Origin of the sequence: Salibaculum sp., from assembly GCF_035270045.1 — a bacterium.
GTDB lineage: Bacteria > Pseudomonadota > Alphaproteobacteria > Rhodobacterales > Rhodobacteraceae > Salibaculum.
The window spans coordinates 1-55,690 of the sequence record NZ_DATFIP010000058.1 but is presented as its reverse complement, the minus strand read 5'-3'; the positions used below and the strand labels follow the sequence as shown (position 1 = coordinate 55,690).

Here is a 55,690-nt window from a genome sequence, read left to right as displayed (position 1 = left end):
GGGGCCGTGCATCTTGGGTTTGACGACGTAGACCGACCGGCAGGTCGAATTGCGCGGGTCGCTCGTCTTGCTCAGATCATGCATCGCAATCAGCACGGTGAGCATGGCGTCCATCAGCCCCTCGAATACCTCTTCCCCCTCGCCGTCAAGGATCGCGGGATTGGTCATCAGGTGGCCGACATTGCGCACCAGCAGAAGTGCGCGGCCCTTGACCGCCTGGGCCGATCCGTCCCGCGCGGTATAGCGGCGGTCGGGGTTCAAGCGACGGGTCATGGTCTTGCCGCCCTTGTCGAAGGTCTCCTCCAGGTCGCCGCGCATCAGGCCAAGCCAGGTGCGATAGGCAAGAATCTTGTCCTCGGCATCGACGCAGGCCACCGAATCCTCGCAGTCGATGATGGCCGAGATCGCCGATTCCATCCGAACATCGGCCAGCCCAGAGGGTGTCGTCTTGCCGATCGGGTGGGTCCGATCGAAGACCAGTTCCACGTGCAGGCCGTTATTGCGCAAAAGAATGGTGTCTGGCGCATCGGCGCCACCGGTATGGCCGGCAAAGGCCTCGGGCGTGATCAGGCCTGAGCCGTCGATCATCAGCGTGCCGTTCTTGACCGTGTAGCTGGTCGCCTTGGCGTGGCTGCTCCCGGTGATCGGGAAAACCTCATCCAGGAAGACTGCAGCCCGGGCCACGACGCGCGCACCGCGCCCGTCATCGAAGCCGCCGGCGGGCGGCGGGCCGCCCATGGCGTCGGTGCCGTAGAGGCTGTCATAAAGACTGCCCCAGCGGGCATTGGCGGCATTCAGCGCGAAACGTGCATTGGTTGCGGGCACAACCAACTGTGGGCCGGGTATCCGTGCGATCTCGGGGTCGGTGTTCTCGGTCTCGATCTCGAAATCGGCGCCCTCGGGGACGAGATAGCCGATCTCTTCGAGGAACGCCTTGTAGGCGACGCCGTCATGGGCGCCGTGACGATGCGACTTGTGCCAGTCATCGATCTGGCTCTGGATCAGGTCGCGCTTGTCTAGCAGGGCCCGGTTTTGCGGGCTGAAATCGTGTACAAGCGCAGACAGGCCCGACCACAGCCGGTCGGCGTCGATGTCGAGGCCGGGCAGAACCTCGGTTTCGACGAACTGCTTTAGGTCCGCGTCGATCCGCAATCCGGCGGTTTCGGTCATCTGTTCAGAGGTTGGCGAATTGGACATGGTCGTTCCCGCGTCATGGGCCGCGACCGGACCGGCGCGCGGTATACGGTCGTGCACAGGGTGGATTTGCCCCGCAGTTCTAGCAGAGGACGATGCCGTGGACATCCGGAAATACGGCGTCATCCTTCTGGAAAGGCAAAGGGTGTTTCTTGCCTGGCGCTGGGAATGCGGCCCCGGGGCGTTCCTCAAACGGCCCAGACCAGATGAGTGAGGTGATAGAAAACCGGTGCGGCGAAAAGTACCGAGTCGAGCTGGTTGAGCACACCGCCCTGGCCGGGGATCAGGTGCGACCAGTCCTTGACACCCTTGTCGCGCTTGATGGCGGCAAAGACCAGCGCGCCGAAATGTCCCGACAGCGATGCTGCCCCGGCCATGAGCATGGCGCCGGGCACACCAAAGGGCGTGAGCCATGCCAGCGCCGCGCCGATCAGCATGGCACTGGCAGTTCCGCAGACCAGGCCCTCCCAGGTGCGCGGCGAAAGGTCCGGAACGATCCTTGTCCGCCCGATGCGGCGGCCGAAGAAGAAATCCAGAAGGTCACCGAACTGCACCACCATCACCAGAAAGGCGATCAGCAGTACGCCGCGGTCCATTGCGACCCCGTCGAACTGCAATTTCAACAGGGCCGGAACGTGGCTGGCACAGTAGACGGCGATCATCAGCCCCCACTGGGTTTCCGCCACCCGCGCCAGGAAACGGTCCGCGTCGCCCCTCAGGGCCGTGAAAACGGGCAGAAGCAGGAAGGCGTAGACCGGGATGAACACCGTGTAGAGTCCCTGCCAGCCCAGTCCCACGAAGACATATTGAAGCGGCAGCACCACGTAGAAGGCCAGCGCCAGGGTCGTGTGATCGGCCTGCCGCTTGTAGGTCAGGGTCAGGAATTCGCGCAGCGCCGCGAGAGAGGCAAAGCCGAACAGCACCAGCACCCCGACCTTGCCGGTCAGCAGCGCCAGCGAGACCAGCAGGACCATGGCCCACCAGCTGTGGACACGGGTCATGTAGGTCTCGATCTCGGGGTTGTCGCCGCCGGGCGCATAACGCGCGCGCAGGCCCTCGCCGATCATCGTCAGGACCAGCAGCAGTCCGCAGGTGCCCAGGAACAGCAGCATGATGTCCAGCCTGGTCGATGTCACGGTGCATGATCCTCGGGCTTGAGTTGGACCAGCGCCCGGGCGGCGCGCTCGAGGAAGGCGTCCTTGTCCTCGCCCTCTTGCAAATGGACGGGTTCTCCGAAGATGACGGTGGTCATCAGCGGCAGGGGGATCACCTCGCCCTTGGGCATCACCTCGGTGAGATTCGCGACCCAGGTGGGCACGAGGTCCACTTGCGGACAGGCGCGCGCGATGTTGTAGAGCCCGGCCTTGAAGGGAAGCAAGGGGTCTTCGGTCATGTTGCGGTTGCCCTCTGGAAACAGGATCAGCGAGGCGCCGTCATTCAGCGCGGCCAGGATGTTGTCCAGCGGGTCGCCGGTGCTGCCATCACGGTCGGGGCGGCGGTCGACCAGCACGCAGTTGAAGACCTCGGGACCGACGAAGGCGCGCAGCGGTGTCTTGAGCCAGTAGTCGGCGGCGGCCACGGGCCGGACATGGCGGCGCAGGTTCGGCGGCAGAACCGCCCAGATCATGGGCATGTCCGCGTTGCTGACGTGGTTTGCGTAATAGACCCGCTGGCGCGGCACAGGGTCCGCCCCCCGCCACTCGGCACGCACCGCCGTGATCAGCCGCGCCAAAAGCGCGATGCCGTGGCCGGTGATATTGGCAGCAAGGCGGCGCAGGGGGCGAAGCTGGCCCGTCATGGGCAAATCCTGACGCACGCGCCGTGAACAGGTAACCTCATGGGCGGGCCAGTCACGCGCCACTGTCCTCGGGCGGCGCCCCGCCGGCAAACAGGTTCGGCTGGTCATGGCACACGGGAGCCTCCTGCATCTCCAGGTGCAGGCCCGTGCCGGTGTAGGGGTGGGCTCGGGCAAGTGCCTCGTCCACTTCGATGCCCAGTCCGGGCGCCTCGGGTGGGCGGACATGGCCGTCCTCCACCCGGATCGTGGAGCGGATCAGTGCGTCGTGGTATGGTGTCTCTATGGTTTCTGCCAAGAGCAGGTTCGGGATGGTCGCGCAAAGCTGCAGGTTGGCCGCCCATTCCACCGGCCCGGCATAGAGATGCGGCGCCACCTGGGCGTTGTAAACCTCGGCCAGTGCGGCGATCTTGCGGGACTCCCAGATGCCGCCTGCGCGCCCCAGTGCCGGTTGCAGAATGGAGACGCCGGCCTGCAGCGCGGCGTGGAATTCCACCCGGGTCGTCAACCGCTCTCCGGTCGAAATGGGTGTGCGCACGGCGGCGGCGACCCTGGCGATTTCCCCGGGCGTGTCGGGCGGGATCGGTTCCTCGAACCAGAGCGCCTGGTAGGGGTCGATAGCCTGCCCCATGCGGATCGCACCGGATGTCGAAAACTGCCCATGGGTGCCGAACAAGAGGTCGGCGCGGGGACCGACAGCTGCGCGGATGGCCCTGCAGAAGGCGACCGAGGTCTCGATGTCATGCAGGCTCGGTTGGTGCCCGCCGCGGATGGTGTATGGCCCGGCGGGGTCGAATTTGACCGCCGTATACCCCTTGTCCACAAGGTCCACCGCGACTTCGGCCGCCATGTCCGCGCTGCCCCAGAAGTCGGGCAGTGGATGATCGGGGCGGGGGTAGAGATAGCTGTAGGCGCGGATACGGTCATTGACCCGTCCGCCGATCAGCGCGTGGACCGGGCGGTCGCGGTCCTTGCCGAGGATGTCCCAGCAGGCGATTTCAAGCCCCGACCAGGCACCCATGACAGTCGGATCGGGGCGCTGGGTGAAGCCCGTCGAGTAGACACGGCGGAACATGAGCTCGATGTTCTCGGGGGATTCGCCGGCCATGTGGCGTGCGAAGACATCGCGGATGACGGCGCGCATGGCGTCGGGCCCGACGCTGCTGGCGTAGCATTCGCCCCATCCCGTGATCCCGGTGTCCGTCGTGACCTTTACCAGGGTCCAGTAGCGCCCGCCCCAGCCCGGGGCCGGCGGCGCCGTGACGATGATGTCGAGGTCCTGCAGCTTCATCGGTCGAACACGATCACGTTGCGTTTCGCTGCGCCCGACTTGGTGTCGGTGATAGCCTCGTTGATGCGTTCCAGCGGGTAACGGCGCGAGATCAGTTCGTCCAGTTTCAGGCGGCCCTGAAGATACAGGTCCACGATCCAGGGAATGTCGCGGGCGATCACCACGTCGCCCATCTTGGACCCGACCAGGGATTGTCCTGACCCGGCGACCATCGCGGCCTCGTAGGTCGAGACGGCCCCGGTGGCGGGCATTCCGACCACGATGATCTTGCCGCCCCGGGCAAGGTAGTGCGGTGCGCTGTCATAGGCTGCCGCCGCGCCGACGGTGACCAGCACCGCGTCGGCCCCGCGCCCCAGGGCGGCCTGGGCATCGCGCCATGGCGTCTCGCCGGTGGCCAGAACCCCATGGGTGGCGCCGAAGGCGCGGGCGGTTTCCAGTTTCTCTTCGGTCATGTCCACGGCCACGATGCGACGTGCCCCCGCGATACGGGCCCCCTGGATCGCGTTGAGGCCGACGCCACCGGCGCCGATGACCACCGCGTCCTGGCCGGGGCGCAGACGCGCGGCGTTGACCACGGCGCCAACCCCGGTGATCACGCCGCAGGCCACCAGCGCGGCCACGTCGAGGGCGATCCCATTGGGCAATGTCACGACCTGGCTGGCATCGACCACGACCTTCTCGGCGAAGCCGCCGCAGGCCATGGCCTGGTGCAGGCGGCCGCCCCCGGCCGTGGTGATAGGGTCGTGGTGGCCGTCCTGCGGCGTTTCACAATCGGTGGGTCGGGCCTTGGCGCAGCTGGGGCACTGTCCGCAGGCCCGGATCAGGGTCACGACCACGCGATCGCCGACCGCGAGCCCGCGCGCGCCTTCACCCAGTGCTGTGACGATGCCCGCCGCCTCGTGCCCGTAGACGGCCGGAAGCGTCCCGCCCCAGGCCCCTTCGGCGAAGGAGATATCCGAATGGCAGACCGCGCAGGCGGCAAGCGTGACCTCGACCTCGCGGCCCCGGGGCGGGCGGATCTCGATCTCTTCCACCTGCAGCGGTGCGCCGAAGTCGTGACAGACGGCGGCCCTTATACGTGTCATTGGCCTCGGGCCTCCCCTCCCGTTGGTGCCATCGGGTCAGGTTGGTCGCAGTCCGCGCTCGCCGCAAGCCTGAAAAACGACACTCACGCGGCGGGTGTTGGGGTCCGCCGAACGGGTGCAAGAAAGACGATCAGGCAGACCAGCATCAGCGCGGCTGACAGCAGGAAGGGCGCGCCGGGCAGGTTCAGCGCGCCGCGGTCCGTGGCCGCCCAGAAGATCTGGGTCATTACCAGCGGCGAGAGGATCTGCGCCAGCGACTTGACCGAGGCGATGACACCCTGCAATTCCCCCTGCTGGTTGTCGGCGGCGATGCGGCTCATTCTGCCCTGCAATGCGGGCGTGACCACCGCCCCCAGCGATGTCAGCGGGATGAAGGCCAGGGCCAGCCAGCCGTTGCCGATCAGCGTCAGAACGACGAAGGCCGACAGGTTGAACACCAGCCCGTAGGTAATAGTTGCGCGTTCCCCGAAGCGGCGCAGGATCGGCCCCATCAGGGCGCCCTGCACGATGGCCATCCCGATCCCGAAGAACGCCAGCGACAACCCGACCATGCCTGGCGTCCAGTCGAACCGGGCCTTGGTGAAATAGGCCCAGATCGCGGGGTAGACGATGAAGGCGAACTCGTAGGTGAAGAACAGGAACAACAGCCGCCGCACGCCGTCCAGTTCGGCCACCTTGCGAAACGCCCCGAACGGATTGGCGCGGCCGAGATGGAATGGCCGGCGAATGGCATTCGTGACAGTTTCTGGCAGCACGATGATGCCGAAAACCAGGTTGGCTCCCGCCAGCGCGGCGGCGGCATAGAACGGCGCGCGCACGCCCAGTTCTCCCAGCAGCCCGCCGATGATCGGACCCAGCACGAAGCCCACGCCAAAGGCCGCGCCGACCAGGCCGAAGTTGGTACTTTTCTGTTCCGGCGGCGACATGTCTGCGATGGCCGCACTGGCCGTGGACATGGTCGCGGCGGTGATCCCGGCTATGATGCGTCCAAAAAGCAGCAGCCAGATCGTTTGGGCCGAGGCCATGATGAGGTAGTCCACCCCCATGACGAAGAGCGCGGTCAGGATGATCGGCCGGCGCCCGTAACGGTCGGAAAGCGAGCCCAGGACCGGGCCAAAGAGAAACTGCATCACCGCGAAGCTGGTGGTCAGGATACCGCCCCAGACCGCTGCCGCGCCGATGCCTGATCCGTTCAGCTCGGCGATCAGGTCAGGCAGGACGGGCAGGATCAGGCCGATGCCCATGGCATCTATCACCAGCGTGATTAAAATGAAGGTGAAAGCGCGGCGGCGCTGGGCGGGATGCATGCGAGGTTTTTATCCGGAACCGGGCGGGCCGGGAAGCCTCGACAGGTCAGACGTGGCCGATACCGCGGAAGAATCCGTGGAGACGCTTGGCGAAATCCGACGGCGCGTCGAGGCAGGGCAGGTGGCCCGATCCACGCATCAAGGTGAATTCTGCCCCCGGGATCAACTCGGTGGTTTCTCGCACGAGATCCGGCGGGGTCGATCCGTCGCGATCGCCCGCGATCCCCAGTGTTGGCAGGCGCAGCCCGCTGGTGGGGGAATAGAAATCGGTGCCTGCAATGGCTTCGCAACAGCCGGCATACCCCACTGGGTCACAGAGCAGCAGCCGCTCGCGCGCCCAGGTCGCCGCCGGGCCGTCGCGGTTTTTCGGTCCGAACCATTTTTCCAGCGTCATGTCGGCCACTGCCGCCATCCCTGCGTCGCGCACCTGCGCGGCCCGGTCGTGCCATTGCGCGGGCAGGCCGAACTTGGCGGAACTGTTGGACAGGACTAGCCCGCGCAACATGTCCAGCCGCTTGACAGCCAGTCCCTGGCCGATCATGCCGCCGACCGAATTCCCGACGAAGACCGCGTCGCGCACCTCGAGCGCGTCGCAGACCGCCTCGGCATCGGCAATCAACCCGCCCATCGTGTAGGGGCCATCGGGTGCCTCCGACTGCCCGTGGCCCCGCATGTCGAGACGGATCGTGCGATGGTCGGGCAGGTGATAGGCCACGTCATCCCAGATATGCCGGTCGAGGCCGAGTGCATGGGCAAACACCACGTCGGGCCCGTCGCCGTCCATCTCGTAACGGATTTCGCAGCCGTCACGCGGGACCGATCCCGTTTTCATTCCGGGTCGTCCCCGATGCGCATGTGGGCGATGATCTGGCCATGATCGGAGGCCAGCTTGTTGTAGGGCGCCTCTGGGTGCGACCCGTCCGTCAGGTGGTCGTTGAGCACGCTGAAATACTCCATCTCGCCGATACGCCGCTTGTAGTCCGGGTGGAAATGCCGCGACATGTAAATCTGGTCGATGGATTCAAAGACCCCGCCGAAGGCCGAGGTGAAGACCATGTCGCGGTTGGATTTGCGCACGAAGAGTTTCTCGGCCGAATGCAGGCGGACGCGCTCGACGCTTTCCGTGATCTGGACGTTTTCCTCTTTCGAATAGCGGTCGCCGTGGTTTTCGGCGTCGTGGCGCAGCATCCAGCTGTAATTCTTGAACGGCACCTCGCCGGATATGATTTCCGAACTGACGGCGTTTTCGCCATCGTTGAAATCGCCAAGAACCATGACCGGCCTGCCATGGTTCAGTTCGTTGAGGATTTCCCGGCGCAGCACCCAGGCCTCGGCCATGCGCCGCAGCGCGGCGCGCAGGCTGCCCATGGCCCGTCCCAGCGGGTCATACTTGGGCAGCACTTCCTCGCGGGCGAAATCGGCACCCGGCGGGACGATGTATTCGCCCAGCTTGGATTTCAGGTGGCAATTGAACACGGTGATGACTTCACCGCCCACCGCGATCCGGGCCTTCAGAATCGGGCGGGACAGGCGGCTCAGGGTAAATGATCCGGCTTCGCCCTCCAGCCCGCGCAGGGGCTGGAACGGGATATCAAGCGGCACGTCGAGGTCCTGGATGACCTCGGGTGGCGCGGTGAAGCCGAGGCGCGACAGGATGGCGACGCCGGGCCGGCGCTTGCCGGGGCCCGCGTCCGCCAGGTTGGGGGCAAAGGCCAGGTCGGCCCCGGTATAGGGCGTATACGCCAGTTTTCGGAAGATCGCCTTGCGGTGATAGCGTTTGGAGGCATCCGGTATGGCCGCCTCGTTCATCGCATTGCCGCGGGAATCGGCCTCGGCAACGACATCGCGCAGGGCGTCTTCTTCGAAAACCTCCTGAAAGCCGACAATATCGGCATCCATGGTCAGCACCTGGTCGGCCAGCCAGTCCTTTTTCCAGGCGTATTCCTCGGGCGTGTAGGACTGGAACTCGTAGTATTCCCGGTCAGGTCCGATCAGGTTCTTCACATTGAAACTTGCGACCGTGAACCGGGTCATGACAGCGTCTCCAAGGCCTTGCTGAACATGGCGGCATCCACGTTGCCGCCGGTGATTATGGCGATGACCGTATCGCCGCTCAGCTGGTCGCCATGGAAAAGCGCAGCGGCCAGAGCGGCGGCCCCGCCCGGTTCGGCCACCAGTTTCAACCGCTGAAAGGCCACGCCCATTGCGCGCAGGCAGTCATCCTCGGAAACAGCCAGGCCGGGACCGCAAAGCCGGGCCATGATCGGAAAGGTCAATTCGCCCGGCGCGGGGGTGACGATGGCGTCGCAGATGCTGCCGATGCGCTGTTCGTTGGTCTGGATCGTGCCGGTTTCCAGCGAACGTTTCACGTCGTCGAACCCTTGGGGTTCCACGGGGCGAACGGTCAGGCCGGGATGGTCGGCCTCGCAGGCCAAGGCAACGCCGGACGTCAATCCGCCACCGCCACAGCATACCAGGACATTGGCTTTCTCAATTCCACACAGCCTGGCGTCGGAAGCAATCTCCAGCCCGCAGGTGCCTTGGCCGGCGATCACTTGCGGTTCGTCGTAGGGGCGGATCAGGGTCAGGCCCCGCTCCGCCGCGAGTCTGTCGCCAATCGCCTCGCGGCTTTCCGTCGCGCGGTCATAAAGCACCACCTCGGCGCCCAGCGCGCGCGTGTTGGCGATCTTCAGCGCCGGTGCGTCCGAGGGCATGACGATCACCGCTGGTACGCCATGCAATCGGGCTGCATGGGCAACGCCTTGCGCGTGATTGCCCGAGGAAAAGGCGATGACACCACGCTCGCGCTTGGCCGGGTCCAGCGCCGAAAGAGCCGCCCATCCGCCGCGAAACTTGAAGCTGCCAGTATGCTGGAGACATTCGGGTTTGACCAGGATCCGCCTTCCGGCGATCTCGTCCAGGAAGGGCGAGCACAGCAGCGGCGTGTGCCGCGCATGCCCGGCCAGCCGCCCGGCCGCCGCCCTGATCATGTCGATATTCATAAGGTCGCGATCCAGCTTTGCAGGGCATGCACCGCCTGCGGTTCATCCAGGAACGGCACATGGCCGCGGTCGGGCACCTCGGCGGCGATGGCGTCATGGCGCAACCTGCGCATCCTGTCCCAGGTCACCTTGGTGAGAAGGTCGGAATTGGCCCCCCGGATCAGGCAGAGCGGTAGCCCGTGCAGCGCCCCAAACAGCGGCCAGAGGTCGGGAGCGGGCTGAACCTGCGCGTTCTCGAAAACCGTCACGCGGAGTTTCGGGTCGTAGCGGACGACAAGCCCGTCGGGTGTTTCCGCGTAGTGATTGCGCACCTCGTGCAGCCAGCGTTCCTGCGCCACTCCCTTGAAGTGCAGCCAGTTGCGGGCGCGGAACAGCGCGGCTTCCTCGTGGGTCTTCTGAGGCGGATTGCGGCCGATGTAGCTTTCGATGGCTTTCAGGCCTGCCGGGTCGATCTCGGGGCCGATGTCGTTCAATGCCACGCCGCTCAGGCGATCCTTGTGGGTGGCCGCCAGCATCATGGCGATCAGCCCCCCGCGCGAGGTGCCAAGGACTGCCGCCCGGTCCAGGCCCAGATGGTCCAGCAGCGCGACGGCATCGGCGGCTTCCTGCGGAACGGTGTAGGTCGTCGGGTCCGCCCAGTCCGACTGTCCGCGCCCGCGATAATCCATGCGGATCAGGTGGCAGGGCAGGTGGGGCGCGACATGGTCGAAATCGCCGGAATTTCGCGTCAGGCCAGCCAGCGCCAGCACCGGCGGCCCCTCGCCGCGCTCCTCGTAGAACAGCCTGGTGCCGTCGGCGGCCTCGAAATGCGGCATTACACGAGGTCCGGTATCGTGGACAGGTCCGGCAGGATCCGGTGCGGCGCAGCCCAGAGCCGGTCCTGCGGGGCCCCTTCGCGGTTTACCCAGACCGTGGCAAAGCCGTAGCCCGCCGCCGCCGCCGCGTCCCAGCCGTTGGCCGAGGCGAAGAGCACCTGCTGCTGCACCGCGCCGAAGTGGTCGAAAACAAGGTCGTAGACCCGGCGGTCGGGCTTGTAGGTCCTCACCTCCTCGACGGTCAGGACATCGTCGAGCCAGGGACCGATCCCGGCGGATTTCACCGCCGTGACAACCATTTCCGGACTGCCATTGGTCAGGATCGCCGTCGTCATGCCGCGGTCTTTGAGCGCGCGCAGCATCTCGGGAACCTCCGGGTAGGCCGGCAGTTCCCTGTAGACGCCCAGCAGCCGGGCGCGCAGGGCGTTGTCATGCAGGCCATGGGCTTCCATAGCGTAGTCCAGGCCATCCTGTGTGATTTCCCAGAAATCGAGGTGCCGTCCGGCCACGGCCCTCAACCAGCTGTATTCAAGCTGTTTCTGCCGCCACAGTGCGGCCAGGTCGGGCCAGAGATCGGCCAAGACCTCCTGGTCCGGGTCTTCGGCCACCAGGCGTGCGGCGGCATTGACGTCGAACAGCGTGCCGTAGGCATCGAAGACACAGGTGCTGATGGTCATCTCATTCTCCCTCTTCACGATCAGACTGGCACGCGCCCGCGCGCGGGAAAAGGGCCGGTTTGCAATTCCGGGCGTCCGCAGGTAGTTTCACATCGAGTCGAAAAGGGCACCTGCGCGAGCATGCGCGGCCCCTGCAAGCAATCCCCCCCCGACAAAGGAAATCTCATGACCCAGGTCAAAGCGGGTGACACCGTATCCATTCATTACACCGGTACGCTAGCGGACGGTGAAACCTTCGACAGTTCCGAGGGCCGCGAGCCGTTGGAATTCACCGTCGGATCAGGCCAGATCATCCCCGGTCTCGACAATGCGATCCCGGGCATGGCCGTGGGCGAAAAGAAAGCCGTCGAAGTGCCCTGCGCAGAAGCCTATGGCGATACCGATCCCAACGCCAAGCAGGCCGTGCCGCGTTCGCAGGTGCCGCCCGAAATCCCGCTCGAGATCGGCATGCAGCTTCAGATGCAGTCGCCCGACGGTCAGGCAATCCCGGTCACCGTGGCCGAGCTGTCCGAGGAAGAAGTCACGCTGGACGCCAACCATCCGCTGGCGGGCAAGGACCTGAACTTCGAGATCGAACTGGTCGAGATCAAGGCCGCCTGAGCCATCGCGACCGGACGTTTCAGGGGGCGCCTTCGGGCGCCCCTTTTCGTGTCAGTCCCAGCGCGTCAACAGGCTGGGACAGCGGAAAACACCGTTCTCGCCATGGCGATCATGACTGACGCGGCGGTGATCAGCGCCGGCCCCGACAGTCCCAGCTCGGCAGCGCCGCGGGCAGCACTGCGGCCGCACCGGGGCCGCCATTATCACAGGTTTTCCAGCACCGGCATGCTCAGGACATGGTAGCCGCTGTCGACCCGGATGATCTCTCCCGTGGTGCAGTTTCCGGCATCCGACGCCAAGTAGACGGCCGTGCCGCCCACGGCCTCGAGTGTCGCGTTGTGCCGCAGCGGCGCGTTCTGTTCTGCGTGTTTGAAGGTGCGGCGGGCGCCCGCGATGGCAGCACCTGCCAGGGTCTTCATGGGGCCGGGCGAAATGGCGTTCACGCGTATACCCTGCGGGCCCAGGTCGGCGGCCAGGTAGCGGGTGGCGCTTTCCAGCGCCGACTTGGCCACACCCATCACGTTGTAGTTCGGGGTCACGCGCTGGCTCCCCTGGAATGTCAGGGTCAGCAGGCAGCCGCCCTCTGGCATCAGGTCCGCGGCGCGGCGGGCCACATCAACGAATGAATAGCAGCTTATAAGCATGGAATTCGTGAAATTCGCGCGGCTGGTGTCCGAAAACCGGCCCGTCAATTCGCTCTTGTCGGAATAGGCGATGGCATGGACCACGAAATCCAGACTGCCCCAGCGGTCCTTCAACGCGGAGAAACAGGAATCCATCGACGCGTCGTCGCTCACGTCGGCCTCGATCAGGAAATCGCTGTCGGCGGCGGCTGCGAGCGGGGCCACCCGTTTTTTCAGGCCCTCGCCCTGGTAGGAGAAGGCCAGTTCGGCCCCGGCGGCATGACAGGCCTTGGCGATCCCCCAAGCAATGGAACGGTCATTCGCGACCCCCATGATGAGTCCGCGCTTTCCCGATAATGATTGCATGGCCCGTCCCTTTGCTGGTCTTGCAGGTTTGCTCATTTTTGACCCCGAGCGTCAAGTTGCCGTTTTTCGCATTTGGCGTGCCGATGTGCCCTCTTGGCCACCACTGGCAAGGTGACAAGCGACATCCCGGTGCGGACGGCGGGGCGTTGCAGGGTGCGTGCCGGGCCGGGCGCGCTATCCGGCGTATTTCGACAGGATCATCGATCCGTTGGTGCCGCCGAAGCCGAATGAATTGGTCATCACGGAGTCCAGCCCCGCGGTCTCGACCAGCTCTGTCGCGATCTCGCCAGGGGTGATGGACGGGTCAAGGGTTTCGACGTTGATCGAGGGGGTGATGAAATCGTCCCGCAGCATCAGCAGGCAATAGACCGCTTCCTGCGCACCGGTGGCGCCCTGGCTGTGACCGGTCATCGACTTGGTCGAGGAAATGGGCGGTGCGCTGCCCTCGCCAAAGACCCGGCGTACCGCCTCGACCTCGCCTACGTCACCAACCGGGGTGCTGGTGCCATGGGCGTTGATGTAGCTGACCTTTCGGCCCTCGGGCAGGCTGCCCAGTGCCAGCCGCATCGCCCGTTCACCACCCTCGCCCGAAGGTGCGACCATGTCGTGCCCGTCCGAGGTGGCGGCGTAGCCTGTGACCTCGGCATAGATCTTCGCGCCGCGTGCAGTGGCATGGTCCAGGTCTTCAAGCACCAGCATCGCGCCGCCACCGGCGATCACGAAGCCGTCACGATCGGCGTCAAAGGCGCGGCTGGCGCGCGTGGGGTCATCGTTGAACTTGGACGACATCGCGCCCATGGCGTCAAAGAGGCAGGAAAGGGTCCAGTCCAGTTCCTCGCCACCGCCTGCGAACATCACGTCCTGCTTGCCCATCATGATCTGCTCGGCCGCATTGCCGATGCAGTGCAGCGAGGTCGAGCAGGCCGAGGTGATGGAGTAGTTCAGACCCTTGATCCTGTAGGCGGTTGAGAGGTTCGCGCTGATGGTCGAGCTCATGCACTTGGGAACGGCAAAGGGGCCGATCCGCTTGGGGCTGCCGGATTTCAGGACAGTCTGGTGAGCCGTCAGCATGGCGCTCGTCGAGGGACCGCCCGAGCCGGCCACGAGCCCGGTACGCGGATTGACGACATCGCTCTCTTCCAGCCCCGCGTCGGCGATGGCCTGGCCCATGGCGATATGCGCATAGGCGGCGCCGGGTCCCATGAACCGCAAGGTGCGCTTGTCCACGTGATCGGCGGGGTTGATCTTGAGTGTTCCGGCGATCCGGCTGCGAAAGCCGTGCTCGGCCATTTCGGGAACGGCCTCGATCCCCGAACGTCCGGCCTTGAGGGCGGCGGTGACCTCTTGGGCGCTGTTTCCAACGGGCGAGACGATCCCCAGCCCGGTAACGACGACGCGGCGCATGCGCGGCCTCCCTTAGCTTGTCCGGTGACCGGTGTAGGGTATGCAGGGGGGGGAGAGCAAGGCAGCTGCCATGTTGACGCACAAACGGGGATCTTGGTGTAAAGTCCCTGAAAACTGTCCGGGGCAACGGTTCCCCGCGTGGGCTCGCTCACCACGGATTACCGAGTGGTATCCTGATCCACCGCGCGAGAACCGGGCGGCGAACATTTCCGGTCGTTTATGGCCGGGATGCTCACCGAATTCAGACGCCCGAGCTTTCGCTGCACAATTCCGAAATTCGGGCTCGGGTCCGACCCGGACATCGTCGATCCGTTGCAGAAACGGGATCTCTCATAAGTCCGGCGGGCAGGCTGCGACGGGCCCATTATCCCTCAGAATGTCTTGCGCGCGTTCAACGCGGCGGTGATCGTGCCGTCGTCGAGGTAATCCAACTCGCCGCCCACGGGCACGCCCTGCGCCAGCGAGGTAACCGAGATTCCTTCCAGTTCATCGGCGATGTAATGGGCCGTGGTCTGGCCGTCCACTGTCGCGCCCAGTGCCAGGATCACTTCGGTGATGCCTTCGCTGGCCACCCGCGATTTCAGGCGCGGGATTCGCAGGTCCTCGGGGCCTATATCGTCCAACGCGGACAGCGTTCCGCCCAAAACGTGATAGCGGCCCTTGAAAACGCTGGCGCGTTCCATCGCCCAGAGGTCGGCCACGTCCTCGACCACGCATATCTGGCCCGTGGCGCGTTTCTCGCTCTCGCAGATGCCGCAGATATCCGTGGTGCCGATGTTGCCGCAGTTGAGGCATTCGCGTGCGCTGGTCCCGACTCGCGCCATGGCTTCGGCCAGCGGTGCAAGCAACTGACCGCGCTTCTTGACCATGTGCAGCACGGCCCGCCGCGCCGAGCGCGGCCCCAGGCCGGGCAGCCGCGCCATCAGGTCGATCAACTCTTCGATATCGCTGGTGGTGTTGGTCAAACAGTTCTCCTGCGCGGGACCCCGCAGAAATGCCATCTGCATTTCCGCTCTATCCCGCCTGGTCAGTTCGCGGTGCGACTTGACCTAGAAAGGCAGTTTCATGCCGGCGGGCAGGCCGAGCTCTTCCTGTATCTTCTGCATTTCCTCGGCGGCGCGGTCACTGGCGCGCGACTGGGCATCCTTGATGGCGGCGAGGATCAGGTCCTCGACTACTTCCTTGTCGTCGCCGTTGAAGATCGATGGGTCGATGTCCAGGCCCTTGAGCTCGCCCTTGGCACTGGCGGTGGCCTTGACCAGCCCGGCGCCGCTTTCCCCGGTGACCATCATGGCGTGCATCTCTTCCTGAAGCTGCTCCATCTTCTGTTGCAGCTCTTGGGCGGATTTCATCATCTTGGCCATGTCGCCCATCTGGCCCATCCCCTTGAACATTCCCGTCTCTCCTGTCATCTGCGATACCGCATTCCAGATATGGCCCCCCGGACGCCCGGCCACAAGGCCGGATCATTCTTCCTCGAAAGGGTCCCATTCCTCATCCACCTCGGGCAGGGCCTCCAGCTGGGCCTCCTGTTCCAGGGCGTCCGGCGTGCGGATCTGGGTGATCCGCGCCTCGGGGAAGCGGGTCAGCACCGCCTGGACCAAAGGGTGCGCCGCCGCATGTTCGCGCAGGGCGGCCTCCTCTGCGTCGCGCGCCTGGGCGATGGTCGCGGCCCCGCCGGAGCCGACGACGCTGACTGCCCAGCGGTTCCCCGTCCAGGTCTGCAACCGGCTCCCAAGCTTCGACGCCAGGTCCTTCGGGGCATCCTCGGTTGGCTGGAACTCGATCCGGCCCGGCTGATAGGCGACGAGGCGGACACAGTTTTCCACGTCGACCAGGAGTTTCACGTCGCGGTGACTGCGGATCAGCTCGACCACGTGGTCGAAGGTCGGGTAGCGCGCCAGCGCGGCCTGTGTGGCGACCGCCTGTTCGGCGCCGCCCTGCCGGGCCGAAGGGCCGGATGGGCCGGATTGGGCCGGGGCGCCGGATCTGCCCTGCGCCTCGGTCCGGGGTGCCTGTGCCGCCGGGGAGGTGCCGCCATCGCCCCCGTTCGGCCCGGGCGGCGTCGGGTTGTCCTGCAACCTGCGCACCAGGTCCCCGGGCGTCGGCAAGTCGGCCACGTGCGTCAGCCGGATAACTGCCATTTCCGCCGCCATCATGGCGTTGGGGGCCTGAGCCACCTCTTCCAGTGCCTTTAGCAGCATCTGCCAAAGCCGGGTCAGCACCCGCATCGGCAACGCCTGCGCCATAGCCAGCCCGCGGGCGCGTTCATCCGGGCCGACGGTGGGGTCCTCGGCAGACTCGGGCGTGACCTTGATGACGCTGACCCAATGGGCGATCTCGGCCAGGTCGCGCAGGATTGCCATCGGGTCCGCCCCGTCGGCGTATTGCGCCGACAATTCCGTCAGCGCTCCGGCGGCATCGCCTTTCAGTATCATGTCGAACAGGTCCAGCACGCGGCCGCGGTCGGCCAGTCCCAGCATGGCGCGCACCTGGTCGGCGGTGGTCTCGCCCGCGCCGTGGGAAATCGCCTGATCCAGTAGAGATGTCGCATCGCGCGCCGATCCCTCGGCCGCGCGCGTGATCAAGGCCAGGGCATCGTCGGTGATCTCCGCCGCTTCGGCATCGGCGATGCGGCGCAGCATGGCAATCTGGTCCTCGGGTTCGATCCGGCGCAGGTCGAAACGCTGGCAGCGCGACAGCACCGTCACCGGGACCTTGCGGACCTCGGTGGTGGCAAAGATGAATTTCACGTGTGCGGGCGGTTCCTCCAGCGTCTTGAGCAGCGCGTTGAACGCGCTGGTCGAGAGCATGTGAACTTCGTCGATGATGTAGATCTTGTAGCGCGCGCTGGCCGCACGGTAGTGCACCGTGTCGATGATGTTCTCGCGCACGTAGGACACCTGCGTGTTGGAAGCAGCGTCCATTTCGATCACGTCGACGTGGCGGCCTTCCATGATCGCTACGCAGTGTTCGCATTCGCCGCAGGGGTCGGTGGTGGGGCCGCCGCTGCCGTCCGTGCCGGTGCAGTTCATACCCTTGGCAATGATCCGGGCCGTGGTGGTCTTGCCGGTGCCGCGGATGCCCGTCATCAGAAAGGCCTGCGCGATGCGGTCGGCGGCAAAGGCATTCTTGAGGGTGCGCACCATGGCGTCCTGTCCCACGAGATCGGCAAAGGTCTCGGGGCGGTATTTGCGGGCAAGCACCTGGTAGCTGGGCTGGTCGGTCATGATGGCCTTGGGATTCGGATGATGACCGCACGGTAAGCGGCGCCGGGGGCAAGGTCCACCGCGGCGATGGAGCGTCGAGACCATGTCACGCCCGGCGCGCGCTATTCGTCCCGACGCTTGCGCCTTGCCCGCACCTTGCCCCCGCGATGCACCTTGCCCAGCCCGCGGGCGCGAGACTGCGCCACGGTGTCGCTGTTGTAGCGGTTTTCAGCGGCCAACTTGCGCCAGCGATCCAGTCGGGCGGGATCGAGGCGGCCCGTCTCGATGGCTGCGCGCACGGCGCAGCCGGGTTCGCCGTTGTGGGCGCAATTGCGGAACTTGCAGTCCGCGGCCACTTCCAGAATGTCAGAGAAGACCTCCTCGATGCCTGTCTCGGCCTCCAAAAGGCGCAACTCGCGCATCCCCGGTGTGTCGATCAGCCAGCCGCCGTGCAGTGTCGCGCGCAGAGCGCGGTTGGTGGTGGTATGGCGCCCCCGGGCATCGTCCTCGCGGATGTCGCGGGTTGCCTCGTTGGTGCCGGTCAGGTGGTTCTGCAAGGTGGTCTTGCCCACCCCGGATGAGCCGATCAGCGCCAGCGTCTGCCCGTCGGAACACCAGGGCGCCAGCCGCGCTGCCTCTTCGGCAGTTTTCGCGTTTACCACCAGCACGGGCAGGGTCGGTGACAGCGCCTGCGCCTGCCGGGCGTAGGCCTCCGCATCCTCGGACATGTCGGGTTTGGTCAGCACCAGCAGCGGCAGGCAGCCAGCCATGCTCGCCAGCGCCAGGTAGCGTTCCAGGCGGGCGACGTTGAAATCCGCGTTGCAACTCGTGACGATGGCCAGCGTGTCGACATTGGCGGCGATCAGTTGTGGGCGGGCATCGTGGCCCGCCGCGCGGCGCGTGATTTCGCTCCTGCGGTCCAGCGGGGCAGAGGCCGTGCCGCCCCGGGCCAACACCCAGTCGCCGACGGCATATGCGCTGGTCAGGACCGTGGGGCTCAGCGTGACAGGGCCCTCCGGGGACAGCCCGTCGAGCCGTGTGCGGTGGATGGCGCTCAGGCGGACGGGCGCGCCGTCGGTGTCCGGGCCCAGCTGGTCGGCAAAATGTCGTGACCAACCCAGAGTTGTCAGGCAATAGCCAGTCAAGGCCGTCGACCGACGCGGCCTTGTCGCCAAATCCGGCCACCTTGAGGGCGGTCGTCATGGATGTATGCCGTCAAGCTCAGAGACGCCCTTCGCCGAGTGTCGGAATCGTCATCACCATCCTCCTCGGCATGCTGCGAAATGAGAACATTCTTCCCGGGTCGGAACTTCCAGGCTTGCCGAGCAAGCCGCAGCGTTCCTTGCCGCGAATTCGCGAGACAGATTCGCGAATGGTGAGAGGCTGGACAACGACCCAAGCGGGGCTCGTTACGGCTGCTTCCTTCCGGACCTGACCGGGTTGGCGAGGCGCTTGCCCGCGCCAACCTCTCGAGACGGGACATACTGCTCCGGCGTCGGTCTTTCAAGGGGGTGCAGCCCTCCACAAGGGCCTCACTTCACCAGACCGCCAGGACAGAACAGACGCGTGAAGGCGGCGTAGCAGGTGGCCTTGCGCCCGAAACCCTGCGCATCGATCCGAGCGTAAAGCCGGCGATCGGTGTGGTCGATCCGGGTGGCCCGTGACAGGACCTCGGCGCAGCCCCGGGCATCGGCCTTGCAGCCGGCGACAACCAGGGCCAGCGCGGGGTCGGCGACGTCATCCAGCTCGTTTCGCTCGATGCTGTCCTGCATGAGTGTCCTCGCCTTGTCCCGGATCTCGGCCTCTGTGGGGCGCGTCACGAAGGCGGCGAGGGCGGCTACCAGGCCGACGACAAGAACGATGCGGATCATGTGGGCCTTCGGGTCTGTTTGTCCTGCTTCGATCAGGTTCCGGGCTTCGCGTCCAGATCAATCTCGCAGACCAGCCGACCCTGTTCGTCTGACCCCAAGGCGCTGATACCCGGTAGAGGCAGGCTGGCCGCGGCGCCGGGCGCGGTGGTGAAACTGGCGCTGGCCCCGGCGATGGGGCGGAAGCCCCAGTTGATCACGGGCTCGAAATCCAACGGATCGTTGGCGGCGAAATAACTGGCTATGGCCTCGCTCGCAGTGCCGTTGCTTTCGAACAGCAAGGGTGCCGCAATGGGGATGTCGAAATGCCCTCCGCCGCCCATCCGGTAGGAATTCGTTGCCAGCACGAAGCGCTGCTCCTCGGTCACCGGCCGCCCTGCGTGGCTCAGGTCGCACACACGCGCGGCCCCCGGTGACAACACCTCTCCCTGTGGGCCGAACCGTGGTGGCTTGGTCAGATCGAAATTGTAACTGACCCCGTCGATCACGTCGAAGATGAAACCGGGAAGACGCGGGTCAAGCAGAGGCTGGCGCCCGCGCCCCGGTGCGATGCGGGCAAAAGTCGTAGCCGAGCGTTCAAGCCAGCCGCGCAACTGCCGTCCGGTAATCTCGATGGCGCAGACTGAATTGGGAAAGGGATAGAGGTCGGCGGCATGGCGCAAGGCCAGCGGCCCGGCCGGTATCTCCACGAAGGGGCCCGCCCCGGTCTGGGACCCGGACTTGAAGGGCGCCGCCGCTGAAAGCACCGGCAGGCCGGCGGCCCGGGTGTCCGCAAGCGCGTCGGCGACCATCTGCCGTTGCGCCGCATTGATGATCTGGACGGCCGCGTCGGGTCGGACCCGGCTGAAATGTGTGGTGATTGGCCGCCGTGTGCGCCCCACGGGTCGGCGGATTCGGGAAAGCGTTCGCTCATGAACCGGGGCCAGCATGGCCATCATGTCGGGGCAAGGGGACAGTCCGTGGCGCGCAAGAGTCTCGGCCAGGGGCACCAGCCTGGTGTCATGGCCGGTGATCACCCAACCGTTGCCACGCGGCGCCAGGGCGAGGTCGATCACGCCGAGGTAGGCGGCCTCGGCGCCGGGGTTGACCGCAGGCTTGCCGTGGATCGTGCCGTCGCCGGGGTCGATGCCCGGAGCCGCTGGGTGGTGCCGGTGTGGAAAGGGGACGTGGCTGTGACCGAGGATCAGCAGGTCGATCCCCTCGACCCTGGCCAGGTCTGCTCCGACGTTGTCCTCTGCGGGTGGGAGCGGCAGGGTTTCGATCCCGGTATGGGCAAGGGCGATCACGATATCGGCGCCCGTCTCGCGCACGCGCGCCACCTCCGCTCTGGCCGCCGCGACAAGGTCCCTGATGACCAGGTGCTCGCCCATTTGCCGGCCCTCCCATTGCGCGGTTTGTGCCGGGGTCAGGCCGATCAGGCCGATGCGGAAATCCAGCGTATCGCCGCGCCTGGTCTGCAGCTGCCGGGTGACGATATGCGATCGCGCCGTCAGCGGACGGACGGACCCCGGGCCCGTGACCTGCTCGACATTGCTGGCCAGCATGGGAAACCGGGCCTGCGCCCGGGCCGAGCGGACATAGTCCAGCCCCCAGTCGAATTCATGGTTGCCCAGGCTGGCCGCGTCGTAGCCCAGCGCGTTCATGGCCGCGACGATTGCATTGGGGGTTTCGGCATCATCGCGGAAGTCGGCGTGCACGACCTCTGCCAGCGGCGTACCCTGGAGGAAATCGCCGTTGTCCAGAAGCAGCGTTGGCGTGCCCTCGGCGCGAGCGTGCCGCACCAGGGTGGCCAGGCCCGCCAGGCCCGATGGATCGCTCGGCCTGTCGGCATAATAGTCGTAGGGCAGAAGGTTTCCATGGACGTCGCTGGTGGCCAGGATACGCAGGCTTGCGTGGTCGGCGGACGGGGATATCTTGGAGGGAAAAGTCAATTCTTGCATTTTCACTATATATATCAATGCAACCTTAGGGCGATTGCCGATCAGCGCAAGCCCCTTATACGAATTGAACAATTCCGCGTTGCGTGGCATCGACCCTGCATGAGACAGGCGGAAACGGTAACATTCGGCGGTTCGGGGCTGGACCGGGCCGCGCATCTGCGCGGCGACGCCGCGGCGATCGAGGCCATGCGCCGGGCGCCCACGGCGCGGTTCATCCTTGCCTGGCGCGGGAAGATGATGATCGCGGGCGGCGCGCTGGCGCGGCTGGCCGCCGATCATCCGCTGATCCGGGACGCGGCCGAGGCGCCCCTGTTCCTTGGCCGGGACGACGACGGGCCGGTCTTCTGCGCGGATGTCTCGGGCTGGGACCCGGTGTCCGACGGAGAGGCCCTGCCCGACGGCAGCTTCCTCGATGTGACGTTGCAACGTCATCCGCTCATTCCCGATGCCGAGGGTTTTTCCGATCTGAAGGCCTGCATGACACGGTTGAGCGCCCGCGACGCCGAGTTGGCGGCCATGGCACGGGGGCTGCTGTCCTGGCACCGAACGCATCGGTTCTGCGCCCGCTGCGGCGCTCCCAGCGAGGTGGCACAGGCCGGGTGGCAGCGGCTCTGCCCTGCTTGCGAGGCGTCGCATTTTCCACGCACGGACCCCGTGGTGATCATGCTGGTGACGTGTGGCAATCGCGCGCTGCTGGGCCGTGGTGTGGCTTGGCCCGAGGGGATGTTCTCTTGCCTGGCGGGCTTCATCGAGCCGGGTGAGACCGTCGAGGCTGCCGTCCGCCGCGAGGTCGTCGAGGAATCCGGCATCCGGGTGGGCCGGGTCGATTACCTGGCCAGTCAGCCATGGGCTTTTCCCGGATCGCTCATGATCGGCTGTCACGGCCAGGCCGAGAGCGAGGAGATCACCCTTGACCCAACCGAGCTGGCGGATGCCCGCTGGATCACGCGCGAGGAGCTGGCCGCGGCCTTTGCCGGCGAGGTGCCGGGCCTGCTGCCTGCCCGCCGGGGTGCCATCGCGCAATTCCTGCTGTCCAACTGGCTTGCGGATCGGCTTGGTTGAGGGACATACTGTTCACAATGGCAGTACTCCCGGGCCGGGCGGCTTCGGAATGGCCGGGTATTTGAGACGGGGTGACACATGGAGCTGAGTGCGCGCGAGGATATCGAGGCCCCGGTCGAACAGGTTTTCCGGGAAGTGACGGATTTCGCGGTCTTCGAGCGCGCGATCATGCGGCGGGGCGGCGATGTCGGGTTGCTGGAAGGACCGGTGCCCCCCGAAACGGGCGCGCGCTGGGAGGTGAAATTCCGCCTGCGCGGCAAGAACCGGCGGGTCCTGGCTACGCTGGAGCGTCTCGACCCCGGCCAAGGCCTGACCATCGGCTTCGTTTCGCCGAACATCAAGGGCCATTGCACGGTCGACCTGGTTGCGCTGTCGGCCAGCCGGACCCGTCTGAACGTGGTGATCGTGACCCGCCCGGTCTCGATCGCGGCCAAGGTGCTGGCGCAGTCCCTGCGCCTCGGGCGCGGCCGGATTGAGCGGCGTTTCCGGACCACTGTCGCCACCTATGCCGAGGATATCGAGGCGCGCCACCGGGAGCGGGCGTGACCTGACCGGACTGGCTCAGGCGCGTTCGTGGCGCCGCGGCGCGGCCGGGTAGACCCCCATCAGCTTGATGTGGTCCGTGAAATAGTCCAGCTCTTCCATGGCCAGTTGGACGTTGCGGTCGTCCGGGTGGCCCTCGATCTCGGCGTAGAACTGGGTGGCGTGGAAGTCGCCGCCTACCATGTAGCTTTCGAGCTTGGTCATGTTGACGCCGTTGGTCGCGAAACCGCCCATGGCCTTGTAAAGCGCCGCGGGGATGTTGCGGACCCGGAAGATGAAGCTGGTCATCATGCCGTGCTTGCCGCGCCGCTTGAAATCGGGGTCGCGGGCCATGATCAGGAAGCGGGTCGTGTTGCGCGCATGATCCTCGATATGGCGGGCCACCACGTCCAGCCCGTAAATATCGGCCGCCAGCTCAGAGGCCAGTGCACCCAGGCTGGGGTCTTCGCCCAGGGCCACCTCGCGCGCCGCGCGGGCGTTGTCGGAACTGACCCGCGTCTGGATCGCGTTCTCGCGCAGGAACCCCGAGCATTGCGGCAGGATCACCACGTGCCCCAGGGCGGTGCGGATATCGGGCAGCCGTGTGCCCCGCATGCCCAGAAGGTTGATGTGCACCCGGATGAAGACCTCGTCGATGATGTGCAGTCCGCTTTCGGGCAGAAGGTGATGCACGTCGCCGACGCGGCCGTAAATCGAGTTCTCGACCGCGATCATGCCCAGGTCGGCCTCACCCTTTCGGACCGCCTCGATGGCTGCGTCGAAGGTGGCACAGGGCAGGGGCTCGTGGTTTGGCAGGGCCTCCTTGCAGGCCTGGTGGCCATAGGCGCCGGGTTCTCCCTGGAAGGCGATACGCTGGGTCATCCGCGGTTCTCTCCCACTGTCGGATCATGCGATGGGCATTTCGTCGCGCTGCTACACCTTGAACAATGCAGGTGGAAGCGGATAGATGACGTCTGAATCAGGAACCAGATGGAACGCGACATGTTCGACACAATGACGATGACCAAGATCCTGGGCGGCTTCTCCGGCACGCTTCTGGTATTCTTGCTTGGCAGTTGGGCGGCGGAAACGATCTATCACGTGGGCGGTGGCTACGGCGATGATCAGGCGCAGGCCTATGTGATCGAGGTCGCGGAGGATGACGGTGCCGAAGAGGACGTGGTCGAGGACGAAGGCCCCGAGTTCTCAGAGGTCTTCGCCAGTGCCGATGCCGCGGCGGGGGAATCCCAGTGGCGTGCCTGCCGTGCCTGTCACGCACTGGAGCCGGGTCAGAACATGACCGGCCCGACACTCTACGACGTGGTCGGACGCGAGATCTCTGCGGTCGAGGGCTTCAACTACTCTGGCAGCCTTGTCGAGGTCGCCGATGTCTGGACCCCGGAGAACCTGAACGGGTTCCTCGAGAACCCGAGCGGCTGGGCCCCCGGCACCGCGATGTCCTATGCCGGCATGCGCCGCATCGAGGATCGCGCCGACCTGATCGCCTACCTGGAAACGATCGGCGAGTGATCCGGCGGCGGCCGTCCTGCCCATCCTACAGGAAGGGTCGCCCGCCGGGGCGGCCCTTTTTCGTGCTCGGAGGCTGCCTTGACACCTGTTGGCATAGGCGGGGGGAATGGCACCCGATTCACGCGCGATCACGCATTCTCAACTTGAAGGCTGGACCTTTCGCCCATTAGCCTCATCCTCAAGCTCACAGAACGCCGGAGGAATGACCATGCGCAGACCTGCCACCGAACCCCGGAGCGCCCGCGCCCGGGCCCTCAGCGCCCCCGCCGTGCCGGATTGGCGCGCCTGGGCCATGGGCGGACTGCTGGTGATGGGGAGTGCGGTTGGCGCCTGGGCCGAGGGCCATCAAGATGTCACGGTCAGCCACGGCTACACCAATTTCGGTGATCTGAAGTATTCCGCCGATATGGAACACCTGGACTACGTCAATCCCGAGGCACCCAAGGGTGGCGAGATCAGCCAATGGTCCCAGGGCAGCTTCGACAGCTTCAACCGCTATACCCGCGAGGGGGTGGTCGCCGCGCTGACAGGGATCATGTATGAAAGCCTGCTGGTGTCCACGGCAGACGATCCCTACGGTCTCTATTGCTATCTCTGCGAAACGCTGGAATACCCCGACAGCCGTGACTGGGTGATCTTCAACCTGCGTGACGACGTCACCTTTTCCGATGGCCGCCCGATGACGGCCGAGGACGTGGCCTTTACCTTCCAGCTTTTCATGGAACAGGGCATCGCCGAATACCGGACGGTGGTCGAGGGCTTCGTCGAGCAGGTCGAGGTGCTGGACGAGCACCGCATCCGGTTCACCTTCACCGAGGAGGCCCCGCGCCGCGACGTGATCGGCTTTGCCGGCGGGACGACGGTATTCTCGAAATCCTGGTTCGAGGAGACCGGCGCGCGCATCGACGAAAGCACCGATACGCCCTTTCTGGGCACCGGGGCATACGTGCTGGACAGCTACGAGACGAACGAACGCCTGATCTACGCCCGGGATCGCGACCACTGGGGCGCCGATCACCCGCTCAACGTGGGCCAGAACAATTTCGACACCATCCGGGTCGAGTATTTCGCCGACAGCGCCACAGCCTTCGAGGCCTTCAAGGTCGGCGCTTATACCTTCCGCACCGAGAATTCTTCCAAGACCTGGGCGACGGGCTACGATTTCCCGGCGCTCGACAATGGCTGGATGGTCAAGAAGGAACTGCCCGACGGCAACATCGGATCCGCGCAGTCCTTCGTGTTCAATCTCGACAAGCCCGAATGGCAGGACCCTCGCGTGCGTGAGGCAGTGCGCCTGATGTTCAACTTCGAATGGTCCAACGAAACGCTGTTCTACGGCCTTTATGAACGGGTCGAATCCTTCTGGCAGAATACCCGTCTGCAGGCGCGGGGCACGCCGTCCGACAGTGAACTGGCCCTCCTGCGCCCGCTGGTGGACGAGGGGCTGCTGGACCCGACCATCCTGACAGACCCGGCGCAGATACCACCGGACTCCCGCGCCGAACGGTCCACCGACCGGGGCAACCTGCGCCGCGCATCGGATCTGCTGGACGAGGCGGGCTGGATCGTGGGCGACGACGGCATCCGCCGCAAGGACGGGCGAGTGCTTTCGCTGACGGTGCTGCAGTTCTCGCCGGCCTTCGATCGCATCGTGAATCCCTATGTCGAGAACCTGTCGCGCCTCGGGGTCGACGCCGAGCTTGAACGGGTGGACACCGCCCAGTACGTGGAGCGCCGCCGGACCGGAGATTTCGATCTGGTCAACCACACCCTGACGCAGGGCTTCGAGCCGGGTATCGCCCTCAAGCAGTGGTTCCACAGTTCCACCGCCGATGACAGTTCACGCAACCTCATGCGGTTGCGTGATCCGGCCATCGACCGGCTGATCGATCACGTCATCGACGCGCAGACCCTTGACGAGATGACGACGGCGACCCACGCGCTGGACCGGGCCCTGCGTGCCTACGGCTTCTGGGTGCCGCAGTGGTTCAAGGATGTGCATACGGTGGCCTATTACGACATGTATCGTCACCCCGAGAACATGCCCCCCTTCGCGCTGGGCGAGCTGTCCTTCTGGTGGTATGACGCGGACCGGGCGGAAGATCTGCGCGAAGCAGGCGCCTTTTAGGACAGAGGGAAGGGCAGGCAGGCCACATGGGCGCCTATATCCTGAGACGCTTGCTGCTCGTGATCCCCACGTTGCTGGGGATCATGATCATCAATTTCACGCTGGTGCAATTCGTGCCGGGCGGCCCGATCGAGCAGATCATCGCCCAGATGGAAGGCTCGGGCGATGTTTTCGAGACGATCTCGGGCGGCGGCAGCGAAACGGTCGAGAGCGGTGACACCAGCTATGCCGGGGCACAGGGGCTGCCGCAGGAATTCCTGGACGAGCTGCAGGTCGAGTTCAACTTTGCCCGCGTGGTCTGCGAAGACGGTTTCACCGGAGAACCCAGCCTGCGCGCCGAGGGGTGCGCGGCGGTTCCGGTGCCCACGCTTGAACGGTTCTTCATGATGATGTGGGACTACATGCGCTTCGATTTCGGCGACAGCTACTTCCGCTCGGTCGGCGTGCTCGAACTCGTGGCCGAGAAACTGCCCGTCTCGATCACGCTGGGACTGTGGTCCACGCTGATTGCCTACCTGGTCTCGATCCCGTTGGGCATCCGCAAGGCAGTGCGCGACGGTTCGTCCTTCGACACCTGGACCAGCGCGGCGATCATTGTCGGTTATGCCATCCCGGGCTTTCTCTTCGCGATCCTTCTGATCGTGCTCTTCGCCTCGAACAACTGTTTCCAGATCCCATGGCTTGCCGAGCGCTTTCCCGAGCTGCGCAATTTCAACCCCACCTGCCACAGGATCTTTCCGCTGCGCGGCCTGACCAGCAGCAACTTCGAAGACCTCTCGGCCATGGGGAAGGCGCTGGACTACCTGCATCACATCGTGCTGCCGGTGCTGGCCCTGACTATCGGTGCCTTCGCCACGCTCACCCTGCTGACCAAGAATTCCTTTCTTGAAGAGATCAAGAAGCACTACGTCATCACCGCCAAGGCCAAGGGTGTCTCGGAACGCCGGGTGCTTTACGGCCATGTCTTCCGCAACGCCATGCTGATCGTGATCTCGGGTTTTCCGGCCCTGTTCATCGGGGTCTTCTTCGGCGGCAGCCTGATCATCGAGACGCTGTTCTCGCTCGACGGGCTGGGGCGGCTGGGCTTCGAGGCGACGCTGGCGCGCGATTACCCGGTGATGTTCGGCACGCTTTTCACCTTCTCGCTGCTGGGGTTGGTGGTGGGCATCATCACCGACCTGACCTATGTTCTGATCGACCCGCGGATCGACTTCGAGAGGCGCGACTAGATGGCCGATCCCGCCCCCGATCATACCCCGGAAAATGGCGGGCAAGATTACTTGCGCGTGCCCCGGCGGAGGTGGTTCGAGCCCTCGCCACTCAACAAGCGGCGCTGGCGCAACTTCACCCGCAACCGCCGCGCCTACTGGTCGCTGTGGATCTTCCTGGTGCTTTTCGGACTCAGCCTCTTTGCCGAGTTCCTGGCAAACGACAAGCCTATCCTCGTGAACTACCGCGGCGAGCTGCGGATGCCCGTCTTCACCTTCTACGCGGAACGCGAATTCGGCGGCGATTTCCCCACCGAGGCGCCCTATCGCGACATCGAGGTCGAGTGCCTCATTATCACCGGCGGGTTGGAGGATTGCTTCTACGAACCGGACGAGATGATCGCCGCCGCGGAGGCGGGCACGATAGACCATCCGGATTTCCAAAAGGGCTGGCTGCTCTGGCCGCCGATCCCGTATTCCTTTGACACCATCGTCGATGTGCCCGGCGTGGCGCCCTCGCCGCCCGACGGCAACAACCTGTTGGGCACCGACGACACCAAGCGCGACGTATTGGCGCGAGTGATCCACGGCTTTCGCCTGTCCATCCTGTTCACGCTCATCGTGACCTCGCTGGCCTCGATCATCGGGATCGTCGCGGGGGCGATCCAGGGCTTCTTCGGCGGCTGGATCGACCTGGTCTTTCAGCGTATCCTCGAGATCTGGTCCTCGACGCCGTCGCTCTACGTCATCATCATCCTCTTCGCGATCCTGGGGCGAAGTTTCTGGTTGCTGGTCTTCCTGACGGTACTGTTCGGATGGCCGGCGCTGGTGGGCGTGGTGCGCGCCGAATTCCTGCGCGCGCGCAATTTCGAGTATGTCAGGGCGGCGCGGGCGTTGGGCGTGTCCAACCGTACCATCATGTTTCGCCACATGCTGCCCAACGCCATGGTCGCCACGCTGACCCTGCTGCCCTTCATCATCACCGGCACCATCGCCACGCTGGCCAGCCTTGATTTCCTGGGCTTCGGCCTGCCGTCCTCGGCGCCCTCGCTGGGCGAGCTGACGTTGCAGGCCAAGCAGAACCTGCAAGCCCCCTGGCTGGGCTTCACCGCCTTTTTCACCTTTGCGATCATGCTGTCGCTGCTGGTGTTCATCTTCGAGGGGGTGCGCGACGCCTTCGATCCCAGAAAGACCTTCTCATGAAGACGATCCTCGACGTGCAGGACCTGTCGGTCAGTTTCCGGCAGGACGGCGAGACGACCCGGGCCGTGAAAGGGGTCAGTTTCCAGGTGGGCGATGGTGAGACCGTTGCACTGGTGGGCGAAAGCGGCTCGGGCAAGTCTGTCACCGCGCTGTCCACCGTGCGGCTGCTGGGCGATAGCGCCCAGATCGAGGGCTCCGTCCGATACGAGGGCGAAGAGATGGTCAGAGCGGACGAGGCCAAGCTGCGACGAGTGCGGGGGAATGACATCAGTTTCATCTTCCAGGAACCGATGACGAGCCTTAACCCGTTGCACACCATCGAGAAACAGCTGCGCGAGTCGATCGAGTTGCACCAGGGTCTGCGCGGCGCGGCTCTGCGCGCGCAGATTCTCGAATTGCTCGACAAGGTCGGTATCCGTGACGCCGAGTCGCGCCTGATCGCCTATCCGCACCAGCTTTCGGGTGGTCAACGCCAGCGCGTGATGATCGCCATGGCCCTGGCCAACGGCCCCGATCTGCTGGTTGCGGATGAGCCGACGACAGCGCTCGACGTGACAATCCAGGCTCAGATCCTCGAATTGCTGGACCGGCTCAAGCAGGACATGAACATGTCCATGCTCTTCATTACCCATGACCTTGGTATTGTACGCAAGATCGCCGACCGGGTCTGCGTGATGAAGGACGGCGAGATCGTGGAGCAGGGTAGAACCGAGGTCATCTTCCAAGACCCGCAGCATCCCTACACCCGGATGCTTCTGGCAGCTGAAAGCACCGGTGACCCGACGCCCGTGCCCGCGGAGGCACCGGTTGTGGCCGAGGCCGAGAACCTGAAGATCTGGTTCCCGATCCAGGCCGGTCTTCTCAAGCGCACGGTGGGTCACGTCAAGGCGGTCAACGATGCCACCTTCACCGTGCGCGCCGGGGAAACGCTGGGGGTGGTCGGCGAAAGCGGGTCGGGCAAGACCACGCTGGCGCTGGCCATGATGAAACTGCTGGGCTCGCAGGGGCGGATACTGTTCCAGGGGCGCGAGATCCAGGATTTCCGCGAAAAGCAGATGCGCCCTCTGCGCGGCGAGATGCAGATCGTCTTCCAGGACCCTTACGGCAGCTTGTCCCCACGCATGACCGTGGAACAGATCATTGCCGAGGGGCTGAGTATTCACGCCGTCCGGACGCCAAGCGAACAGCGCGCCATGGTGGCCGAGATCATGGCTGAGGTGGGCCTCGACCCGGTCACGATGGACCGTTACCCGCACGAGTTCTCGGGCGGGCAGCGCCAGCGCGTCGCCATCGCCCGGGCCATGATCCTGCGGCCGCGCCTTCTGGTGCTGGACGAGCCCACCAGCGCCCTGGACATGACGGTGCAGGTGCAGATCGTCGACCTGCTGCGCGACCTGCAGCGCAAGTATCAGCTGGCCTACCTGTTCATCTCGCATGACCTCAAGGTCGTGCGGGCACTGTCGCACAAGATCATCGTGATGAAGCAGGGCGACGTTGTCGAGGCCGGGCCGGTCGACCGGGTATTCGACGCGCCCGAAACCGACTATACCCGCGAGTTGATGGCTGCCGCGCTGGGCTGAGGCCCCCCGCGGCGCGGCTCAGGCCAGTGTCACCGTTGCCGGGTCAAATCCGTCGATTTCGACCGTGCAGGTCTGGCCGCGCGCCAGTGGGCCGACCCCCGCCGGCGTGCCGGTCAGGATCAGGTCGCCGGGTTGCAGCGTCAGCAGGCGCGACACGTGGGCGATGATCTCCTCGACGGGCCAGATCATTGCCGACAGGGGGGCATCCTGACGCAAGACGTCATCGACCCGGCAACGGATCGATCTGTCGCCGGCGAGGTCCACGCCCCTGTGCAACCTGCCCAGGACTGCGGAGTTGTCGAACCCCTTGGCCATGTCCCAGGGGCGGCGCATCTGCTTTGCCTCTGCCTGCAGGTCGCGGCGGGTCAGGTCGTTGGCGGCGGCCAAGCCCCAGACGTGGGACAGCGCTGCTTGCGGCGCGATCTCAGCCCCGCCAGTGCCGACCAGAACGGCCAGTTCCGCCTCGTGGTGCAGGTTGTCGGTGGCAGGCGGATAGGGAATGGTCGTACCCGAGGGCACCACCGCGCTGGCCGGTTTGAAAAAAAAGAAGGGTGGCTCGCGCTCCGGGTCGTTGCCCATCTCGCGGGCATGCTCGGCGTAGTTGCGTCCCACGCAAATCACCCGGTGCAGGCGAACCCCCGTATCGGGCTGGTCCGTCGAGAAGACGGGCAGGGCAGGCGGTTGAACGGCAAGATGGGGCATGGGGGTGTCTCAGGACGGACCGATCATGAAGCAGGAGGTGCCCCGCGCCTGAAGCCGCGTGCAGGCAAGCTCTGCCCCGTCACGGGTCAGGCCCATGAAATTTGCGTCGAACCCACGGGGGCCCTGTCGCACGCGGCGCAGCGCCCCGTCGAGCGAACTCATCTCGTTGAGCGCGACGCGCAGAAGCACCCGCTCGGCCTGGTAGCGTGAATTGTATCGGCCGACATTGACCCCCCAGTGGCGCCCGCCCGAGGTCGAGATCCGGGTGACGACCTCGGGTTCCGAGGGCGCTGTCGCCGGGGCCTTGGCAGAGGCAACCGCCTTCTCGTCGGGGCGTGCCGGCGGGATCGGCGCAGCTTCGGGAGCGCGCGCGGTCTCGCTTTCGAGGACCTCTGTCACGGCGCTCTCGATCACGTCGGCATTGGCCAGCAACAATGCCTCGGCCGGGACGGTTTCAGGTGCAGGCCGCAGCATTGGCCGCAGCGAGCGGCTGACCAGCCCGCTGGCGCGGGTGTTGCGCGTGCCGCCGCCGCCGGCAAAGGCCGGCGCGGGGCTGGGGCGGGCCAGCCGCGCGCGGCTGGGTGCGCGGGCAAACCCCATGTTCATGAGTTCCGCCACACGGGCATTGCGGGCCGAGGTCGAGGAACCGCCGAACATGGTGGCAATGATTCGTTCCTGCCCGCGCTCGGCAGAGGCGGTCAGGTTGAAACCGGCGGCACGGGTATAACCCGTCTTGATTCCGTCGGCCCCGCGATAGGATCTCAGGAACTGGCGATTGGTATGATTGACGGTGCGCACCCCGGCATCGGCGCGCACGCGCGAGAACAGGTTGTAGTATTGCGGGAAGTCGTAAATCACGTGGCGGCCCAGGATGGACATGTCGCGGGCAGTGGACATGTGCCCGCTTTCCGTCAGTCCGTGGGCGTTGCGAAAGGTGGTGCGGGTCATCCCCATGGCCCGGGCTGTGGCGTTCATGCGCCGGGCAAAGGCGGCTTCGTTGCCCTCCAGCGCGATGCCGATGGCGGTGGCCGCGTCATTGGCCGACTTCACCGCTGCTGCCCGGATCAGATAGCGGAACCGGATCTGCTGGCCCGCGCGAAGGCCCAGTTTCGACGGCGGTTCGTTCGCGGCCAGCGGCGTGATGCGGACCATGTCGTCGAGGCCGATCTCGCCGCGTTCCACGGCCTGGAACGCGATGTAGAGCGTCATCATCTTGGTCAGCGAGGCCGGGTGCAACTGAGTGTCGGCATTACGCGAATGCAAGACTTCCCCGGTGCGGGCGTCCATAACCATGGCCGCATAGGGGGCCGACCGCGCGGTGGCGGGCGCGAGCGCGGCAAGGATCATCACGGATAGCATGAGTAACCCCGCCACACCGGGGGTGTTCAATCGACGTTTCACGTCACTGCCCTTTGTCTGCCTCATGGGGGCCGGTTTTCTGGCCTTCCTCAGAAGAGACGATAGCACGGTCCGTGCGCCGGGAAAATATCTTATTTTCAACACTTTTCACTGTGCCCTTGATGTGCCCGCCGGCATATCTTGGGGGTTCTTTTGCAGCACCCCCCAAATCCGCGCCTCACGTTGGGCACATGCCGGGCACCCCCTTTTCACAAGACCCCCGGAGGTTATATGAAAAGGATTGAAAACGGAGTGCGCCGCAGGATACGGGATCGCCATGCTGCACAAGACCTACATGACTTCCGGCAATGATCAGGACGACGACGGCGACGTCGGCGTAAAGGTGGACACCCGCACCAAGACCAAACGCCCGCCGCTCTACAAAGTGTTGATCCTCAATGACGATTACACGCCCATGGAATTCGTCGTGCATGTTCTGGAACGCTATTTCGGCCTGACCCATGCGCAGGCTGTGGAACTGATGCTGACCGTCCATCAGAAGGGGGTGGCCGTGGCCGGTGTTTACAGTCACGAGATCGCCGAGACCAAGGTGGCGCTTGTCATGGATCTGGCGCAGCGCCACCAGCATCCGCTGCAATGCACCATGGAGAAGGAATAGGCCCCGCGCCGGTTCCTCGACGGATGGCACATTCCCGCCTGACCCTCGCGCTGGACAGCGCCGCGCCAGTGCTGCCCGATGGCCCCGTCCGCGTGCTGCGCCCGCCTGCCGATTACGATCTTTCCGCGCTGGAGCCGGCAAGGGTCGAGATCGACCATGGCTTCAAGCCGGACCACGACGCCTGGGCCGCGCGCGGCTACGCCACGGCAGGGTCCGGCCCGGTGCCCACGGTGCTGGTGGTGGTGCCGAGGTCCAAGGCCCTTGCGCGGCGTCTCGTCGCCCATGCCCTGCACGCCGCGACCGGGCTGGTGATTGTCGACGGTGCCCGCACGGACGGGGTCGACAGCCTTTACAAGGCCTGCCGTGGATGGGCGCCCGTTGCTGGCACGCTGATCAAGGCGCACGGGCGGCTGTTCTGGTTTGCTCCAGACGGCGTGCCCGATTGGGACACGCCAGACCGGTGGGTCGACGGGTTCCGCACGCAGCCCGGCGTCTTTTCCGAGGGCAAGGTCGACCCCGGCTCGCGCCTGCTGGCCGGAGCGCTGCCGCCCTTGTCGGGCCGTGTGGCCGATCTGGGCGCGGGCTGGGGCTATCTCTCGGCGGCGGTGCTGGCGCATCCCGGCGTGACTCACCTGGACATGATCGAGGCCGAGGCCCTGGCGCTGGATTGCCTTGCCGAGAACATCTCCGACCCGCGCGCCCGGGCTCTCTGGGCTGACGGGACCCGGTTCACGACAGAGACGCGCTATGACGCCGTCGTCACGAACCCGCCCTTTCACAGCGCGCGCAAGGGCTTGCCCGAACTGGGGCAGGCCTTCCTGGCTACCGCGGCCCGCCTGCTGAAGCCCTCGGGCAGTCTCTACCTTGTGGCCAACCGGCACCTGCCCTACGAGACCCGCTTGCGGGAATTGTTCGCTCAGGTGCAAGAGGTCGGTGGCGACCGGGCCTTCAAGCTGATACGCGCCGCTCGCCCGCGGCGCTGAAATCGCCTAGCGTGGCGGAGCGGGAATCGGCGTCAGGAAGCGAGAGACCGACATGAGCTTTTCCATCGAGGGCAAGACCGCCATCGTCACCGGTGCGGCAAATGGCGTCGGCCTGGCCATCGGGCGGCATTTCGTCGATCAGGGGGCCAACGTGGTCTTCGCCGACATGGACGATGCGCGCCTGGGCCAGGAACTTGGCGACACGGACATCGACGGGTCGCGCTACCGCAGCTTTGCCTGCGACCTGCGGCAGAAACTGTCCATCGCCAATCTGCTGTCCATGACGATCGACGCCTACGATCGCGTCGATATCCTGGTCAATGCATCGCGCCAGATGATGACCTCGGACCCGCTCGATCCGGCCGGCGACAACGTCGAGGAACTGATCCAGCAGAACCTGATGACCTCGTTGCGGCTGACCCAGGCCATCTCGAAACGGATGATCAAGCAGGCAAAAGGGCAGGAAAGCGGCCCGGCGGGATCGATCATCAACCTGAGCTCCATCGCGTCGCGCCTGGCAAACCCCGAGCTGCTGGGCTATTCCATATCGGCCGCCGCGCTGGACCAGATGACGCGTTCCATGGCCGTCGCGCTGGCCCCGCACCGAATCCGCGTCAACGCCGTGGCCTTCGGGTCGGTCATGAGCGCCAGCCTGAAAGGCGCGCTCAAGGAGAACGAGGGCTACCGCGACGAGATCATCGACCACACGCCTCTGGGGCGGATCGCGGGCCCGGGCGAGGTTTCGGACGCGGTGCAATACCTGGCCTCGGATGCCTCGGGTTTCGTGACCGGCGAGATCATAACCGTGGACGGCGGGCGCACGCTGATCGACCCGGTCGACGCGCCCGCGCACTGATATTCAAGTCACTCCGGGTGGATGGCGATGCACTGGCGGATGCGGTCCTCGGCCGCCTCGGCCTCGGCGTTGCGGCGTTTGCGCAGGTCGCCCAGCTTGGCGCGTTCTGCGGCCACGTTGATGGCGACTGGTTCCTCGCGCGTGTAGGTGCGGGTCTTCTGGCAGGGAAAGGTGAAGGTGCTGCCGTCCTCGTTGGTGCCGGTACAGGTTCGGGTAACGGTGCGCAGGTCCTGGACCTCGGCCAGTGCGTATCCGCGATCTATGTTGCCCTGGGCCGTGGCGATCTGCGCGTTCAGGAGGCGCAACTTGCCCTGGGCCTCGGCAATGCAGGCCTCGCGCGGGGTGGCGCAGGCAGCAAGGATGACAAGTGGCAGCAGGTAAACGATGGGTTTCATGGGAGGATGCCTTGGTGTTTGACGGAAGCGCGCGGTTGCGACGACCGGGTCTTGGCCGCCATCCCCAAAGGATGCTAAGGGCCGCCGCTAGGTAATAACAAGAGGGTTAACCATGGCCGCTGACGAAATGACCGAGCAGAAGGCCCGCGCCTCGGCCTGGTTCCGCACCCTGCGTGACGAGATTGTCGCCGCCTTCGAGGAGGTGGAGGATGCGCAGGAATCCGGGCCGTTCGCCGACGTGCCCCCGGGCCGCTTCGAGGTGACAGAGACCCGCCGCAAGGGCGCCGAGGGCGAGGATGCCGGCGGCGGGCTGATGTCGGTGATGCGCGGGGGCCGGGTTTTCGAGAAGGTTGGCGTCAACGTGTCGACCGTCCAAGGCACGCTGGGTGAAAAGGCCCAGGCGGCCATGATGGCGCGCAAGGGGCTGCCGGGAATGGTGGATGATCCGCGGTTCTGGGCCTCGGGTATCTCCCTGGTCGCGCACATGCAGAACCCGCATACGCCGGCGGTTCACATGAACACGCGGATGTTCTGGACGCCGCATGCCTGGTGGTTCGGCGGCGGGTCGGACTTGAACCCCTGCATTGAGTACGAGGCGGACACGGCGCACTTCCATGCCATGCAGAAGGCACACCTCGATCCACACGGGGAAGAGCATTATCCGCGCCTGAAGGACTGGGCAGACGACTATTTCTACATACCCCACCGGCACCGGGCGCGAGGTGTTGGCGGCATCTTCATGGATGACCACTGCACCGGCGACTGGGAGTGTGATTTCGCCCTGACGCAGGATATCGGCCGGGCCTTCCTGCCGGCCTTCCTGCCTTGCGTGGAAGCCCGACGCGACCTGCCCTGGACCGAGGCCGAGAAGGATACCCAGCTTGTCCATCGCGGGCTCTATGCGGAATACAACCTGGTCTATGACCGGGGCACAAAGTTCGGCCTGGAGACTGGCCATGACGCAAATGCCGTGCTGATGAGCCTGCCGCCCATGGCAAAGTGGGTGTGACCCGGGCGGCGACCGTTCAGTGGCCGCGCAGAAACGCGCGGTAGGTGGTCAAGTCCTGGAACCGGGCATAGCCGAAGTTGGTGTCACCGTAGATCGAGCCGTCGCGCAGGACCGCGTATGTGAATGGACCTTGCATGGCGACACGTTCCGGGTCTGTTAGGGGAATCGGAAGGACGCTGAAGGCGCCCGGAATGCGAGTTGGGTCGATCCGCTCGATCCCGTCGCCGGGAATTGGAACGGGCATGACCATTACGGAAGCCCCGCCGTCGAGGGGTCGGACCCGGGTGCCAGACTGGTCGAGTGATTGACGGTCAAGCGTCAAGGGGGCATCGGGGTCGATATAGGGGATCTCGATCGGTGTTGCGCCCACGGAGGGCGGCAGACGCACGTCGTCCGCCACGGCAAGACCGCCGAATAGCGCCAGAGGTGTGGCGAGAAACAGGGATTTGAGTAGAGACATAGCGGTCCTCATGACTGGTTGGCCGCAGCATTCTGTGCCAGGTCGCCGGCGTGCGCCATGACAGCGGACAAGGCGCGACGGTATGAAGAGTGGTAGAATGAAAGGTTGGCGGACGCCGCTCGGCTATCGCCATCGCCCTGCCCGCCGTCCCGGTCAGCGTGCCGCCTCGACCAGCGCCTTGAACAGTGCCCTTTGGCGGCGCGCGTAGAACAGGTGTTCGGGGTGCCACTGCACGCCCAGGGCAAAACGGACACCGGTCGCCTCGACGGCCTGCACCATGCCCCCCTCGTCGCGGGCGGCCACGCGCAGGCCGGTGCCCACGCGGTCCACCGCCTGGCTGTGCAGGGCGTTCACCGTCATTTCCTCTGGTCCGGCGATGCAGGCCAGGGCACTCCCGTGCAGGGGGCATACACGCTTGCGCGGCAGGATCGTACGGTGCCGGATGCTGCGCTGATGATTGGCATAGGCATCCTGGTCGAGCGTGCCGCCCGCCGCCACGTTGATCATCTGCGCGCCGCGGCAGATGCCCAGAACGGGCATGTTGCGTGCCAGCGCCTCTCGTGCAAGCCGCAATTCCAGCGCGTCCCGGTCGGGGTCGATCCGGGCCGAGAGGTGCAGCGTGCCGCCGTAAAGCTCGGGCGATATATCGTCGCCACCGCCGATGATGAGGCCGTTCACGCCATCGAGTTGCGAGGGCCTGCCTGCGCCCCAGCGCACGGCCTGTCCGCCACCCAGCCGGACGTTCAGGGCCACCAGCGGAAAGATGCGCCAGCCCGACCGGGCCGAGGTCGTCACCGCGATCCGGGGTTTGCGCATCAGGTCAACCCGGCCTGCGCGAGGATCTCGCCAACCTGCGCGCGCCAGTCGGGACGCAGGGTCGTCAGTGCGGCCCGATGGCCCTGCCAGGCCGTCTTCAGCCGGTCCAGCACGTCGGCATCCGCCGCGATCCGTTCCACCAGGACCCAGCGGTTCCATTCGGCGGCAACTGACCACGCGGGTTCGTCAATGCGGCAGTCGGGCAGGCGGTAGTGCCAGGCCGGTCGGGCCGAGATAGCGCCGAGACCGTCCAGCGCCTGCGCGACCCGGTCCTCGTCGAGATGTGCGAGCACCGGCAGCATGTCCAGGCCGCGGTTGCGGGTCGCATTGTGGGAAAGACAGGCGTCGAAGAGATCATCCAGGGTCCAGTCCCGCGCCCCGGCCAGGCAATCCACGAAGCCGCGAGGGAAGGGATCGGAAAAGGGCAGGACGCGGCGCGCCACGTCCATCTCGCCGCCATAGCGCAGGCGGTCTTCGAGCAGGGCATAGGCGGTGAGGGTCGGCAGCAGGTCCGCGATCCCCGGTCCCGGGATTTCTGGGTTCAGGTGCAACCCGAAGCCCAGGAATATTCCGTCGCGCGTGCCGATGGCCCCGGCAGTTCGCAGTGCCGCGCAGAGGTGGTCGACCTGCGGCAACTGGTCGAAAGTTAGCGGCGGCGTGACGATCTCGATCGGCACCACTGTGCGCGACAGGTCCAGCCCGATCTCGGCCAGCGGTCCGTCGAGCCTGTCGCGCAGGGCGGTGTCGAGGTATATCTCCAGATCGCCCAGCATGCTGCCCGTCAGGCGCAGTTCGTGGTCGCCGCTGGCCATGGTTTCGCCGCCAAGGGTGTCCCGCGCGATCCGGGCGGCCTCGGTCTCGGTCAAGCCCCCGAACTCGATCTCGACCCCGGCGCGGCGGTCGGTTCCGAGCGGCAGAGGCAGGAACGCGGGAGTGTCCATGCGGCCCTCACCCGCCCCGGATCGTGTCGATCATCAGTTGCACGTTCTGGGGGTCCGCGTCTGGCGTGATCCCGTGGCCAAGGTTGAAGATGTGCGGGCCATTCGACAGAGCATCGACAACACGGCGTGTCTCGCGCACGAGATCGTCGCCGCCGGTCACCATGTGCGAGGATTTCAGGTTACCCTGCACACAGCCGCCGGTTTGCACGTTCTCGGCGGCCCATTCCGGCGACACCCCGTCATCCAGCGCGATACAGTCGGCCCCGATGGCCTTGTGCAGGCCGACATACTCTTCGCCCGCGCCGCGCGGGAAGGCGATGACGGGCAGGCCCGGATGCCGCTCCTTGAGCGCCGCTGTGATCCGGCGAGCCGGGTCCACCGCGTATTTCTGGAAGTCCTGGCCCTGCAGCGATCCGGCCCAGCTGTCGAAGATCTTGACCACCTCGGCCCCGGCGTCGGCCTGGGCTGACAGGTATTCGATCGTCGCCTCGGTGATTCTGTCCAGCAGCGCCTCGAACAGCGGACGGTTTTCGGCCTTGAGCGCATGGGCCGGGCCCTGGTCGGGAGTGCCGCGCCCGGCGATCATGTAGGTCGCGACGGTCCAGGGCGCCCCGGCGAAACCGATCAGCGTCGTCTCGGCCGGCAATTCCCCGGACAGGATGCGGACGGTCTCGTAGATCGGCGCAAGATGATCGTGGATGGCGTCGGCCGGGAGCAGCGCGTCGAAACCGGCCTGGTCGGTGAGAGTGGACAGGCGCGGCCCTTCGCCCGTGACGAACCACAGGTCGGCCCCCAGTGCCTGCGGCACCAGCAGGATATCGGCAAAGAGGATCGCCCCGTCGAACCCGTAGCGGCGGATCGGCTGCAGCGTCACCTCGGCGGCAAGGTCCGGCGTGTAGCACAGCGAAAGGAAGTCCCCCGCCTGCGCCCGTGTGGCGCGGTATTCGGGCAGGTACCGGCCGGCCTGGCGCATCATCCAGATCGGCGGGGTGGGCAGGGTCTCGCCCCCGAGGGCGCGCAGGATTGTCTTGTCGGTCATGGGAACTCCTATCAACGGTATCGAGGTTCCAGTTGCGCCCGGTGAAGTCAAGCCGTTGTCACGCGCGCGTGCGGCGTCTAGAAGCATGGCATGATGCAGGATCTCCCCTCACCCGATCGCCCGCTGAGGATCGGCACACGCGGCTCGCCGCTGGCGCTGGCCCAGGCCCATGAAACCCGCGCCCGCCTTGCGGCGGCCTTCGACCTGCCAGAGGCGGCCTTCGAGGTGGTGGTCATAAAGACCACCGGCGATAACCGCTCTATGATCGATGCGGACAAACCGCTCAAGGAAATCGGCGGCAAGGGCCTTTTCACCAAGGAAATCGAGGAGTCGATGCTGTCGGGCGGGATCGACATCGCCGTGCATTCCATGAAGGACATGCCGGTGGAACAGCCAGAAGGGTTGGTGCTGGATTGCCACCTGCCGCGCGAGGACGTGCGTGATGCCTTCGTCTCGCTCGATCATGGCGCGCTGGGCGACCTGCCCGAGGGCACTGTGGTGGGCACCTCGAGCCTGCGGCGCCAGGCGCAGTTGCGCGCGCGGCGTCCAGACCTGCGGGTGGTGGAGTTTCGCGGCAACGTGCAGACCCGACTGAGAAAGCTGGAGGACGGCGTGGCCGCGGCCACCTTTCTGGCCATGGCGGGGCTGCGGCGGCTGGGCCGCGCCGAGGTCGCCCGCGCGGCCATCTCGCCCGAGGATATGCTGCCGGCGGTGGCGCAGGGTGCCATAGGGATCGAACGGCGCGCCGATGACGACCGGGTGGCCGGGATGCTGTCGGCAGTCCATGACACGGACACCGGCGCCCGGCTGGCCTGTGAACGGGCCTTCCTGGCCGCGCTGGACGGGTCTTGCGAGACGCCGATCGGCGGGCTGGCCGAATTCGTGCCCGAGGGTCTGCGCCTGCGCGGCGAGATCCTGCGCCCGGACGGGTCCGAGGTGCATTCAGGCGAGCTTTCCGGGCCCGTCGCGGACGGCCCGGCCATGGGGGCGGCGCTTGCGCGCGAGCTGCTGGGCCGTGCTACACCGGGGTTCTTTGCCGCCGTAACCGGCGGCTAGCGATCCGCGCCGGTCTCGACGGACAGGGTTGCCGGGGCTAGGCTCGCCCGGACACGGCGCCGAGGACCCCCGGGGATGCGCACGAGGACACAATGCAGGACCGGACCGCCCGGCCCATCGCCCCAGTTGCGGATGCTGGTGCTGATCGGCGTGGCCTTGGTTGTGGGGTGTGCGGCCTCGCTGGCCGCCATCGCGCTGGTCGATCTTGTCGCGCTGCTCAACGATCTGCTGCTGGTCGCGCCCAAGACGCGGGTGCAATGGGAAAGCCTGCCTCTGCTGGTGGCATCAGCGACACTTCTGGTGCCGACCTTGGGCGGCTTTCTGGTGGGGCTGGCCCATCGCTATCTTTCGCCTGCAGGTCACCCGCTGGGGCCACCCGCCGTGATCCGGGCAGTGCAGTTCCATCGCACCCTGCCGGATCTGCGAAGCGGGCTGGTCTCGACCGCGACGGCGGCGCTGTCGCTTGGGGCGGGGGCCTCCGTCGGACAATACGGGCCCATGGTCTACCTTGGTGCGCTGTTCGGCGGCGCGGTCCACAGGCTGCGGCTGGGGATTCCCGGCCTTGCCAGCATCGCGGTCAGCTGCGGCGTGGCCGCGGCAATCTCGACCGCCTTCAACGCGCCCGTTGCGGGAGTGCTGTTCGCGCACGAGGTCGTGCTGCGCCATTATGCGACCCGGGCCTTCGCGCCTGTCACCGTGGCCTCCGTCACCGGATACGTGATCGCCAATGTCGTCTTCGAGCGCCCGGCCCTGTTCCGCATCGACTTTCCCGGTGTCGCGCACGGATATGAATTCGCGCTGGTGGCCGTGCTGGGCGTCCTCGTGGCCGGGGCGGCGGTTGGGTTCATGCGGCTGCTGCTGGCGCTGGGACCCTGGCTGGGCCGACTGATTGCGGCTCCCGCCCTGCGCCCGGCCCTGGCCGGACTGGCGGTGGGGCTGACGGCGCTGGCCCTTCCGGACGTGCTTGGCATCGGCACCTCGACCCTGCGCTTTGCCACGATCGACGGGGCCTTTGGACTGGGTGAACTGGTCGTGCTGATCGGCGCCAAGATCGGCCTGACCGCGCTTTGTATCGGGGCGGGGTTTTCCGGCGGGGCCTTCAGCCCCTCGTTGCTGATCGGCAGTCTGGTGGGCGTGCTGTTCTGGACGCTGCTGTCGGGCGCACTGGGAGTGCCAAGCTCTGGCGCGGCGATCTATGCCATCGCGGGGATGATGGGCTTTGCCAGCGCGGTGATCGGTGCACCGCTGACCTGCATCCTGATCGTCTTCGAGCTGACGCGGAACTACGATGTGACCATCGCCGCCATGGTCGCTGTGGTGTTCTCCAATCTGGTCTCGCACCGGGTGTTCGGCCGGTCGCTTTTCGACGAGCAACTGGCCCGGGATGGCATTGATTTCTCGCAGGGACGGGACCATCCGCACATGGCCGCGCTGCGCATAGTCGACCACCTGACCCCCGACGCGGTGACCGCCCGCGCAGGGGAACCGCCCGGGGATGTCGACTGGCGCCTTGCCGCCAAGGGCTGGCGCGAGGCCTTCGTCCTGAACGGGGATGACCGTTTGCTGGGCATCTACACCCCGGGCCGCGCGGCCGGGGAAGCGACGATGGCCGACCTGGCGCAACCGGCCGGCCTGGTCTTCGAGGACAGCACCGACCTGGCCGAGGCCATGACCCGCCTGCGTGGCTTCGTCGGTGACGCGGTGCCTGTTGTGTCGGACGACGGCACCTATCTCGGCGCCGTGTCCGAGGCCGATATCGTGGCCGCCTGGCTGGATGAATCCGCGCGCCTGAGGGAGGAGGAAAATGCGTCTGTCTGAGCTTGCCGTTGGGATGATCCTCTGGGCTGTGCCGCTGGCCGCGCAGGACCTGACTGTCGTGTCATGGGGGGGCGCCTACGAGGCCGCGCAGCGCCGGGCGGTTATCGCCCCCTTTGCCGAGGAAACGGGCCGATCGGTCACCGTCGCGCGCTACGACGGCACCTGGTCGGCGCTGGCCGCGCGCGGCGCGACCGAGGGCTGGGATGTCATCGACATGCTGGCCGACCAGGCGCGGGTGGCCTGCGACAAGGGCCTGTTGCTGGCGCTGCGTCCGCGCGAGATGTTCAGCCGCGCCGCCCTTTCCGATTTCACGCCCCGGCGACCCGACCGTTGCGCCGTGCCGCAGAACGCCTATGCCCGGGTCATGGCCTACGACGACCGGGCTTTTCCCGGTATAAAGCCCACTGGAATCGAGGATTTCTTCGACACCGAGCGGTTCCCCGGGCCGCGCGCACTGCAACGCGGCCCCGACGGGATCCTGGAGTGGGCGCTGCTGGCCGAGGGGGTGCCACCCGAACAGGTCTACGGACTGTTGAGCACTGATAGAGGCCTGCGGCTGGCCTTTCGGCGACTCGAGACGATCCGCGACGACATTCTTTGGTGGTCGGATCCTTCCGAGCCGGCGCAGATGCTGGCGGAGGGGCGCGCCGTCATGGCCGCGGGGTTCAATGGCCGCTTCGTCGACGTGGCGCAGTCCGGGATGCCGCTGGACATTGTCTGGGATGGGCGCATCATCGGCATCGAGGTCTGGGCCATCGCCGCCAGCACCGACACGCCCGATGCCGCCCGCGCCTTTGTCGCCCATGCCGCGCGTCCCGAGGCCATGGCCCGGCTGGCCGAGCGCATCCCCTACGGCCCCACGCGGGTATCGGCCTTCGAGCGGATCGGGCTGCACCCGGAAACCGGCGTGCCCATGCGCGCCCATCTGCCCAATGCGCCACAGCACGGCGGGCGGGTGCTGGTCCGTGACGATGCCTGGTATGCGAACACCGAGGCGCTGCGCGACCGTCGCTTTCGCGCCTGGCTGGCGCGGGGCGACTAGCCCCGGCGCCCCGAGCGGATGTCACCCGTTGTCAGAACCGGCGCCGCGTCGATGTCCTGGGCGTCGAGCATGTCGGCCACCCGTTCCAGTGACGAGACGAGTTGAGCCTGTTCCCAGCCTTGTAGTTGTTTGAAGGCCGCGACATAGCGCTGCTGCAGCGCGTCGGGCGCATCGTCCAGCCGTTCGCGGCCCAGGTCGGTGGCCACGATATTGGTCTGGCGGCGGTCTTGTTCCGAGGGAACCCGGCTCACCAGCCCGCGCGCCACCAGCTTGTCCACCAAGGCCGTGACCGTGGCCTGGCTGACGCCCATCTGGCGCGCCAGAAGCTTGGGCGTGGCGCTCTCGCGCTCGGCCACGATCTGAAGGACCCGCAGTTGAGCGGGGCTGAGTCCCACCGCGTGGGCGAGGTCACGCGCATACCACTCGGTGGCCCGCAGGATTCGGCGCAGGGCGATCAGGCTTTCGTCGGTCCGGTCTGGGAAGGCTGTTGACATGTTGCAAGTATGGCACGCGGTGGCCGGTGCTTCAATTGCCTAAGGAATTTTGCAAAATATTCGCAAATCGAAGCATCCCCCTTTCTGTTAAGGGCAAATACTGAACGACAATGGTCTTTGAAACCGTGCTATTTGCGCGCCGGACGCACCTGGTGTCCTTCGAAGGTTGAATTACCTCGCGGGATATACTAATTAGCTTTCCGAACAATCAGAGAGGTCACCTCCCATGCCCAAGGACACAGTGCAAGACACCGTCAAACCGCGAACGCCCGCGCCCCGTCTGCGCAAGCCGGAGACAACGGACGGGGCCGCCATCTGGGAGTTGATAAAGGCATGCAAGCCGCTCGACGAGAACTCGATGTACTGCAACCTCGTGCAGGCCGACCATTTCCGCGACACCTGCGTGGTGGCGGAACTTGATGGCGATATCGTCGGTTGGATTTCTGGCCACATGGTTCCCGAAAAGGACGAACTTTTCGTCTGGCAAGTCGCGGTCAGCGACAAGGCGCGGGGGCTGGGCCTCGGTCGCAAGATGCTGACTCACCTGATCGAGCGCGAGAACTGCGCCGACGCCACCCACCTCAAGACCACGATCACCAAGGACAACGAAGCCTCTTGGGGGCTGTTCCGCAGCTTCGCCCGCCATATCGGCGGCGACCTGTCGGACGAGCCTCACTTCGTCAAGGAGGTGCATTTCGAGGGCCGCCACGACACCGAGCACATGGTGACGATCGAGCTGCCCGCCCCGGTGCCGCTGCGCCGCGCGGCCTGAACCCGCGCGCCCGGCTCCTCATACACGATCTTCCTGAAAGGACACATCATGGCCAAGGACATGGCAAAGACCGATTCGATCTATGAACGCCGCGAAAGCGAGGCCCGTTCCTACTGTCGCGGGATGCCCGCCGTCTTCACGAAGGCGCAGGGGTCGACCATGACGGACGAGACCGGCAAAACCTACATCGACTTTCTCGCCGGCTGTTCGTCGCTGAACTACGGGCACAACGACCCGGACATGAAAGCGGCGCTCATCGAGCACATCGAGAACGACGGGATCGCCCACGGGCTGGACCTGCACACTGATGCCAAGGGCGATTTCCTGCACGCGCTGGAAAGCCGCATCCTGGCGCCGCGCGACATGGACCATCGCGTCATGTTCACCGGCCCGACCGGGGCCAACGCCGTCGAGGCCGCGATGAAGATCGCGCGCAAGTCCACCGGCCGCACCAACGTGATCGCCTTCACCAACGGTTTTCACGGTGTGACGATGGGCGCGCTGGCTGCGACCGGGAATGGCTATCACCGCGGTGGTGCGGGCATGGACACCTCGGGTGTTACGCGCCTGCCGTTCGACGATTTCGCCGACGGGGTGGATTCCGTCGCGCTGCTCGACAAGATGCTGTCTGACGGCTCGGGCGGGATCGACGCACCCGCTGCGATCATGCTGGAGACCGTTCAGGGCGAGGGCGGCCTGAACGCCGCATCCCCGGAATTCGTGCGCGGCGTCGCAGAGGTGGCCAAGAAGCACGGGGCGCTGCTGATCATCGACGACATCCAGGCTGGCTGCGGCCGGACGGGCACATTCTTCTCGTTCGAGGAGATGGGCGTTATGCCCGACATCGTGACCATGGCGAAGTCGATCTCGGGCTTTGGCCTGCCCCTGGCACTGGTGCTGGTGCGCCCGGAACACGACGTGTTCGGCCCGGCCGAGCACAACGGCACGTTTCGCGGCAATACCCATGCCTTCGTGACGGCAAGGACCGCCATCTACAAGTTCTGGTCCGATGACAAGTTCCAACAGGAGCTGGCACACAAGACCGTCATGATCACCACGGCCCTGAACGAAATCGCCGAGCTGATCCCGGGGGCCTACCTCAAGGGGCGCGGCCTGATGCAGGGCGTCGACGTGGGCAGTGGCGAACTCGCCGAGCAGATCTGCGCGCGTGCCTATGAAAAGGGCCTCGTGGTCGAGACCTCGGGCAGCGATGACGAGGTCGTCAAGATCCTTGCCCCGCTGACCACCTCGATGGAGACCTTCCGCAAGGGGTTCAACATCCTTCTGGACGCGACCCGCGACACCCTCGCCAGAACCAAGATCGCAGCGGAGTAAGCCCCATGATTGTGCGCGATTTTCACGACATCACCGCCAACCAGCCCGACCGCGTCGTTTCGGATGCGCAGTGGTCGTCGGTCCGGATGCTCCTGGCCGATGACAACATGGGTTTCTCGTTTCATATCACCTTCCTCGAGGCGGGGTCAGACCACACGTTCCACTACAAGAACCATTTCGAGAGCGTCTACTGCATGCAGGGCACCGGCGAGATCACCGACCTGGCCACCGGAACGACATACCCGATCCGGCCGGGCGTGATGTATGCGCTCGACCAGCACGACAAGCACCGGCTTGTCGCCCACGAGGAACTGGTCATGGCCTGCTGCTTCAACCCGCCGGTGACGGGCACCGAGGTGCACCGCGAGGATGGCTCCTACGCGGCACCCGACGACAGCTGACGCAAAAGGACAAGGAGGCCAAGCATGGCCCATACCGTGGAAAAAATCGGCGGGACCTCGATGTCCCGCGTGAACGAGTTGCGTGATACGCTTTTCATCGGGGACCTCAGCGAAGAGGCGCTTTACGGACGCGTCTTCGTCGTTTCGGCCTTCGCTGGCATCACCAACCTTCTGCTGGAACACAAGAAGACGGGCGAGCAGGGCGTCTATGCCCAGTTCGCGCAGTCTGACACCGGCCATGGCTGGCATGACGGCCTGACCCGTGTCGCCGACGCCATGATCGCGGCGCACAAGTCGATTCTGGACAACCCCGCCGACATCGACCAGGCCGACGATTTCGTGCGCGACCGGATTGATGGGGCGCGCAACTGCCTGATCGATCTGCAGCGCCTGTGTTCCTATGGTCACTTCCGCCTGTCCGAGCACATGCTGCAAATCCGCGAGTTGTTGTCAGGGCTGGGCGAATCCCATTCGGCCTTTGTCACTACGCTCATGCTGCAACGTGCGGGTGTGAATGCGCGCTGCGTCGACCTGTCCGGCTGGCGCGACGAAGGCGATGTGACGCTGGACGAACGTATCACCGCTGCCATGGCAGGGGTGGACCCGGACACCGAAATGCCGATCGTCACCGGTTACGCCCAGTGCGCCGAGGGGCTGATGCGGGAATTCGACCGGGGGTATTCGGAGGTGACATTTTCGCGGCTGGCCGGCCTGACCGGCGCGCGCGAGGCGATAATCCACAAGGAATTCCATCTGTCCTCTTGCGACCCAAAGCTGGTGGGCGAGGGCGCCGTGCGCAAGCTGGGCCGGACCAATTACGACGTGGCTGACCAGCTGTCGAACATGGGCATGGAGGCGATCCACCCCAAGGCGGCCAAGGTACTGCGCCAAGCCGAGATCCCCTTGCGTGTGACGAACGCCTTCGAACCAGGCGATCCCGGCACGCTGATCGACGACCAGCCGGCCGACACTGCGGCGGTCGAGATCGTCACCGGCCTTGATATCGTCACGCTGGAGGTCTTCGAACAGGACATGGTGGGTGTGAAGGGTTACGATGCGACGATCCTTGACGTCCTGCGCCGTCACGACGTGCGCATCGTGTCCAAAGTGTCGAATGCCAATACGATCACGCATTACCTGGACACATCGCTCAAGACCATGCGGCGGGTGGAAAAGGATATCGCTGCGGCCTATCCCAGCGCCGAGATCACGACACGCACCGTTTCGGTCGTTTCTGCCATCGGGCGCGACCTGCGCGGTCTGTCGGTTCTGACGCGGGGCCTTCAGGCCATAGCGGAGGCGGGGCACGAGGCCATCGGTGCCACGCAGGGCCCGCGTAACGTGGATGTTCAGTACATCGTTGACCGGGATAGCCGCGACGCCGTCATCAAGGCGTTGCATGGCGCGTTGATCGAGGGCGCGCAGGCGCCCCTGGTCAAGGCCGCCTGAACAGGCCCCCCGGCCACCCGGAGCAAGACACGTCAGGCCCGTCATGCGAAAGCATGGCGGGCCTTGCCTGTTACAAAACCGTCACTTGCACGGATCGATATTTCGAATATTCATGAAATATGGAAATGGAAAGTCCCGCCCGCCTCGCGACCCTTGGCCACCCCCAGCGGCTTGCCATCTACAGGCTGCTCATGCGACGCTATCCCGACCGTGTCCCGGCGCAGGAAATCGCGCAGGCCATCGAGGCCCAGCCCAGTACGACCTCGGCCTATCTGTCCGCCTTGTCCCGGGCCGGACTGATCAGCCAGCAGCGCGACGGCACCTCGCTGCGCTACACGGTCGAGATGGAGGTGGCGCAGCGCCTCTTCGACGATCTCTTTCTGGATTGTTGCCGCGGCCGGGTCGATCTTTGCCTGACCGGCCAACAGCGCAGGCCGGCCATGTCCCCGGAGACCGACCGGAAATACAGGGTACTCTTCCTTTGCACCGGCAATTCCGCCCGCTCGATCTTTGCCGAATCCATCCTGCGGCATACGGCGGGCGACCGGTTCGAGGCCTGGTCGGCCGGGACCACGCCGAACTCTGAACTCAACCCTTTCGCGGTCGAGGTGCTGGACCAGAAGGGTCATGACACGAATGTTCTGCGCGCCAAGCACATGAGCGAATTCCAGGCCGGGGACGCGCCGGGGTTCGACTTCGTTTTCACGGTCTGCAACCAGGCCGCGAACGAGGACTGCCCCGCTTGGGACGGCCAGCCTGTCAGTGCCCATTGGGGGCTGCCCGATCCGGTCAAGGTCGAGGGCACGGACGCCGAAAAGAGCCTTGCCTTCCAGAATACCTACGGCGCGCTCCAACGCCGCATCGCGGCCTTCACCGCGCTGCCAATTCGAGAACTGGGCCGTATGTCCCTGCAACAGGCCGTTGATGACATCGGCCAAACGAAAGACGACACATGACTGTTTACGCGCTCAACGGCCTTGGCCGGATCGGCAAGCTGGCCCTGAAACCGCTGCTGGACCGGGGGATGGATATCGCCTGGATCAACGACGCGGTTGGCGGCCCCGAGATGCACGCCCACCTGCTGGAATTCGACACGGTGCACGGGCACTGGGATGCAGAATTCTGCCACGATGCCGACAGCGTGACCATAAATGGCACCAAGCTGCCTTTCATCGGCACGCAAGACCTGTCCGATTTGCCATTGGAGGGCGTCGACGTGGTTATCGACTGCACCGGCGTCTTCAAGACCGAGGCCGCGCTGACCCCTTATTTCGACGCGGGCGTGCAGAAAGTCGTGGTCTCGGCCCCGGTCAAGGACGGGCCGACGGCGAATATCGTGATGGGTGTCAACGACGCCGGCTATGACCCCGCGCGACACCGGATTGTCACGGCGGCCTCCTGCACCACCAATTGCCTCGCGCCGGTGGTCAAGGTCATTCACGAGGGACTGGGCATCAAGCACGGTTCCATGACCACGATTCACGATGTGACCAACACGCAAACCATCGTGGACCGCCCCGCCAAGGACCTGCGCCGCGCGCGCTCGGCGCTCAATTCGCTGATCCCCACGACCACGGGCAGCGCCACGGCGATCACGCTGATCTATCCGGACCTGAATGGCCGGCTGAACGGCCATGCCGTGCGGGTGCCGCTGCTCAATGCCTCACTGACCGATTGCGTCTTCGAGGTTGAGCGGGAAACCACCGCCGAAGAGGTCAACGCCATGTTCAAGACCGCCGCCGAAGGCGAGTTGAACGGCATTCTCGGTTATGAAACCCGCCCGCTGGTTTCGACCGACTACACCAACGACACGCGGTCCAGCATCGTCGATGCGCCCTCGACCATGGTCGTGAACGGCACACAGGTGAAGGTCTATGCCTGGTATGACAACGAGATGGGCTATGCCCACCGGCTGGTGGACGTGGCGCGGGTGGTGGGGACATCGCTTTGACGGAGGCTACCGAGCGGCCCGAGGGGCTGAGCGCCTATATCGCCGTCACGGCGGCATACTGGGCCTTCATGCTGACCGACGGCGCCCTGCGGATGCTGGTGCTGCTACACTTTCACACGCTCGGCTTCTCGCCGGTGCAGCTGGCCTATCTCTTCGTTCTTTATGAAGTCGCGGGGATGGTCACGAACCTCTGCGCGGGGTGGATCGCGGCGCGCTTCGGGCTGACCAGCACGCTTTATGCCGGGCTGGGGCTGCAGGTGGTCGCCCTTGTTGCCTTGGCCCAGCTCGACCCCGGCTGGGCCGTGGGCCTGTCAGTGGCCTATGTCATGCTGGTGCAGGGGGCATCGGGCGTGGCCAAGGACCTGGCCAAGATGTCGTCGAAATCTGCTGTGAAGCTGCTGGCGCCGACCGCGCAGGGCGGGCTGTTCCGTTGGGTCGCCGTGCTGACCGGGTCGAAGAACGCGGTCAAGGGGCTGGGCTTCCTGCTCGGCGCCGCGCTGCTGAGCCTTGTCGGGTTCACGCGCGCGGTATGGGGCATGGCCGCCGTTCTGGCCTTGATCCTGCTGGCGGTGGCACTGTTCATGCCGGCTGGACTGCCCTCCGGACGCAAGGGTGCGAAGTTCGCCGAGGTCTTTTCCAAGTCCGCTGACGTGAATTGGCTGTCGGTCGCGCGCGTGTTCCTGTTCGGCGCGCGCGATGTCTGGTTCGTGGTGGGCCTGCCGGTCTATTTCTACGCGGTCCTGTCGGATGGCAGCGAAGCAGGCAACCGTGCGGCCTTTTTCATGATAGGGACATTCATGGCGGTCTGGGTCATCCTATATGGTGCGGTCCAGGCCATTGCCCCGCGGCTCCTGGGGGCTGCGAAGCGCCCCGAGGCCGAGCTTGTGGGTGCTGCACGCGGCTGGGCCCTTGCATTGCTGGTGGTGCCCGTTGGGCTGACCGTGGCCTCGCTGGCCTCCGATCAGCCGCAGACGTGGCTGACGGTAACCTTGATCGGGGGCCTGCTGGTCTTTGGTGCGCTTTTCGCGATCAATTCCTCGCTACATTCCTACTTGGTCCTTGCCTTCACAAGGGCCGAGCGCGTGACCATGGACGTGGGCTTCTACTACATGGCCAATGCGGGCGGCCGGCTTCTTGGCACGGTTCTGTCCGGGTTGACCTACCAGTTTGGAGGGCTGCCCCTGATGCTGGGAACGGCCTCGGTGATGGTGGCGCTGAGTGCGGCTGCATCTGGGCGGTTGCGCGGCGGCTGAGGGCCGTTTGTCTTTTCGTGCTGCGTGCCCTACCACGCCGCATAGGCATACAGGCGCGGCACAGGCGCCGATGGGAGGGAGACAGATGAAATTCCTGCGTTACGGAGATCTGGGCGCCGAGAAACCCGGCCTGCTGGACAAAGAGGGCCGGGTGCGCGGCCTCAGCGGTGTCGTGGCGGATTTCGCCGGGCCGACGGTCTCGACCGAGGCCCTGGCCGAACTGGCGGCGATCGATCCCGCCGACCTGCCCTTGGTGGACGACCCGGGCCGCATCGGGGCCTGCCTGGCCCATGTGCCGAACTTCTTCTGCATCGGGCTGAACTACGCCAAGCACGCCGCCGAGGCCGGCCAGGACACCCCGGCCGAGCCGATCCTGTTTTCCAAGGCCGTCTCGGCCCTGTCAGGACCGGATGACCGGGTGACGATCCCGAAGGGCAGTCAGAAGACCGACTGGGAGGTCGAGCTGGGCGTGGTGATCGGGCACGAGGCTTACCGTGTGACCGCGGACGCGGCGCTGGCGCATGTCTCGGGCTATTGCGTGATCAACGACATTTCGGAACGCAGCTACCAGCTGGACCGCGGCGGACAGTGGATCAAGGGCAAGTCGGCGCCCGGGTTCGGCCCCGTCGGCCCCTGGCTGGTCACGGCGGACGAGGTCCCAGACCCCCAGGCGCTGGGGCTGAGCCTGACGCTGAACGGCGAGGTCATGCAGGATTCGACAACGGCCGACATGATCTTCCCGGTTGCCGAGATCGTCAGCCACCTGAGCGAATTCATGGTGCTGCAGCCGGGCGACATTATCGCCACCGGCACCCCCTCGGGCGTGGGCATGGGGCGGCGTCCCCAGCGGTTCCTGCGACCCGGCGATGTCATGGAACTGACGGTCGAGGGGCTTGGGACCCAGCGCCAGGAGGTAGTTTAGGGCGCCGCCGAGGCGGTATCGCGATAGTCGATCGGACCAAGGATGCGACAATCGCAATCCGACACCCCGTGGTACGCCCTTACCGCGTGAGCGCCTTGGCAAACTCGTGATAAGAGGCCTTGGGCGTCCGTTTCATGGTCTGGTAGTCAACGTGCACCATGCCGAACCGCTTTTCATAGCCGAAGGCCCATTCGTAATTGTCCAGCAACGACCAGTAGAAGAAGCCCTTCACGTTGGTTCCTTGCGTCATGGCGTTTTGCGTGGCGCCGACATGGTCCGATATGAAGCGGATGCGGGCGGGGTCGTGGACCGCGCCGTCGATCACCTGGTCATCCCAGGCCATGCCGTTTTCGGTCACATAGACTGGCAGATCGCCCAGGTAGTCGCGTGACAGAAGGGTCAGCCTGTCCTCCAGCCCCTGTGGAAAAATCTCCCAGCCCATCTGGGTCTTGGGCAGGGGGCCGGGCACCGGTTCCATGGAGGGCCAGGCCATGTCGGGAGCGGCCCGCATCAGCCCGCGCGTGTAATAGTTCACACCCAGCCAGTCGATTGGCTGCGAGATTGCCGCCATGTCGTCCTGCCAGCCCGCGGGCAGGTGGGGTTCAAGCCCTTCCAGCGCCTCCTCGGGGTAGCTGCCGCGGGTGACCCCCTCAAGGAACCAGCGGTTCATGATCGCGTCCTGGCGGGCCGCGGCGGCGGCGTGTTCGGGGCCGTCCTCGGCCGGGGCGTCGGCCTCGAAGTTCAGCACGATGCCGCAGTTTTCCCGCCCCTCGGCGCGCAGCACTTCCATGGCCGCGCCATGCGCCTTGAGGACGTGGTGCATGGCCCGTGCAGTGGCGCGGATATCGCGCAGGCCGGGCGCATGATGGCCCAGGAAATGCGACAGGTAGGCCACGCACCAGGGTTCGTTGATCGTGGCGGTGGCGTGGACACGGTCGCCGATCTTGCGCGTGATGACCTGCGTGAATTCGGCAAACCACTTGTGCACGTCGGGATTGGTCCAACCGCCCAGGTCGGCCAGTGCCGAGGGCATTTCCCAGTGATAGATCGTGTGAAACGGCTTCAGGCCCCGTTCCAGCATACCGTCCACCAGCCGGTCGTAGAAATCCAGCGCTTCGACGTTCACCGGCCCGCGCCCCTCGGGCAGGACCCGCGCCCAGGAAGTCGAGAAACGATAGGCGTCCATTCCGGCCGCGCGCAGCAGGTCGAGGTCGGCCTTCCAGTGCAGATAGTGGTCGCAGGCGCGGCTGCCGTCTTCGGCCCCGATGACGTTGCCGGGAACCCGCGCGTAGCTGTCCCAGTGGCAGGATCCGGCGCCGCCATGGGCCGATCCCTCGATCTGGTAGGCCGCGGTCGCGGCGCCGAACAGGAAGTCCTCGGGGAAGTCGGAGCGTTTGAAATCCATCAGTGTCCTCACTGTTTCGGAGCCGGACCGGTCGAGCGGCCGACGGTCAGTTCCGCTTCCAGCAGGACCTGCCGGGGCGGGGCATCGGGCGTGTCGATCCTGTCGATCAGCATTTGCGCCACTTGTCGACCCGCCTCGCGCACAGAGGATCGGGTCGAGGTGAACAGCGGCACATCGGCCCCGCTGGTGAAATAGGACAGGGCGTCGTCGTGGGTGACGACCGAGACATCCTGTCCCATGCGCAGGCCACGATCCTCGAGCGCGCGGCGCACGCCCATGGCGCTGATCATCGAGGAGACCACAAAGGCGGTCGGCGGCATCGGCCGGTCCAGCAGCGCCAGCGCGCTGCCGTGTCCCATGGCCTCGGTCATCTCGCCGCTGACCTCCAGTCCCGGGTCGGGGTTGAGGCCGCGCGCTGTCAGCGCCGCCTCGAAGCCCGCGCGGCGGCGGGCGGCGAAATCCATTGTTTCCAGCCCGTTGAGCAGTGCGATGCGGCGATGCCCGAGGTCGAGCAGGAAGTCGGTGGCGCGCTGGAAGGCGCGGCGGTTGTTCACGTCCAGCCAGGAATAGTCCTGGGCCAGCCCCGAGGCGCGCCCGTGCACCACGAAGGGCAGGCCCAGCTCCTGCAGCATCGGAATGCGTGAATCCTCCATGCGCGGGCCGTGCACGATGACACCATCGACCACGCCGCGCCGCTTGAGCGAGCGATAGGCGTCATCGGCGCGGTCGTCCTCGACAACCGAGATCAGCATCTCGTAGCCGTGGCTGGAATAGGTCTCGCCCGCGCCGGCGATGAAATCGCCGAAGATCGGGTTCACCATTTCATGTTTCGTCGACAAGGGTATGACGTGGCCGATGGCCTGGGATCGCCCGGTTGCCAGCCCCTGGGCGCGGGCGTTGGGTGAATAGTCATAGCGGCTGGCCGCGTCCAGAACACGCCGCCGGGTCTCCTCCTTGACCTCGGGATAGCCGTTGAGCGCCCGGCTCACCGTGGTCGGCGAGAGGTTCAGCTTGGCGGAGAGTTCCTTGAGGTTCATGGGCGGATTATTGAAAACGCTTTGGGAAACGGGCTGGCGTGCATCCTTTCTTGTCCCGCGCCAAAAATCAATGAGAATCCGTATAGATAGGATGCAATTGCAGAAATCTGTATGCTGCAGGTGCAGCGTTGACAGGGTGGCGGGATTGCTTCAAGGCTGTGGATACTCAAAGCGCTTTGGGCCGAGTCGCAGGACCGGTCTCGCGCTTGTTCAAGACTGCAGTCACGCGCGGTTTCCGCGCAATTGGGAGGATACTCATGAAAAAGACCCTGCTCACCGGTGCAGCCGCCGTCGCCCTGACCGCCGGAATGGCGTCGGCCCAGGACCTGACCGTTTTCGGTCCGTGGTTGGGGCCGGACCAGGCAAACGTCGAGGCCGTTCTGGATGCATTCGCGGAACAGTCGGGCTACGATGTCAGCTACGTCGGCTCGGACAGCTTCGAACAGCAGATCATGGTCGATGCGGAGGCGGGCTCGGCCCCGAACGTTGCCGTGTTCCCGCAGCCCGGCCTTGCGTCCGACATGGCGTCCAGCGGCTTCCTGGCCCCGCTTGAGGACGGCACCGCCGACTGGATTCGCGAGAACTACGCCGCCGGCCAATCCTGGGTCGACCTGGCGACCTTCGCCAACGAGAACGGCGAGGAAAACCTCTACGGCATGTTCTACAAGGTCGATGTGAAATCGCTGGTCTGGTACGTGCCCGAGAACTTCGAGGACGCGGGCTACGAGATCCCCGAGACCATGGAAGAGCTCAAGGCGCTGACCGACCAGATGGTTGCCGACGGCGAAACGCCCTGGTGCATCGGCCTGGGGTCCGGCGGCGCCACCGGCTGGCCGGCCACCGACTGGGTCGAGGACATCATGCTGCGCACCCAGCCGCTGGAGGTGTACGACCAGTGGGTCGCAAACGAGATCCCCTTCGACGACGAGCGCGTCGTGAACGCGATCGAGACCTTTGGGTCTTTCGCGCGGAACGAAGACTATACCGGCATGACACCGTCCGAAGTCGTGCAGACCGACTTCCGGGATTCGCCCGACGGCGTGTTCTCGGTGCCGCCGACCTGCCTGATGCACCGCCAGGCGTCGTTCATTCCGACCTTCTTCCCGGAAGACGCGGATTTCGACTTCT

54 protein-coding genes and 1 other RNA gene (1 of these 55 cut by a window edge) are annotated in these 55,690 nt (G+C 65.6%); 24 read left to right on the top strand and 31 right to left on the bottom strand.

All coding sequences use genetic code 11. The features are described 5' to 3' along the window. From VJ897_RS10115 to VJ897_RS10065, 11 genes are all read right to left on the bottom strand, one after another. On the bottom strand, positions 1–1,170 hold the 5' portion of the coding sequence (locus tag VJ897_RS10115) for a malate synthase G (RefSeq protein WP_324055505.1). It extends 969 nt beyond the left edge of the window; 1,170 of the gene's 2,139 nt are visible here — the first part of the coding sequence; it begins with the start codon at positions 1,168–1,170; its stop codon lies off the left edge, out of view. A gap of 212 nt (positions 1,171–1,382) precedes the next feature. Further along, the gene (locus VJ897_RS10110) at positions 1,383–2,330 is read right to left on the bottom strand and encodes a phosphatidate cytidylyltransferase (protein WP_324055487.1); all 948 of its coding nucleotides are present in this window, start codon (positions 2,328–2,330) and stop codon (positions 1,383–1,385) included. Next, positions 2,327–2,992, bottom strand: a complete 666-nt coding sequence (locus VJ897_RS10105; RefSeq protein WP_324055486.1) for a lysophospholipid acyltransferase family protein — start codon at positions 2,990–2,992, stop codon at positions 2,327–2,329. The genes VJ897_RS10110 and VJ897_RS10105 overlap by 4 nt, the downstream gene beginning before the upstream one ends. A 52-nt stretch (positions 2,993–3,044) precedes the next feature. Then, a complete protein-coding gene (locus VJ897_RS10100) occupies positions 3,045–4,280 on the bottom strand; it encodes a mandelate racemase/muconate lactonizing enzyme family protein (RefSeq protein ID WP_324055485.1) in 1,236 nt (411 codons plus the stop codon). Then, complete coding sequence (locus tag VJ897_RS10095; protein WP_324055484.1) at positions 4,277–5,365, bottom strand: Zn-dependent alcohol dehydrogenase; 1,089 nt, start codon at positions 5,363–5,365, stop codon at positions 4,277–4,279. Before VJ897_RS10095 ends, VJ897_RS10100 begins: the two co-directional genes overlap by 4 nt. 83 nt (positions 5,366–5,448) lie before the next feature. Continuing rightward, complete coding sequence (locus VJ897_RS10090; protein WP_324055483.1) at positions 5,449–6,672, bottom strand: TCR/Tet family MFS transporter; 1,224 nt, start codon at positions 6,670–6,672, stop codon at positions 5,449–5,451. A 46-nt stretch (positions 6,673–6,718) separates the two neighbouring features. Beyond that, entirely contained in the window at positions 6,719–7,504 is a 786-nt protein-coding gene (locus VJ897_RS10085; RefSeq protein WP_324055482.1) for an alpha/beta fold hydrolase, read from the bottom strand. Further along, the gene (locus VJ897_RS10080) at positions 7,501–8,706 is read right to left on the bottom strand and encodes an endonuclease/exonuclease/phosphatase family protein (protein ID WP_324055481.1); all 1,206 of its coding nucleotides are present in this window, start codon (positions 8,704–8,706) and stop codon (positions 7,501–7,503) included. Before VJ897_RS10080 ends, VJ897_RS10085 begins: the two co-directional genes overlap by 4 nt. Then, positions 8,703–9,674 (bottom strand): threonine ammonia-lyase, encoded by a 972-nt coding sequence (locus tag VJ897_RS10075; RefSeq protein WP_324055480.1) that lies wholly within the window; start codon positions 9,672–9,674, stop codon positions 8,703–8,705. Before VJ897_RS10075 ends, VJ897_RS10080 begins: the two co-directional genes overlap by 4 nt. Then, on the bottom strand, positions 9,671–10,489 hold the full coding sequence (locus VJ897_RS10070) for an alpha/beta fold hydrolase (RefSeq protein WP_324055479.1): 819 nt from the start codon (positions 10,487–10,489) through the stop codon (positions 9,671–9,673). Before VJ897_RS10070 ends, VJ897_RS10075 begins: the two co-directional genes overlap by 4 nt. Further along, positions 10,489–11,166, bottom strand: a complete 678-nt coding sequence (locus VJ897_RS10065; RefSeq protein WP_324055478.1) for a haloacid dehalogenase type II — start codon at positions 11,164–11,166, stop codon at positions 10,489–10,491. Before VJ897_RS10065 ends, VJ897_RS10070 begins: the two co-directional genes overlap by 1 nt. Before the next feature lie 165 nt (positions 11,167–11,331). Between VJ897_RS10065 and VJ897_RS10060 the strand changes: the two genes are divergently transcribed. Next, entirely contained in the window at positions 11,332–11,766 is a 435-nt protein-coding gene (locus tag VJ897_RS10060; protein ID WP_324055477.1) for an FKBP-type peptidyl-prolyl cis-trans isomerase, read from the top strand. A gap of 203 nt (positions 11,767–11,969) precedes the next feature. On the opposite strand, the gene VJ897_RS10055 is transcribed toward VJ897_RS10060, so the two are convergent. The 9 genes from VJ897_RS10055 to VJ897_RS10015 form a co-directional block, all read right to left on the bottom strand. Next, positions 11,970–12,755, bottom strand: a complete 786-nt coding sequence (locus VJ897_RS10055) for an enoyl-ACP reductase FabI (protein WP_324055476.1) — start codon at positions 12,753–12,755, stop codon at positions 11,970–11,972. Between the two features lie 174 nt (positions 12,756–12,929). Then, positions 12,930–14,159 (bottom strand): beta-ketoacyl-ACP synthase I, encoded by a 1,230-nt coding sequence (gene fabB, locus VJ897_RS10050; RefSeq protein WP_324055475.1) that lies wholly within the window; start codon positions 14,157–14,159, stop codon positions 12,930–12,932. A 371-nt stretch (positions 14,160–14,530) separates the two neighbouring features. Beyond that, positions 14,531–15,124, bottom strand: a complete 594-nt coding sequence (gene recR / locus VJ897_RS10045) for a recombination mediator RecR (protein ID WP_414706725.1) — start codon at positions 15,122–15,124, stop codon at positions 14,531–14,533. An 84-nt stretch (positions 15,125–15,208) separates the two neighbouring features. Further along, on the bottom strand, positions 15,209–15,553 hold the full coding sequence (locus tag VJ897_RS10040) for a YbaB/EbfC family nucleoid-associated protein (protein WP_324055504.1): 345 nt from the start codon (positions 15,551–15,553) through the stop codon (positions 15,209–15,211). A gap of 72 nt (positions 15,554–15,625) precedes the next feature. Beyond that, positions 15,626–17,389 (bottom strand): DNA polymerase III subunit gamma/tau, encoded by a 1,764-nt coding sequence (locus VJ897_RS10035; protein WP_324055473.1) that lies wholly within the window; start codon positions 17,387–17,389, stop codon positions 15,626–15,628. Positions 17,390–17,490: 101 nt separating this feature from the next. Further along, a complete protein-coding gene (gene rsgA / locus VJ897_RS10030; protein ID WP_324055472.1) occupies positions 17,491–18,513 on the bottom strand; it encodes a ribosome small subunit-dependent GTPase A in 1,023 nt (340 codons plus the stop codon). A gap of 229 nt (positions 18,514–18,742) precedes the next feature. Further along, positions 18,743–18,839, bottom strand: an RNA gene (gene ffs, locus VJ897_RS10025) — signal recognition particle sRNA small type. 61 nt (positions 18,840–18,900) lie between these two features. After that, positions 18,901–19,239 (bottom strand): hypothetical protein, encoded by a 339-nt coding sequence (locus VJ897_RS10020; RefSeq protein ID WP_324055471.1) that lies wholly within the window; start codon positions 19,237–19,239, stop codon positions 18,901–18,903. Between the two features lie 32 nt (positions 19,240–19,271). Continuing rightward, positions 19,272–21,167, bottom strand: a complete 1,896-nt coding sequence (locus tag VJ897_RS10015) for a bifunctional 2',3'-cyclic-nucleotide 2'-phosphodiesterase/3'-nucleotidase (protein ID WP_324055470.1) — start codon at positions 21,165–21,167, stop codon at positions 19,272–19,274. Positions 21,168–21,275: 108 nt separating this feature from the next. Between VJ897_RS10015 and nudC the strand changes: the two genes are divergently transcribed. Beyond that, positions 21,276–22,238: an NAD(+) diphosphatase gene (gene nudC / locus VJ897_RS10010; protein WP_324055469.1), complete on the top strand. Its 963-nt coding sequence runs from the start codon at positions 21,276–21,278 to the stop codon at positions 22,236–22,238. A 78-nt stretch (positions 22,239–22,316) separates the two neighbouring features. After that, positions 22,317–22,784 carry an SRPBCC family protein gene (locus VJ897_RS10005; protein ID WP_324055468.1) on the top strand — a complete coding sequence of 156 codons (468 nt, stop codon included), beginning with the start codon at positions 22,317–22,319 and terminating at the stop codon, positions 22,782–22,784. Between the two features lie 15 nt (positions 22,785–22,799). On the opposite strand, the gene VJ897_RS10000 is transcribed toward VJ897_RS10005, so the two are convergent. Continuing rightward, positions 22,800–23,642: a prephenate dehydratase gene (locus VJ897_RS10000; protein WP_324055467.1), complete on the bottom strand. Its 843-nt coding sequence runs from the start codon at positions 23,640–23,642 to the stop codon at positions 22,800–22,802. A gap of 120 nt (positions 23,643–23,762) precedes the next feature. Here VJ897_RS10000 and VJ897_RS09995 point away from each other — a divergent pair, with 120 nt between their 5' ends. From VJ897_RS09995 to VJ897_RS09975, 5 genes are all read left to right on the top strand, one after another. Beyond that, on the top strand, positions 23,763–24,290 hold the full coding sequence (locus VJ897_RS09995; protein WP_324055466.1) for a c-type cytochrome: 528 nt from the start codon (positions 23,763–23,765) through the stop codon (positions 24,288–24,290). 208 nt (positions 24,291–24,498) lie between these two features. Next, on the top strand, positions 24,499–26,418 hold the full coding sequence (locus VJ897_RS09990) for an extracellular solute-binding protein (protein WP_324055465.1): 1,920 nt from the start codon (positions 24,499–24,501) through the stop codon (positions 26,416–26,418). A 26-nt stretch (positions 26,419–26,444) separates the two neighbouring features. Further along, the gene (locus VJ897_RS09985) at positions 26,445–27,647 is read left to right on the top strand and encodes a microcin C ABC transporter permease YejB (protein WP_324055464.1); all 1,203 of its coding nucleotides are present in this window, start codon (positions 26,445–26,447) and stop codon (positions 27,645–27,647) included. Then, positions 27,648–28,829, top strand: a complete 1,182-nt coding sequence (locus VJ897_RS09980; protein WP_324055463.1) for an ABC transporter permease — start codon at positions 27,648–27,650, stop codon at positions 28,827–28,829. Beyond that, positions 28,826–30,409, top strand: a complete 1,584-nt coding sequence (locus tag VJ897_RS09975) for an ABC transporter ATP-binding protein (protein WP_324055462.1) — start codon at positions 28,826–28,828, stop codon at positions 30,407–30,409. The genes VJ897_RS09980 and VJ897_RS09975 overlap by 4 nt, the downstream gene beginning before the upstream one ends. Before the next feature lie 18 nt (positions 30,410–30,427). Here the strand turns inward: VJ897_RS09975 and VJ897_RS09970 are convergent, their stop codons facing one another. Then, entirely contained in the window at positions 30,428–31,111 is a 684-nt protein-coding gene (locus VJ897_RS09970) for a fumarylacetoacetate hydrolase family protein (protein WP_324055461.1), read from the bottom strand. Between the two features lie 9 nt (positions 31,112–31,120). Beyond that, positions 31,121–32,512, bottom strand: a complete 1,392-nt coding sequence (locus tag VJ897_RS09965) for a D-alanyl-D-alanine carboxypeptidase family protein (protein ID WP_414706724.1) — start codon at positions 32,510–32,512, stop codon at positions 31,121–31,123. Positions 32,513–32,786: 274 nt separating this feature from the next. On the opposite strand from VJ897_RS09965, the gene clpS reads away from it, so the two are divergent. Genes clpS through VJ897_RS09950 form a run of 3 tightly spaced genes read left to right on the top strand, consistent with a single transcriptional unit; the run spans position 32,787 to position 34,967 of the window. Continuing rightward, positions 32,787–33,128: an ATP-dependent Clp protease adapter ClpS gene (gene clpS, locus VJ897_RS09960; protein WP_324055460.1), complete on the top strand. Its 342-nt coding sequence runs from the start codon at positions 32,787–32,789 to the stop codon at positions 33,126–33,128. A 23-nt stretch (positions 33,129–33,151) separates the two neighbouring features. Continuing rightward, positions 33,152–34,111 carry a class I SAM-dependent methyltransferase gene (locus tag VJ897_RS09955; RefSeq protein WP_324055459.1) on the top strand — a complete coding sequence of 320 codons (960 nt, stop codon included), beginning with the start codon at positions 33,152–33,154 and terminating at the stop codon, positions 34,109–34,111. A gap of 52 nt (positions 34,112–34,163) precedes the next feature. Continuing rightward, positions 34,164–34,967: an SDR family NAD(P)-dependent oxidoreductase gene (locus tag VJ897_RS09950; protein ID WP_324055457.1), complete on the top strand. Its 804-nt coding sequence runs from the start codon at positions 34,164–34,166 to the stop codon at positions 34,965–34,967. Between the two features lie 8 nt (positions 34,968–34,975). On the opposite strand, the gene VJ897_RS09945 is transcribed toward VJ897_RS09950, so the two are convergent. Next, the gene (locus VJ897_RS09945; protein ID WP_324055456.1) at positions 34,976–35,362 is read right to left on the bottom strand and encodes a hypothetical protein; all 387 of its coding nucleotides are present in this window, start codon (positions 35,360–35,362) and stop codon (positions 34,976–34,978) included. Between the two features lie 112 nt (positions 35,363–35,474). Between VJ897_RS09945 and hemF the strand changes: the two genes are divergently transcribed. Next, positions 35,475–36,371: an oxygen-dependent coproporphyrinogen oxidase gene (gene hemF / locus VJ897_RS09940; protein WP_324055455.1), complete on the top strand. Its 897-nt coding sequence runs from the start codon at positions 35,475–35,477 to the stop codon at positions 36,369–36,371. A gap of 16 nt (positions 36,372–36,387) precedes the next feature. Here hemF and VJ897_RS09935 read toward each other — a convergent pair whose 3' ends face one another. The 4 genes from VJ897_RS09935 to hemE all read right to left on the bottom strand — a co-directional run bounded on the left by VJ897_RS09935 (position 36,388) and on the right by hemE (position 39,627). Then, positions 36,388–36,831, bottom strand: coding sequence for a hypothetical protein (locus tag VJ897_RS09935; protein ID WP_324055454.1), 444 nt, complete (start codon positions 36,829–36,831; stop codon positions 36,388–36,390). Positions 36,832–36,984: 153 nt separating this feature from the next. Further along, positions 36,985–37,647, bottom strand: coding sequence for a gamma-glutamyl-gamma-aminobutyrate hydrolase family protein (locus VJ897_RS09930; RefSeq protein ID WP_324055453.1), 663 nt, complete (start codon positions 37,645–37,647; stop codon positions 36,985–36,987). Further along, positions 37,647–38,588, bottom strand: a complete 942-nt coding sequence (locus VJ897_RS09925) for an amidoligase family protein (protein ID WP_324055452.1) — start codon at positions 38,586–38,588, stop codon at positions 37,647–37,649. The genes VJ897_RS09930 and VJ897_RS09925 overlap by 1 nt, the downstream gene beginning before the upstream one ends. 7 nt (positions 38,589–38,595) lie before the next feature. After that, on the bottom strand, positions 38,596–39,627 hold the full coding sequence (gene hemE, locus VJ897_RS09920; protein WP_324055451.1) for a uroporphyrinogen decarboxylase: 1,032 nt from the start codon (positions 39,625–39,627) through the stop codon (positions 38,596–38,598). A gap of 90 nt (positions 39,628–39,717) precedes the next feature. Between hemE and hemC the strand changes: the two genes are divergently transcribed. From hemC to VJ897_RS09905, 3 genes are all read left to right on the top strand, one after another. Then, positions 39,718–40,683, top strand: a complete 966-nt coding sequence (gene hemC / locus VJ897_RS09915; RefSeq protein WP_324055450.1) for a hydroxymethylbilane synthase — start codon at positions 39,718–39,720, stop codon at positions 40,681–40,683. Positions 40,684–40,815: 132 nt separating this feature from the next. Further along, positions 40,816–42,501 (top strand): chloride channel protein, encoded by a 1,686-nt coding sequence (locus VJ897_RS09910; RefSeq protein ID WP_324055449.1) that lies wholly within the window; start codon positions 40,816–40,818, stop codon positions 42,499–42,501. Next, on the top strand, positions 42,488–43,543 hold the full coding sequence (locus tag VJ897_RS09905) for an extracellular solute-binding protein (protein ID WP_324055448.1): 1,056 nt from the start codon (positions 42,488–42,490) through the stop codon (positions 43,541–43,543). The genes VJ897_RS09910 and VJ897_RS09905 overlap by 14 nt, the downstream gene beginning before the upstream one ends. Here the strand turns inward: VJ897_RS09905 and VJ897_RS09900 are convergent. After that, the gene (locus tag VJ897_RS09900; RefSeq protein WP_324055447.1) at positions 43,540–44,037 is read right to left on the bottom strand and encodes a MarR family winged helix-turn-helix transcriptional regulator; all 498 of its coding nucleotides are present in this window, start codon (positions 44,035–44,037) and stop codon (positions 43,540–43,542) included. The genes VJ897_RS09905 and VJ897_RS09900 overlap by 4 nt on opposite strands. A gap of 226 nt (positions 44,038–44,263) precedes the next feature. Here VJ897_RS09900 and ectA point away from each other — a divergent pair, with 226 nt between their 5' ends. The 8 genes from ectA (at position 44,264) to VJ897_RS09860 (ending at position 52,120) form a co-directional block, all read left to right on the top strand. Next, positions 44,264–44,809, top strand: coding sequence for a diaminobutyrate acetyltransferase (ectA, locus tag VJ897_RS09895; RefSeq protein WP_324055446.1), 546 nt, complete (start codon positions 44,264–44,266; stop codon positions 44,807–44,809). Positions 44,810–44,857: 48 nt separating this feature from the next. Next, positions 44,858–46,144, top strand: coding sequence for a diaminobutyrate--2-oxoglutarate transaminase (ectB, locus tag VJ897_RS09890; protein ID WP_324055445.1), 1,287 nt, complete (start codon positions 44,858–44,860; stop codon positions 46,142–46,144). Positions 46,145–46,149: 5 nt separating this feature from the next. Further along, positions 46,150–46,545 carry an ectoine synthase gene (locus VJ897_RS09885; RefSeq protein ID WP_324055444.1) on the top strand — a complete coding sequence of 132 codons (396 nt, stop codon included), beginning with the start codon at positions 46,150–46,152 and terminating at the stop codon, positions 46,543–46,545. Between the two features lie 24 nt (positions 46,546–46,569). Next, positions 46,570–47,994 (top strand): aspartate kinase, encoded by a 1,425-nt coding sequence (locus VJ897_RS09880; RefSeq protein WP_324055443.1) that lies wholly within the window; start codon positions 46,570–46,572, stop codon positions 47,992–47,994. A 119-nt stretch (positions 47,995–48,113) separates the two neighbouring features. Then, a complete protein-coding gene (locus VJ897_RS09875; protein WP_324055442.1) occupies positions 48,114–48,950 on the top strand; it encodes an arsenate reductase/protein-tyrosine-phosphatase family protein in 837 nt (278 codons plus the stop codon). After that, positions 48,947–49,945, top strand: coding sequence for an ArsJ-associated glyceraldehyde-3-phosphate dehydrogenase (locus VJ897_RS09870; protein WP_324055441.1), 999 nt, complete (start codon positions 48,947–48,949; stop codon positions 49,943–49,945). Before VJ897_RS09875 ends, VJ897_RS09870 begins: the two co-directional genes overlap by 4 nt. Next, positions 49,942–51,198 carry an organoarsenical effux MFS transporter ArsJ gene (gene arsJ / locus VJ897_RS09865; protein ID WP_324055440.1) on the top strand — a complete coding sequence of 419 codons (1,257 nt, stop codon included), beginning with the start codon at positions 49,942–49,944 and terminating at the stop codon, positions 51,196–51,198. The genes VJ897_RS09870 and arsJ overlap by 4 nt, the downstream gene beginning before the upstream one ends. Before the next feature lie 85 nt (positions 51,199–51,283). Beyond that, a complete protein-coding gene (locus VJ897_RS09860; protein ID WP_324055439.1) occupies positions 51,284–52,120 on the top strand; it encodes a fumarylacetoacetate hydrolase family protein in 837 nt (278 codons plus the stop codon). Between the two features lie 79 nt (positions 52,121–52,199). Here the strand turns inward: VJ897_RS09860 and VJ897_RS09855 are convergent, their stop codons facing one another. Then, a complete protein-coding gene (locus VJ897_RS09855; protein WP_324055438.1) occupies positions 52,200–53,525 on the bottom strand; it encodes a GH1 family beta-glucosidase in 1,326 nt (441 codons plus the stop codon). Between the two features lie 8 nt (positions 53,526–53,533). Further along, on the bottom strand, positions 53,534–54,562 hold the full coding sequence (locus tag VJ897_RS09850) for a LacI family DNA-binding transcriptional regulator (RefSeq protein ID WP_324055437.1): 1,029 nt from the start codon (positions 54,560–54,562) through the stop codon (positions 53,534–53,536). Positions 54,563–54,819: 257 nt separating this feature from the next. Between VJ897_RS09850 and VJ897_RS09845 the strand changes: the two genes are divergently transcribed. Then, a partial coding sequence (locus VJ897_RS09845) for an ABC transporter substrate-binding protein (RefSeq protein ID WP_324055436.1) occupies positions 54,820–55,690 on the top strand: 871 nt, incomplete at its 3' end.

Bases quoted from the DNA above. Each gene is read 5' to 3' on its own strand.
- VJ897_RS10105 (WP_324055486.1), bottom strand. From the start codon at position 2,992: ATGACGGGCCAGCTTCGCCCCCTGCGCCGCCTTGCTGCCAATATCACC.
- VJ897_RS10100 (WP_324055485.1), bottom strand. From the start codon at position 4,280: ATGAAGCTGCAGGACCTCGACATCATCGTCACGGCGCCGCCGGCCCCG.
- VJ897_RS10095 (WP_324055484.1), bottom strand. From the start codon at position 5,365: ATGACACGTATAAGGGCCGCCGTCTGTCACGACTTCGGCGCACCGCTG.
- VJ897_RS10090 (WP_324055483.1), bottom strand. From the start codon at position 6,672: ATGCATCCCGCCCAGCGCCGCCGCGCTTTCACCTTCATTTTAATCACG.
- VJ897_RS10085 (WP_324055482.1), bottom strand. From the start codon at position 7,504: ATGAAAACGGGATCGGTCCCGCGTGACGGCTGCGAAATCCGTTACGAG.
- VJ897_RS10080 (WP_324055481.1), bottom strand. From the start codon at position 8,706: ATGACCCGGTTCACGGTCGCAAGTTTCAATGTGAAGAACCTGATCGGA.
- VJ897_RS10075 (WP_324055480.1), bottom strand. From the start codon at position 9,674: ATGAATATCGACATGATCAGGGCGGCGGCCGGGCGGCTGGCCGGGCAT.
- VJ897_RS10070 (WP_324055479.1), bottom strand. From the start codon at position 10,489: ATGCCGCATTTCGAGGCCGCCGACGGCACCAGGCTGTTCTACGAGGAG.
- VJ897_RS10065 (WP_324055478.1), bottom strand. From the start codon at position 11,166: ATGACCATCAGCACCTGTGTCTTCGATGCCTACGGCACGCTGTTCGAC.
- VJ897_RS10060 (WP_324055477.1), top strand. From the start codon at position 11,332: ATGACCCAGGTCAAAGCGGGTGACACCGTATCCATTCATTACACCGGT.
- VJ897_RS10055 (WP_324055476.1), bottom strand. From the start codon at position 12,755: ATGCAATCATTATCGGGAAAGCGCGGACTCATCATGGGGGTCGCGAAT.
- fabB (WP_324055475.1), bottom strand. From the start codon at position 14,159: ATGCGCCGCGTCGTCGTTACCGGGCTGGGGATCGTCTCGCCCGTTGGA.
- VJ897_RS10040 (WP_324055504.1), bottom strand. From the start codon at position 15,553: ATGTTCAAGGGGATGGGCCAGATGGGCGACATGGCCAAGATGATGAAA.
- VJ897_RS10035 (WP_324055473.1), bottom strand. From the start codon at position 17,389: ATGACCGACCAGCCCAGCTACCAGGTGCTTGCCCGCAAATACCGCCCC.
- VJ897_RS10020 (WP_324055471.1), bottom strand. From the start codon at position 19,239: ATGATCCGCATCGTTCTTGTCGTCGGCCTGGTAGCCGCCCTCGCCGCC.
- nudC (WP_324055469.1), top strand. From the start codon at position 21,276: ATGAGACAGGCGGAAACGGTAACATTCGGCGGTTCGGGGCTGGACCGG.
- VJ897_RS10005 (WP_324055468.1), top strand. From the start codon at position 22,317: ATGGAGCTGAGTGCGCGCGAGGATATCGAGGCCCCGGTCGAACAGGTT.
- VJ897_RS10000 (WP_324055467.1), bottom strand. From the start codon at position 23,642: ATGACCCAGCGTATCGCCTTCCAGGGAGAACCCGGCGCCTATGGCCAC.
- VJ897_RS09995 (WP_324055466.1), top strand. From the start codon at position 23,763: ATGTTCGACACAATGACGATGACCAAGATCCTGGGCGGCTTCTCCGGC.
- VJ897_RS09990 (WP_324055465.1), top strand. From the start codon at position 24,499: ATGCGCAGACCTGCCACCGAACCCCGGAGCGCCCGCGCCCGGGCCCTC.
- VJ897_RS09985 (WP_324055464.1), top strand. From the start codon at position 26,445: ATGGGCGCCTATATCCTGAGACGCTTGCTGCTCGTGATCCCCACGTTG.
- VJ897_RS09980 (WP_324055463.1), top strand. From the start codon at position 27,648: ATGGCCGATCCCGCCCCCGATCATACCCCGGAAAATGGCGGGCAAGAT.
- VJ897_RS09975 (WP_324055462.1), top strand. From the start codon at position 28,826: ATGAAGACGATCCTCGACGTGCAGGACCTGTCGGTCAGTTTCCGGCAG.
- VJ897_RS09970 (WP_324055461.1), bottom strand. From the start codon at position 31,111: ATGCCCCATCTTGCCGTTCAACCGCCTGCCCTGCCCGTCTTCTCGACG.
- clpS (WP_324055460.1), top strand. From the start codon at position 32,787: ATGCTGCACAAGACCTACATGACTTCCGGCAATGATCAGGACGACGAC.
- VJ897_RS09955 (WP_324055459.1), top strand. From the start codon at position 33,152: ATGGCACATTCCCGCCTGACCCTCGCGCTGGACAGCGCCGCGCCAGTG.
- VJ897_RS09950 (WP_324055457.1), top strand. From the start codon at position 34,164: ATGAGCTTTTCCATCGAGGGCAAGACCGCCATCGTCACCGGTGCGGCA.
- VJ897_RS09945 (WP_324055456.1), bottom strand. From the start codon at position 35,362: ATGAAACCCATCGTTTACCTGCTGCCACTTGTCATCCTTGCTGCCTGC.
- hemF (WP_324055455.1), top strand. From the start codon at position 35,475: ATGGCCGCTGACGAAATGACCGAGCAGAAGGCCCGCGCCTCGGCCTGG.
- VJ897_RS09935 (WP_324055454.1), bottom strand. From the start codon at position 36,831: ATGTCTCTACTCAAATCCCTGTTTCTCGCCACACCTCTGGCGCTATTC.
- VJ897_RS09930 (WP_324055453.1), bottom strand. From the start codon at position 37,647: ATGCGCAAACCCCGGATCGCGGTGACGACCTCGGCCCGGTCGGGCTGG.
- VJ897_RS09925 (WP_324055452.1), bottom strand. From the start codon at position 38,588: ATGGACACTCCCGCGTTCCTGCCTCTGCCGCTCGGAACCGACCGCCGC.
- hemE (WP_324055451.1), bottom strand. From the start codon at position 39,627: ATGACCGACAAGACAATCCTGCGCGCCCTCGGGGGCGAGACCCTGCCC.
- hemC (WP_324055450.1), top strand. From the start codon at position 39,718: ATGATGCAGGATCTCCCCTCACCCGATCGCCCGCTGAGGATCGGCACA.
- VJ897_RS09910 (WP_324055449.1), top strand. From the start codon at position 40,816: ATGCTGGTGCTGATCGGCGTGGCCTTGGTTGTGGGGTGTGCGGCCTCG.
- VJ897_RS09905 (WP_324055448.1), top strand. From the start codon at position 42,488: ATGCGTCTGTCTGAGCTTGCCGTTGGGATGATCCTCTGGGCTGTGCCG.
- VJ897_RS09900 (WP_324055447.1), bottom strand. From the start codon at position 44,037: ATGTCAACAGCCTTCCCAGACCGGACCGACGAAAGCCTGATCGCCCTG.
- ectA (WP_324055446.1), top strand. From the start codon at position 44,264: ATGCCCAAGGACACAGTGCAAGACACCGTCAAACCGCGAACGCCCGCG.
- ectB (WP_324055445.1), top strand. From the start codon at position 44,858: ATGGCCAAGGACATGGCAAAGACCGATTCGATCTATGAACGCCGCGAA.
- VJ897_RS09885 (WP_324055444.1), top strand. From the start codon at position 46,150: ATGATTGTGCGCGATTTTCACGACATCACCGCCAACCAGCCCGACCGC.
- VJ897_RS09880 (WP_324055443.1), top strand. From the start codon at position 46,570: ATGGCCCATACCGTGGAAAAAATCGGCGGGACCTCGATGTCCCGCGTG.
- VJ897_RS09875 (WP_324055442.1), top strand. From the start codon at position 48,114: ATGGAAATGGAAAGTCCCGCCCGCCTCGCGACCCTTGGCCACCCCCAG.
- VJ897_RS09870 (WP_324055441.1), top strand. From the start codon at position 48,947: ATGACTGTTTACGCGCTCAACGGCCTTGGCCGGATCGGCAAGCTGGCC.
- VJ897_RS09860 (WP_324055439.1), top strand. From the start codon at position 51,284: ATGAAATTCCTGCGTTACGGAGATCTGGGCGCCGAGAAACCCGGCCTG.
- VJ897_RS09855 (WP_324055438.1), bottom strand. From the start codon at position 53,525: ATGGATTTCAAACGCTCCGACTTCCCCGAGGACTTCCTGTTCGGCGCC.
- VJ897_RS09850 (WP_324055437.1), bottom strand. From the start codon at position 54,562: ATGAACCTCAAGGAACTCTCCGCCAAGCTGAACCTCTCGCCGACCACG.